Origin of the sequence: Psychromonas antarctica (assembly GCF_022267535.1) — a bacterium.
GTDB lineage: Bacteria > Pseudomonadota > Gammaproteobacteria > Enterobacterales > Psychromonadaceae > Psychromonas > Psychromonas antarctica.
The window spans coordinates 1-57,671 of sequence record NZ_JAHNZV010000015.1 but is presented as its reverse complement, the minus strand read 5'-3'; the positions used below and the strand labels follow the sequence as shown (position 1 = coordinate 57,671).

50 protein-coding genes and 2 pseudogenes are annotated in these 57,671 nt (G+C 41.6%); 18 read left to right on the top strand and 34 right to left on the bottom strand.

Annotated features, from left to right (window positions below; translation table 11 throughout):
• Positions 1 to 324 precede the first annotated feature (324 nt).
• A pseudogene (nagB, locus tag KSO91_RS06210) lies at positions 325 to 945 on the bottom strand (glucosamine-6-phosphate deaminase); the annotation flags it as partial.
• Between the two features lie 383 nt (positions 946 to 1,328).
• On the opposite strand from nagB, the gene nagE reads away from it, so the two are divergent.
• From nagE to KSO91_RS06185, 5 genes are all read left to right on the top strand, one after another.
• Positions 1,329 to 2,786 carry an N-acetylglucosamine-specific PTS transporter subunit IIBC gene (gene nagE / locus KSO91_RS06205; protein ID WP_238742088.1) on the top strand — a complete coding sequence of 486 codons (1,458 nt, stop codon included), beginning with the start codon at positions 1,329 to 1,331 and terminating at the stop codon, positions 2,784 to 2,786.
• Positions 2,787 to 2,949: 163 nt separating this feature from the next.
• Entirely contained in the window at positions 2,950 to 3,189 is a 240-nt protein-coding gene (locus KSO91_RS06200) for a GlsB/YeaQ/YmgE family stress response membrane protein (protein WP_238742086.1), read from the top strand.
• A 184-nt stretch (positions 3,190 to 3,373) separates the two neighbouring features.
• Complete coding sequence (locus tag KSO91_RS06195) at positions 3,374 to 3,877, top strand: hypothetical protein (protein WP_238742085.1); 504 nt, start codon at positions 3,374 to 3,376, stop codon at positions 3,875 to 3,877.
• A gap of 72 nt (positions 3,878 to 3,949) precedes the next feature.
• A complete protein-coding gene (locus KSO91_RS06190; RefSeq protein ID WP_238742084.1) occupies positions 3,950 to 4,534 on the top strand; it encodes a nucleoside deaminase in 585 nt (194 codons plus the stop codon).
• Between the two features lie 788 nt (positions 4,535 to 5,322).
• Positions 5,323 to 8,613 carry a mechanosensitive ion channel domain-containing protein gene (locus KSO91_RS06185; protein WP_238742083.1) on the top strand — a complete coding sequence of 1,097 codons (3,291 nt, stop codon included), beginning with the start codon at positions 5,323 to 5,325 and terminating at the stop codon, positions 8,611 to 8,613.
• A gap of 90 nt (positions 8,614 to 8,703) precedes the next feature.
• Here the strand turns inward: KSO91_RS06185 and KSO91_RS06180 are convergent, their stop codons facing one another.
• From KSO91_RS06180 to KSO91_RS06150, 7 genes are all read right to left on the bottom strand, one after another.
• The gene (locus tag KSO91_RS06180; RefSeq protein WP_238742082.1) at positions 8,704 to 9,852 is read right to left on the bottom strand and encodes an MFS transporter; all 1,149 of its coding nucleotides are present in this window, start codon (positions 9,850 to 9,852) and stop codon (positions 8,704 to 8,706) included.
• A gap of 54 nt (positions 9,853 to 9,906) precedes the next feature.
• On the bottom strand, positions 9,907 to 10,737 hold the full coding sequence (locus KSO91_RS06175; protein ID WP_238742081.1) for an MBL fold metallo-hydrolase: 831 nt from the start codon (positions 10,735 to 10,737) through the stop codon (positions 9,907 to 9,909).
• A 12-nt stretch (positions 10,738 to 10,749) separates the two neighbouring features.
• Entirely contained in the window at positions 10,750 to 11,223 is a 474-nt protein-coding gene (locus KSO91_RS06170; RefSeq protein WP_238742080.1) for a PaaI family thioesterase, read from the bottom strand.
• A 77-nt stretch (positions 11,224 to 11,300) separates the two neighbouring features.
• Positions 11,301 to 11,954: a peroxiredoxin gene (locus KSO91_RS06165; RefSeq protein ID WP_238742079.1), complete on the bottom strand. Its 654-nt coding sequence runs from the start codon at positions 11,952 to 11,954 to the stop codon at positions 11,301 to 11,303.
• Positions 11,955 to 12,028: 74 nt separating this feature from the next.
• Entirely contained in the window at positions 12,029 to 13,363 is a 1,335-nt protein-coding gene (locus tag KSO91_RS06160) for a bile acid:sodium symporter (RefSeq protein WP_238742078.1), read from the bottom strand.
• A 93-nt stretch (positions 13,364 to 13,456) separates the two neighbouring features.
• The gene (locus tag KSO91_RS06155) at positions 13,457 to 13,957 is read right to left on the bottom strand and encodes a hypothetical protein (RefSeq protein WP_238742077.1); all 501 of its coding nucleotides are present in this window, start codon (positions 13,955 to 13,957) and stop codon (positions 13,457 to 13,459) included.
• Between the two features lie 33 nt (positions 13,958 to 13,990).
• On the bottom strand, positions 13,991 to 14,377 hold the full coding sequence (locus tag KSO91_RS06150; protein WP_238742076.1) for a NifB/NifX family molybdenum-iron cluster-binding protein: 387 nt from the start codon (positions 14,375 to 14,377) through the stop codon (positions 13,991 to 13,993).
• Between the two features lie 1,090 nt (positions 14,378 to 15,467).
• Between KSO91_RS06150 and KSO91_RS06145 the strand changes: the two genes are divergently transcribed.
• On the top strand, positions 15,468 to 15,941 hold the full coding sequence (locus KSO91_RS06145) for a peroxiredoxin (RefSeq protein WP_238742075.1): 474 nt from the start codon (positions 15,468 to 15,470) through the stop codon (positions 15,939 to 15,941).
• An 87-nt stretch (positions 15,942 to 16,028) separates the two neighbouring features.
• Here KSO91_RS06145 and KSO91_RS06140 read toward each other — a convergent pair whose 3' ends face one another.
• The 4 genes from KSO91_RS06140 to KSO91_RS06125 form a co-directional block, all read right to left on the bottom strand.
• Complete coding sequence (locus KSO91_RS06140; RefSeq protein WP_238742074.1) at positions 16,029 to 16,397, bottom strand: 2Fe-2S iron-sulfur cluster-binding protein; 369 nt, start codon at positions 16,395 to 16,397, stop codon at positions 16,029 to 16,031.
• A gap of 699 nt (positions 16,398 to 17,096) precedes the next feature.
• Positions 17,097 to 17,387 carry a N(2)-fixation sustaining protein CowN gene (gene cowN / locus KSO91_RS06135; protein ID WP_238742073.1) on the bottom strand — a complete coding sequence of 97 codons (291 nt, stop codon included), beginning with the start codon at positions 17,385 to 17,387 and terminating at the stop codon, positions 17,097 to 17,099.
• A gap of 83 nt (positions 17,388 to 17,470) precedes the next feature.
• Complete coding sequence (locus KSO91_RS06130) at positions 17,471 to 18,097, bottom strand: nitrogen fixation protein NifQ (protein ID WP_238742072.1); 627 nt, start codon at positions 18,095 to 18,097, stop codon at positions 17,471 to 17,473.
• Positions 18,098 to 18,373: 276 nt separating this feature from the next.
• Positions 18,374 to 18,910: a flavodoxin gene (locus tag KSO91_RS06125; RefSeq protein ID WP_238742071.1), complete on the bottom strand. Its 537-nt coding sequence runs from the start codon at positions 18,908 to 18,910 to the stop codon at positions 18,374 to 18,376.
• 282 nt (positions 18,911 to 19,192) lie between these two features.
• Here KSO91_RS06125 and KSO91_RS17600 point away from each other — a divergent pair, with 282 nt between their 5' ends.
• Entirely contained in the window at positions 19,193 to 19,327 is a 135-nt protein-coding gene (locus KSO91_RS17600; RefSeq protein WP_275113920.1) for a hypothetical protein, read from the top strand.
• 99 nt (positions 19,328 to 19,426) lie between these two features.
• Here the strand turns inward: KSO91_RS17600 and KSO91_RS06120 are convergent, their stop codons facing one another.
• The 4 genes from KSO91_RS06120 to gcvA all read right to left on the bottom strand — a co-directional run bounded on the left by KSO91_RS06120 (position 19,427) and on the right by gcvA (position 25,053).
• Positions 19,427 to 19,882, bottom strand: coding sequence for a tetratricopeptide repeat protein (locus KSO91_RS06120; RefSeq protein WP_238742070.1), 456 nt, complete (start codon positions 19,880 to 19,882; stop codon positions 19,427 to 19,429).
• Positions 19,883 to 19,955: 73 nt separating this feature from the next.
• Positions 19,956 to 22,223 carry a penicillin-binding protein 1B gene (mrcB, locus tag KSO91_RS06115; protein ID WP_238742069.1) on the bottom strand — a complete coding sequence of 756 codons (2,268 nt, stop codon included), beginning with the start codon at positions 22,221 to 22,223 and terminating at the stop codon, positions 19,956 to 19,958.
• A 342-nt stretch (positions 22,224 to 22,565) separates the two neighbouring features.
• Positions 22,566 to 23,696 (bottom strand): glutamate 5-kinase, encoded by a 1,131-nt coding sequence (gene proB / locus KSO91_RS06110; RefSeq protein ID WP_238742068.1) that lies wholly within the window; start codon positions 23,694 to 23,696, stop codon positions 22,566 to 22,568.
• Between the two features lie 439 nt (positions 23,697 to 24,135).
• Positions 24,136 to 25,053, bottom strand: coding sequence for a transcriptional regulator GcvA (gene gcvA, locus KSO91_RS06105; protein ID WP_238742067.1), 918 nt, complete (start codon positions 25,051 to 25,053; stop codon positions 24,136 to 24,138).
• A 204-nt stretch (positions 25,054 to 25,257) separates the two neighbouring features.
• Between gcvA and KSO91_RS06100 the strand changes: the two are divergent.
• Positions 25,258 to 26,025, top strand: a pseudogene (locus KSO91_RS06100) (TSUP family transporter).
• Between the two features lie 244 nt (positions 26,026 to 26,269).
• Positions 26,270 to 26,455: a hypothetical protein gene (locus KSO91_RS06095; RefSeq protein ID WP_238742066.1), complete on the top strand. Its 186-nt coding sequence runs from the start codon at positions 26,270 to 26,272 to the stop codon at positions 26,453 to 26,455.
• A 1,148-nt stretch (positions 26,456 to 27,603) separates the two neighbouring features.
• Here KSO91_RS06095 and KSO91_RS06090 read toward each other — a convergent pair.
• Positions 27,604 to 28,374: a MipA/OmpV family protein gene (locus KSO91_RS06090; protein ID WP_238742065.1), complete on the bottom strand. Its 771-nt coding sequence runs from the start codon at positions 28,372 to 28,374 to the stop codon at positions 27,604 to 27,606.
• Positions 28,375 to 28,788: 414 nt separating this feature from the next.
• Between KSO91_RS06090 and KSO91_RS06085 the strand changes: the two genes are divergently transcribed.
• Complete coding sequence (locus tag KSO91_RS06085; RefSeq protein ID WP_238742064.1) at positions 28,789 to 29,691, top strand: GGDEF domain-containing protein; 903 nt, start codon at positions 28,789 to 28,791, stop codon at positions 29,689 to 29,691.
• A gap of 203 nt (positions 29,692 to 29,894) precedes the next feature.
• Here KSO91_RS06085 and KSO91_RS17845 read toward each other — a convergent pair whose 3' ends face one another.
• From KSO91_RS17845 to rsxA, 8 genes are read right to left on the bottom strand one after another with little or no spacing between them, the layout of a single operon-like run.
• Complete coding sequence (locus KSO91_RS17845; protein ID WP_420830939.1) at positions 29,895 to 29,999, bottom strand: hypothetical protein; 105 nt, start codon at positions 29,997 to 29,999, stop codon at positions 29,895 to 29,897.
• Between the two features lie 26 nt (positions 30,000 to 30,025).
• Positions 30,026 to 30,286 (bottom strand): RnfH family protein, encoded by a 261-nt coding sequence (locus KSO91_RS06080; RefSeq protein ID WP_238742063.1) that lies wholly within the window; start codon positions 30,284 to 30,286, stop codon positions 30,026 to 30,028.
• 59 nt (positions 30,287 to 30,345) lie between these two features.
• The gene (locus tag KSO91_RS06075; RefSeq protein ID WP_238742062.1) at positions 30,346 to 31,041 is read right to left on the bottom strand and encodes an electron transport complex subunit E; all 696 of its coding nucleotides are present in this window, start codon (positions 31,039 to 31,041) and stop codon (positions 30,346 to 30,348) included.
• 59 nt (positions 31,042 to 31,100) lie between these two features.
• Positions 31,101 to 31,745 (bottom strand): electron transport complex subunit RsxG, encoded by a 645-nt coding sequence (gene rsxG / locus KSO91_RS06070; RefSeq protein ID WP_238742061.1) that lies wholly within the window; start codon positions 31,743 to 31,745, stop codon positions 31,101 to 31,103.
• Complete coding sequence (locus tag KSO91_RS06065; RefSeq protein WP_238742060.1) at positions 31,742 to 32,701, bottom strand: RnfABCDGE type electron transport complex subunit D; 960 nt, start codon at positions 32,699 to 32,701, stop codon at positions 31,742 to 31,744. The genes rsxG and KSO91_RS06065 overlap by 4 nt, the downstream gene beginning before the upstream one ends.
• A 2-nt stretch (positions 32,702 to 32,703) precedes the next feature.
• The gene (rsxC, locus tag KSO91_RS06060) at positions 32,704 to 34,179 is read right to left on the bottom strand and encodes an electron transport complex subunit RsxC (RefSeq protein ID WP_238742059.1); all 1,476 of its coding nucleotides are present in this window, start codon (positions 34,177 to 34,179) and stop codon (positions 32,704 to 32,706) included.
• Positions 34,180 to 34,193: 14 nt separating this feature from the next.
• Positions 34,194 to 34,724 carry an RnfABCDGE type electron transport complex subunit B gene (locus KSO91_RS06055; RefSeq protein ID WP_238742058.1) on the bottom strand — a complete coding sequence of 177 codons (531 nt, stop codon included), beginning with the start codon at positions 34,722 to 34,724 and terminating at the stop codon, positions 34,194 to 34,196.
• Positions 34,725 to 34,737: 13 nt separating this feature from the next.
• Complete coding sequence (gene rsxA / locus KSO91_RS06050) at positions 34,738 to 35,313, bottom strand: electron transport complex subunit RsxA (RefSeq protein WP_238742057.1); 576 nt, start codon at positions 35,311 to 35,313, stop codon at positions 34,738 to 34,740.
• 506 nt (positions 35,314 to 35,819) lie between these two features.
• Between rsxA and nifA the strand changes: the two genes are divergently transcribed.
• Complete coding sequence (gene nifA / locus KSO91_RS06045) at positions 35,820 to 37,406, top strand: nif-specific transcriptional activator NifA (RefSeq protein ID WP_238742056.1); 1,587 nt, start codon at positions 35,820 to 35,822, stop codon at positions 37,404 to 37,406.
• A gap of 79 nt (positions 37,407 to 37,485) precedes the next feature.
• Here nifA and fdxB read toward each other — a convergent pair whose 3' ends face one another.
• From fdxB to nifH, 9 genes are all read right to left on the bottom strand, one after another.
• Positions 37,486 to 37,773, bottom strand: coding sequence for a ferredoxin III, nif-specific (fdxB, locus tag KSO91_RS06040; RefSeq protein WP_238742055.1), 288 nt, complete (start codon positions 37,771 to 37,773; stop codon positions 37,486 to 37,488).
• Positions 37,774 to 37,808: 35 nt separating this feature from the next.
• Positions 37,809 to 38,252 carry a NifB/NifX family molybdenum-iron cluster-binding protein gene (locus tag KSO91_RS06035; protein ID WP_238742054.1) on the bottom strand — a complete coding sequence of 148 codons (444 nt, stop codon included), beginning with the start codon at positions 38,250 to 38,252 and terminating at the stop codon, positions 37,809 to 37,811.
• On the bottom strand, positions 38,245 to 39,621 hold the full coding sequence (nifN, locus tag KSO91_RS06030) for a nitrogenase iron-molybdenum cofactor biosynthesis protein NifN (RefSeq protein ID WP_238742053.1): 1,377 nt from the start codon (positions 39,619 to 39,621) through the stop codon (positions 38,245 to 38,247). The genes KSO91_RS06035 and nifN overlap by 8 nt, the downstream gene beginning before the upstream one ends.
• A gap of 34 nt (positions 39,622 to 39,655) precedes the next feature.
• Complete coding sequence (nifE, locus tag KSO91_RS06025; RefSeq protein WP_238742052.1) at positions 39,656 to 41,023, bottom strand: nitrogenase iron-molybdenum cofactor biosynthesis protein NifE; 1,368 nt, start codon at positions 41,021 to 41,023, stop codon at positions 39,656 to 39,658.
• A gap of 138 nt (positions 41,024 to 41,161) precedes the next feature.
• Positions 41,162 to 41,575, bottom strand: coding sequence for a NifB/NifX family molybdenum-iron cluster-binding protein (locus KSO91_RS06020; protein WP_238742051.1), 414 nt, complete (start codon positions 41,573 to 41,575; stop codon positions 41,162 to 41,164).
• Positions 41,576 to 41,616: 41 nt separating this feature from the next.
• Entirely contained in the window at positions 41,617 to 41,826 is a 210-nt protein-coding gene (gene nifT / locus KSO91_RS06015; RefSeq protein WP_238742050.1) for a putative nitrogen fixation protein NifT, read from the bottom strand.
• 117 nt (positions 41,827 to 41,943) lie between these two features.
• Positions 41,944 to 43,515 carry a nitrogenase molybdenum-iron protein subunit beta gene (nifK, locus tag KSO91_RS06010; protein WP_238742049.1) on the bottom strand — a complete coding sequence of 524 codons (1,572 nt, stop codon included), beginning with the start codon at positions 43,513 to 43,515 and terminating at the stop codon, positions 41,944 to 41,946.
• Between the two features lie 113 nt (positions 43,516 to 43,628).
• Positions 43,629 to 45,071, bottom strand: a complete 1,443-nt coding sequence (nifD, locus tag KSO91_RS06005) for a nitrogenase molybdenum-iron protein alpha chain (protein ID WP_238742048.1) — start codon at positions 45,069 to 45,071, stop codon at positions 43,629 to 43,631.
• A gap of 23 nt (positions 45,072 to 45,094) precedes the next feature.
• The gene (nifH, locus tag KSO91_RS06000; protein WP_238742047.1) at positions 45,095 to 45,991 is read right to left on the bottom strand and encodes a nitrogenase iron protein; all 897 of its coding nucleotides are present in this window, start codon (positions 45,989 to 45,991) and stop codon (positions 45,095 to 45,097) included.
• 345 nt (positions 45,992 to 46,336) lie between these two features.
• Between nifH and KSO91_RS05995 the strand changes: the two genes are divergently transcribed.
• The 7 genes from KSO91_RS05995 to KSO91_RS05965 all read left to right on the top strand — a co-directional run bounded on the left by KSO91_RS05995 (position 46,337) and on the right by KSO91_RS05965 (position 57,201).
• Positions 46,337 to 47,080 carry a thermonuclease family protein gene (locus tag KSO91_RS05995; RefSeq protein ID WP_238742046.1) on the top strand — a complete coding sequence of 248 codons (744 nt, stop codon included), beginning with the start codon at positions 46,337 to 46,339 and terminating at the stop codon, positions 47,078 to 47,080.
• 85 nt (positions 47,081 to 47,165) lie between these two features.
• Positions 47,166 to 48,410 (top strand): malic enzyme-like NAD(P)-binding protein, encoded by a 1,245-nt coding sequence (locus KSO91_RS05990; protein WP_238742045.1) that lies wholly within the window; start codon positions 47,166 to 47,168, stop codon positions 48,408 to 48,410.
• A 222-nt stretch (positions 48,411 to 48,632) separates the two neighbouring features.
• Positions 48,633 to 53,192, top strand: a complete 4,560-nt coding sequence (locus tag KSO91_RS05985; protein ID WP_238742044.1) for an ATP-binding protein — start codon at positions 48,633 to 48,635, stop codon at positions 53,190 to 53,192.
• 76 nt (positions 53,193 to 53,268) lie between these two features.
• Positions 53,269 to 54,030, top strand: coding sequence for a class I SAM-dependent methyltransferase (locus tag KSO91_RS05980; protein ID WP_238742043.1), 762 nt, complete (start codon positions 53,269 to 53,271; stop codon positions 54,028 to 54,030).
• A 156-nt stretch (positions 54,031 to 54,186) separates the two neighbouring features.
• Entirely contained in the window at positions 54,187 to 55,104 is a 918-nt protein-coding gene (locus tag KSO91_RS05975; RefSeq protein WP_238742042.1) for a manganese-dependent inorganic pyrophosphatase, read from the top strand.
• 127 nt (positions 55,105 to 55,231) lie between these two features.
• A complete protein-coding gene (mpl, locus tag KSO91_RS05970; RefSeq protein WP_238742041.1) occupies positions 55,232 to 56,581 on the top strand; it encodes a UDP-N-acetylmuramate:L-alanyl-gamma-D-glutamyl-meso-diaminopimelate ligase in 1,350 nt (449 codons plus the stop codon).
• Positions 56,581 to 57,201, top strand: coding sequence for a flavin prenyltransferase UbiX (locus tag KSO91_RS05965; RefSeq protein WP_238742040.1), 621 nt, complete (start codon positions 56,581 to 56,583; stop codon positions 57,199 to 57,201). The genes mpl and KSO91_RS05965 overlap by 1 nt, the downstream gene beginning before the upstream one ends.
• The last annotated feature ends 470 nt before the right edge of the window (positions 57,202 to 57,671 follow it).

The following is a 57,671-nucleotide window of genomic DNA, read 5'->3' as shown; positions in this document are numbered from 1 at the left end:
GCCGTCTGCGGCGGCATCTGCGACTAAAATTAATTTTTAAGGCGTTATCTTTTTCGATATACGCACATTTCATAAGCCACATGGAAGCCATTAACAATAACCCCAGCATAGATATTATTATCATAAATTGCGTCCACCATACGGTGATCTTGCTGTCATAGGGCTGATGGCATTAAACATAGGAGCCGTCCTTGTCGCGCCACTGTCGATTGCTTTTTTAGTTTCTGCCGTATAACTTGTGTAATTTACTCATGCATACATAACCAATATCTCTATTAATCGACTATCTGCTTTGAATTAAATTGCCTATCGGCAAAAAAGAGATTATAAGTTGCTGATATTATTACTTTCCAATGCAGTGAAGTATTTAAGTGTTTTAACTTTTAGTTCCATCGTTGCAGGCGCATCGCATGCGATAATTGCTTTGCGGTGAAGTTGTAATGCAGAAACGGTCCATAGGTGGTTTACGCTACCCTCTACAGACGCTTGCACAGCTAATGCCTTATTATTTCCTGTTGCCAAAATTAATATTTCCGTCGCCTCTAATAAGGTGGCAACGCCAAACGTTAATGCCAATTTGGGTACTTTGCTAACATCCTTATGAAAAAAACGGGCGTTGGCGATCCGTGTATTTTCGCTTAATGTTTTGACTCGGGTACGTGATGCCAGTGAAGAGGCGGGTTCATTAAATGCCATATGGCCATCGATGCCAACGCCGCCCATAAACAGGTTTATTTTACCGTAATGTGCTATTTTTTCTTCGTGGCGTAAACATTCCGTTTCTAAATCGCTAGCCAAAGCATTCAGTAAATTGATGTTTTTTGTTTGTATATTAATGCGATTGAAAAAATTTTGCTGCATAAAATGGTAATAGCTTTGTGGATGTGCGGGAGGCAGCCCGACATATTCATCCATATTAAAAGTCACTACATGCTCAAAGCTAACGTCACCCGTTTGCTATAGTTCAAGCAGACGTTTATAAGTTAGCAGTGGCGTTCCGCCCGTGGGTAAACCAAGTAAAAAAGGACGGGCCGCTATCGGTGCAAATTTGTTAATGCTATTGGCAATATGTCGAGCAGATCACTGGGCAACGGCCGTGCCATTATTGAGGGGAATCAAGCGCATATTTATCTCCAAGTCGCTCGTTAACTATCGTCTTAATGGGCAGTGTAAATTAAGCTTTCTTGGGATACCACATAAGTACTAAAAAAAGCATTTTATCAGTGGTTTAGATCCCACAACCGTACGATTGGGTTTGCTTACAGTAATAAACGCATTACAGTTTAATAGAAAAACAAGTGTTGTGCATAATATAAGGAGAGACCGTTGTGAATATTCTTGGTTACTTGCAAAAAGTAGGCAGAGCCTTAATGGTCCCTGTCGCCGTGCTGCCGGCAGCGGCTATTTTAATGGGTATCGGTTATTGGATCGATCCTAATGGCTGGGGAGGTGATTCTGCTTTAGCGGCATTATTAATAAAAGCAGGGGCTGCTGTTATCGATAATATGTCAGTCTTATTTGCAGTGGGTGTTGCTTACGGACTGTCTAAGGATAAAGATGGGGCTGCAGCTCTTTCTGGTTTAGTCGGCTTCTTAGTCGTCACAACACTGTTGTCGCCCGCTGCTGTAGCGCAAATTCAGAGTATTCCACTCGAAGAGGTATCATTCGCATTTAATAAAATAAATAATCAATTTGTTGGGATCTTAGTGGGGATTATCTCTGCTGAGTTATACAATCGTTTCTCATCTGTTGAGCTACATAGTGCCTTAGCATTTTTCTCTGGACGCCGTTTAGTCCCTATTATTGTCTCCTTTACGATGATCGTGGTGGCATTTATCCTGATGGCTGTCTGGCCTGTTATTTTCGATGGCCTGCAATCCTTCGGTGAAACTATTTCGGGGATGGGGGAAGTTGGCGCAGGGATCTACGCATTCTTTAATCGTTTGTTAATTCCAATGGGACTTCACCATGCCCTTAATTCTGTATTTTGGTTTGATGTTGCGGGTATTAATGATATTCCTAACTTCTTAAGCGGTCAGACTGGAATTGATGCAGGTACCAGCATTATAGGTAAAACAGGGATGTATCAAGCTGGTTTTTTCCCGATCATGATGTTTGGCCTTCCCGGTGCCGCGTTGGCTATTTACACGGCAGCAAAAACTGAAAATAAAGAAAAAGTAGCTTCTATTATGCTCGCCGCTGCATTATCTTCCTTTTTCACTGGGGTGACCGAGCCACTTGAATTCTCCTTTATGTTTGCCGCTCCTGTACTTTATGTCGTTCATGCCTTATTAACGGGGCTATCTGTATACTTGGCGGCATCAATGCAATGGATGGCCGGCTTTGGTTTCTCTGCTGGGCTTGTGGATATGGTACTTTCTTCACAAAATCCACTGGCTATAAAATGGTATATGCTGATTGTCCAAGGTGTTGCTTTCTTTGCCATTTACTACTTTGTTTTTCTGGCCCTTATTAAAGGGCTGGATCTTAAAACACCCGGCCGCGAAGATGATCAAGAAAACAACTCAGATGCAACAGCAAGCGATGATCCTAATCAATTAGCTCATCAGTATGTTAAAGCGCTTGGTGGTCGCGATAATCTTGATGATATTGATGCCTGTATCACGCGATTGCGTTTAACACTTAAAGATCGTAGTGTAATAAACGAAGCCGCAATGAAGGAACTCGGTGCTATGGGGGTTATAAAGTTAGGAGAAAATAATTTACAAGTTATTATTGGCCCGCAAGCTGAAAGTATTGCTAATCGTATAAAAGCATTTAAATAAACTGTATTGCAGAGGCGAGAATAAGGCATGCTAGTGAGTGTGCCTTTTTATTTACCCTGTTAATCGGATAAAGCCAAGCATTTGCAATAAAATGAGCAATGCATTGCCGCTCAATGGCGGTCATTTTTATCACAACAATCACACTTTAAATATGGAGCATATTATGTCTTTAATTGCATTTTTAATCATTGGTGCTTTAGCAGGATGGTTAGCGGGTCAAGTAACGAAAGGATCTGGTTTTGGCTTAATGGGTAATATCGTCGTTGGCTTAGTGGGCTCACTCATTGGTGGTTTTACATTTCGTCTGCTCGGTATGTCTTCGGGGAATTTGTTGGGATCATTAGTGACGGCCACAGTCGGTGCCGTGATCCTGCTTTACGTTGTACGCTTGGCTAAATCTTAGCTCATGATTTAGCACTAATGAAAGCCTTTTACAACCAAGCCGCTATCTACAGCGTTTTTTATTTTTATAAAAGTAATTGATTGCATTAGAAATAATCGTTAGTGTGATGACTGATTTTGACACCACAAACTATAATCGCCGCAGATCAGACTTTTAAGCGGTTAGAGTTTAAAAGGAATAAACCATGATTTTCTATTTACCAATCTACAAACAAACAAAAGAAGAGCTTGAGGCTTTCATCGATGATAAAACTCAAAATGAAATTGAGGCGCTAGCGGCCCTTGAAAATGATGGTAAAGTTTCAGACAGACTGCAAACTTTAGTTCGTTCAAAGATTCACACGGAGTATGGTCGCAGTTGGGATCAAAATAGAGCTGTAGGCTGGGTTTCGGTTAGTCGAGGTAAAAACGGTTTCGCTTTCTGTATCGGTAAATCAAATAGCTTAAAAAGCAACTCGCCCAAAAAATATTTCGAATTAGTCCCGTCTGGGGAAACCCATGGAAGTTGGCAGGTCATTGATTTTCTATCTTGTAATAACCCCGAGAAAATATTGTCTAAATTTGTTGATATCTTTGCCTCTATTGTCGCAGAAGGGCCTTTTAAGGCTTGTTATATAGACGATTCATCGATCCGAGCGGTTTATAAATTTGTAGACTGGAATGGGCTAATAGAAAGTTATATTGAGTGAGGAAAAGCTCGCTTGCATTAGGTTGTCTTGGTTTTTTCAGTATTATGTTTTCATTAACAAAAGGTGTATATCTTGGCAAAGAGAAAAACGCTCCTAGATAAACAGACTGGAAAAAGTGAGGCGGTATTAAGAGCGATAGCCCATATGCCGACCCAAAGCCTGCCTATTTTAATGGACGATGGCTTTGTGCGTGAGTTAACCGATACGGACTTTATGCGCATCGCCGTATTGCTCGCGCAGAAAAGTTATGAGGAAGGGGGATGCCCAATTGGCGCTGTTATCATTGATAATGCAACAAGACAAATTGCAGGCAAGGGGCACAACACGCTTGTTCAGGAAGACCATCCTTATAATCACGGTGAAACCTCCGCTATTCGCGATGCTGGCCGAATAGACTTTAGTAAAACAACTCTCTTTACCAGTCTAAGTCCTTGCGATATTTGCGCAACGTTAATTTATATGCGCGGGTTTAGCCGTGTGGTCGTTGGAGATATAACTAATGCCTCCGGTAATGAAGTACTTTTGCAGGAAAAAGGGATTCACGTTGACATTTTAGAGGACAAACAGGGGAGCGATCTTTACGCCCGATTTCGAGATGAAGAACCTAATTTAGATTTGGAAGACTGGCACGGCTTAAGTGCCTTAAAAAACAAATAAAATAGCAAAGCAACACTTATCGGTGGTGGTTTTTTCGCCTAAAGTTAATAAACCATCCAATCAGTAATAAAACCACCTGCTTATGCAGGTAACTTAGGTTGTTGTAAAAGATTATAAAATTACCACAGAGACCACAGAGACGCTGCGCGTTACACCGAGAAAACCCAAACATCAGTGTTTTTCTCCTTTTAACTCTGTAATGGCTTATGTAGATAACTCAGGTTGTTGTAAAAGATTATAAAATTACCACAGAGACCACGGAGACGCTGCGCGTTACACCGAGAAAACCCAAATATCAGTGTTTTTCTCCTTTTAACTCTGTAATGGCTTATGCAGATAACTTAGGTTGTTGTAAAAGATTATAAAATTACCACAGAGACCACAGAGACGCTGCGCGTTACACCGAGAAAACCCAAATATAAGTATTTTTCTCCTTTTAACTCTGTAATTGAATGTAAACCAAAACATAGTTTTGCAGTTGCATGAAATTTGTGTGATAAATATTTACTTTTTTGTATTTATCTGAGTTAAGTGCATAGTCATGTAAAACTAATTAACTCTATTATATATCCGCTCTCCTTTTTTATTCTTTCGATCAGTTAACACTTTGTCTATGCGTTTAATGTTAAATAAGATTTATCAATTTCGCTGGTATGTTTATGACTATAATTCATAAAATAGCAGCCTTTAATAAATATCTAAATCACCAATTTTAAGTGTTTATTTGCCGCCATCTTCAGTGTACAGTCCAAGAAATTTGGCGTAATAAGATCTCAAGGATCACCTCTATGTATATTGACTCATTTTTTAAACCATTACGTTGGACCGCTTTGTCGTTATTGCTTTTACTGGTGATGATAACTAAGGGGTATGCTGCTCTGCCAACGGTCAAAATGGTTGATGAGCAGATAGTTCAACTTGGCGTTGATCCCACAGTGAATGCCGCTGCCTTGGAACTATTGCAGCACGTACAGCTGAACTTAGAAGAGATACAAAGTTTACAGCAAAAAAATGAGACTTTATTACCTCTTCTGGAACAGGCTCCACAACGTAAAGTTGCGCTACAAAAGACATTAGATGACGTTACCGCTGCACAACCCAACCCTATCGCAGCATCTGCCTCCTCGAATACACTTGAGCAGAATTTAGCAGTAGAAAAAGCACGTAATAAAGAATGGACGGATCAGCTTACACAATTGCTAGCGGATCAACAGATCTTATTAGTGAACCAGGAAACACTGCCCAACGAAATTGCGGAGCAGGAGCAGATACTATACAGCTATAGCAATAACGATAGGATGACAGCTGATAACAGCGCGGGCTTAGGAGAGAGTAGGCCTGAACAGTGGCTGTCAGAATCAAAACAAGTGTTAGCCGAAACTAAGCTTAAATGGCTAAACTTACAGCAAGATACTTTAGTGCAAAGACGCGAACTGGCTAAAACACACGTTAAAATTTTAGAGCAGCAACTGATCCTGAGTAATAAACAGATTGATTTATTACATGCTCGTTTATTAGAGGAAATAGCGCAATCCAGCTTAAAAGTAATTGAGCAATCCAAACAGTTGAGCCGCGCACTCGCCGATGCCCCTGCCGTTATTCAAGAGTGGAATAGCAAAAATGAAAAGCTGGCAGTGGAATCGGAAACAGTTAGCCGCCAGTTGTTGTTAAGTCAACAAACCCGCCAGCAATTAGAGGCGGATAGACAACGCACGAATCAGAATTTAGCCGAAATAAAAGGTAACCTTAAATGGTTGAAGCATAGCCCTGCTTTTAGCGATACGATTCGTTTCCAATTATCTCAGCTACCCAGTCTTACGGATAAAAAAGATTTAACACAAACGATTAGTGCAGCACATCTACAACGCTTTCAATTCAATAATGAGTTATCGACATTGAAGAACATCCCGCTCTTAGTGGCGACTCTAGCTGAGACTGCGGGGTTAAATAATGCACAACAGATTGCGTTATCTCGTGTACTTAGTTTCCGTGTTGAAGTCTTAACCAGCTCTTTAGATAAAACGGATCAGTTTATTACTGAAATAACGCGCTTGGACGCACTGCGCGAGCAATTTTCTGCAGAATTAACGGCAGAAAGAGATTTTCTTAGCGAAACACAACTTTTTATTCGTGGGCGAGCGGCATTATGGCAGCTTTTCTCTTTGGATATTAATAATTGGTTTGGCAGTGTTGATATAGCCCAAAGGGTGCAGCAGTTATTGACTACGCTACTGCAATATAAAGGCGAATTCGCCTTGTTAGTTGGTCTATTTATACTGGTACTGCTCGCTGGCTGGCAGGTGCGTAAGGCCGAGACGAGTCATCGCGTGCGCTATGCAAAAACAATGGGGAAAGTGCGTAAAGATGCTTTTAGCCATACGCTGCTATTGCTGCTCTTCGCGGTAAGTTATGGCGCGTTGCTTTCTCTGTGGATGTTGGCTGCTGAAAGCTGGATTGAACTACGCCTAACCCCTTTTTATACGCGAGATTTGAATAGTCTCTTTATCGCATTTGCGACAGTTGTTTTCGCTTGGGAAGCTTTTTCTCGTATGGCCACCTCGGATGGATTATTAGAACGTCATTTTTCTTGGTCCAGTGAAACGGTAAAATGGATAAAGTTAATTCTTTCTCAGCACCGTTGGATACTTTATAGCTTGCTTGTATGTATGCTGTTTGCAGAAATATTATCAGAACAAGCAGAGAGCATGTTGCTACGTTTGGTCTTTGTGTTTTTGGCGTTATGGTTGGTTATCTTTTTTGTGACTATCTTTAAATCTCAACGGTTAACAACACAACTACCGTTATTTCTGCAATCTCAAGCAGCACTACAGTTATTAAGAATTCTGATTATTTTACCGATCATTGCTATTGCTGGTTTGGCTATCTGGGGGTATTTTTATGCATCTTGGGTGGCCTTATTTTACCATCAAGCCGTTTTACTGTGTTTTGTCAGTGCATTATTATTGCAACAGTTAGGGGTGCGCTGGCTTAAGATTGAGCAGCGGAAATTGGCTTTGCAACGTGCTTTAGACAGGCGTGAAGAGCAATTAAAACGTGATAAAAATAGTGAATCAGGCTCTGATGAGGTGGATGAAACCGTATTGGCCGTTGAAGCGATCAGTGAGCAATCGCTTACTTTACTTAATATTGCCGTGCTAGCGTATTTATTGGTGATGTTATCAACGGTATTCTCTGATGGTTTAGTGGCACTGCAATGGATGAATGACGTTACAATTTGGGAGGTGGTAAGCAGTAGTGATACCGGAAATGTGGTTGAAAATGTATCATTAAAAGCAGCACTAAGTGCAGTGCTAATCCTCGGGGTATCGCTTTTCTCCGCACAAAATATAGCTGGTTTTTTGGAGCTATTGGTATGGCAGCGTCTCAATATTTCAACGGGTGCATCTTATGCAGCGACCGCATTATTACGTTATTGTTTGGTCTTGGGCGGCGTCATTGTTAGTTTTTCGACGTTGGGGTTCCATTGGTCTGAGTTGCAATGGCTGGTGGCCGCTTTGGGTTTTGGTTTGGGTTTTGGCTTGCAGGAGATCTTTGCCAATCTAGTTTCGGGTATTATTTTACTCTTTGAACGGCCAATCCGTGTGGGCGATACGATCACTATTGGCGATCTCAGCGGCACCGTTATGCGTATTAATACCCGAGCGACAACGATTTTAGATTGGGATAAAAAGGAGATTATAGTGCCCAATAAAGCGTTGATTACCGAACAGCTGGTGAACTGGTCCCTTTCTGATCAGGTCACACGTGTCATTATTCCGATAGGTGTCGCTTATGGATCTGATGTGGCCTTAGTTAAACGGCTTCTGATGCAATCGGCTTCTGAGTGTCCTGAAATTAATAAAGATCCCGAATCTGTCGTGCGCTTTATGGCGTTTGGTGGCAGTAGTTTAGACTTTGAATTGCGTATCTATTTATCAAAAATAGACCACCGAGTAGAAGTTCAAGACAAGCTAAATACGCGTATCGATCAACTATTTAGAGAACATAAAATAGAGATCGCATTTCCGCAAATGGATATTCATATACGAGATCTGCCGCTCGCTGTGCCAGCGTTATAATTTATTAAAGCTTGAATATGTTTAAGGGGAATTAAAAATCCCCTTTGTTTACTTCCTCACTATTCGTTTTACTTTAAATCTGCAAAGTCACTATTTTACAAATTTTGTCAGTAAGTATGCCGCTGGAATACAACCCATCGCTAATACATTGCATATAATATAGGTTGTTTGCAAACCTAAACTATCACCGAGCAAGCCGACAACAAAGACCAGTACTGATGCTATTCCAAAACTGATCGACATATAAATACCATTCATAAATGTTGGCATATTAGAATGCGTATCTTGCACGATGGCCATCAGTACGGGACCTGAAGCAAAAAGGAATAAACCTAAAACAGCCAACATATAAATACTAGCAAACTGTATAAAAAGGAACATGCCTAGTGCGGATCCAATACTTGAGATAACCAATACTTTTTTTCTGCCGATTCTATCTGATAAATTACCCGCAAAGAAAGCGCCTAATACGCCAAAAAACTGCAGGACAGCTAAGGAGATACCTGCATACCAGAGACTCTCTCCTTGATTTGTTAAATAAACGGGTAGATAAAGCGTTAAAGCACTTTTCATTCCCGACTGAAAAAACAGATAAAATGCTAATACAGTAAAAAAGGGGGTATATTTCTTTAGCAGTTTTCGGGTATCTCCTTTTTCTTTTGTTTTCTGAGCAGGCCGGTTTAGATCGAAATCTTTAAGTTTCATATATAAGATAACTGATGCCAGCAGGCCTAAAGGCATTAGTTTATAAATGCCTTCTAATCCCCATTGTGAAACAGCGGCGGTGGCTAGTAAGGGGCCAATCGTTCTGGCTGACTCACCGCCGACCATAAACCAGCTCATCCCTGTGCCAATCCTATTACCCGAAGCTTCTTTTATCATTACTGGTGAGGGGACATGGAAAAGTGCAGAGCTTATGCCGGTTACAAATAAGAGAATAAAAAGGATTGTATATGAAGGGGCAAGTCCAATTAAACTCATTGCGATTGCTGTAATTGCTGGTGTTAAAATAACAAAATACTTTACCCCGGTTTTTTCAGCTAGTAGGCCGAAAAAAGGGTTAAAAAGTGTGGGTATTCTTCTGATAATCTCTAACAACGCACTGATTGATAAAGACATACCGTGTTTTTCTATTAAAAGGGGCAGTAATGGTGCTAAAAAAGAGGAATAGATATCATGTATCATATGTGCACAAGAGAGCGTAAACACCTCTGATTTTTTAAATTTTTTATTACTCATGGGTTTCCGTTATTTCGTTACAGGCTGATTTTTATTGTTGGTCGATGCCAACGGTTACACTGTTATTGTTAATCCCGCTTTGGCAATTCCTACGTTCTTACATTGCGCTTGCAGCAATGACATTGCGTCATTACCTGTACAATGGGCAGGATAAATGCGCTTAATATTTTCTTTATTTAAATAATTTATGGTGGCATTTAGACGTTGCTGATTTGCGCTGACAAGGTGCAATCCACCCAGTAGTGTGGTTATGTTAGTTGATTGTCCTGTTTGCTGCTTGATATGGTTGAGTGTATTAATCATGCCGGAATGACAGCAACCGCAGATAACGGCTAATCCATTGTCTGTTTCAATCCAAAGGCTCATATCATCATTAAGCAGGTCGGCTTGTTTTTTTTCTATATCAAGGAAAAAGGGACCGCCAGTATCTTCTAACTTGCTAAGGCGAGGAATTTCACCGGTTAACCAAAGCCCAGCGGTTAGTTGAGTCGCTTGGGTAATGAATCTTTTTTGCTGCTCGGGGAATGCCTTAATCGCTTGTGTTACCTTTTCGGTTAAAGAGATAGTGCGTGGCGCTTTATTAGGATGCAATGAATAACGTCTTTGCATGCAGTCTGGGTGAGCATAAAAAAGTGCATTGGCATTGTTCATTAGGAGAGTATCTAAGTTTCCACCGTGATCGTAGTGCCCGTGGCTTAAAATAATGATATCGAGATTATTAAGATCAATATTTAGTTTCTGTGCATTGTAAAAGAGCGCATCACCTTGGCCGTTATCAAATAATATCCGTTTACCTTGATGTTCGATTAAGATCGCTAAACCATGCTCCTGCTTTAATCCCGCTTGTGCGATATTGTCAACTAACACTGTCATTCTGCTGGTCATTTTATATTCCTATTAACGTTTAATAAAACGGGCCGTGCATTTGGCCATCAGTTGCTGATCCACATATATTTCAGACTCCATTTTATAAAGAGTGGAGTAGTGTTTATTTATTTTCCCACGAATAAGAATATCGGCAGTAAGCGGAATTTCTGCTAGATAGCGAATATTCATATCGCCCGTTACCGCCTCAACACCTTGATTAAAAATCGTGTTACACATGGCCGCATCAAGCAAGGCTGCAATAAAACCACCATGTAAAATTCCTTGATAACCTTGATGATGGATACTACCTTTCGCCTTCGCCCAAACAGTGCCCGTCGGATCACTATAAAAAGCAAGCTTTAGACCAAAGCTTGCTTGTGTGCCACATAACATACAATGCTGATGGCTTGGCTGCTTTGCTACTTTTTCTAATGCTAATGTTGTATCAATAAAATCTAGTTTCTCAATTTCTCTTTGTAGTAACGCTTTCTCTGTACTTTTCATTTCAACTCTTTGTTATGGGGGGAAAGGGGGGGATTTATTCCTTAAAAAAGGGAGTCAATTCACTCCCTTTATTGTTGTTATAGATCTTTTTTACAGAAATACCAGTCTGTGCATTCATACCCTTCACTCATGCGGCTTTCTGCAGCATCAGCGTTTTGTGGTGGTGGCACGATGACTTTATCTCCGGGTTGCCAACCTTCAGGGGTCGCTATTTTATGGGTATCAGCGGCTTTTAAGGCCCGAAGCAAACGCAGAAACTCTGGAATGGAACGTCCATTACTCATGGGGTAGTAAACCATTGCTCTTAAGATCCCTTTGGGATCAATAACAAAAGTCGCTCGAACAGCCGATGTATCGGAAGCGCCAGGGTGAACCATGCCGTATGACTTGGCGACGGACATGGAGAGATCTTCTATAATTGGAAATTTAATATCCACAGAGAATTTCTCTTTGATATTACGTATCCATGCGACATGGCTGTAATAACTATCAATGGATAAACCAAGTAGATCAGCGCCTTCAGCTAAGAACTCATCATGGTGTTTAGCAAACGCGATAAACTCTGTTGTGCAAACAGGTGTGAAATCAGCAGGATGAGAAAATAGAATTAACCATTTACCCTTGTAGTCGGAAAGTTTTTTTATGCCATGTGTGGTTTTTGCTTCAAAAGCAGGTGCTGGCTTATTGAGTTGCGGAAATGCAACTATATTATTTTGTTCAATGTTTTCCATATCGTTACCTTTATTGTTAAGACTATGGATGAGTGTCATCATAGTGTGGTTAAAAAATTGTGTGTGTTATTAAGTTAAACCTTAAGAAATTCAATAATATCGATACTTGAAATAACGCCTTTTATTTGACCTTTTTTATTAGTAACAAGCACTTTGTAGTGATGAGTTCGTTGCATCTCTTTGGCGATAGTTGCAATGGGCTGTTGGATATCGATCAGCGTCGCTTGGCTGAGCGTGATGTCTGATAATAAAGTGCCCATGGGCTTTTCGTCTGCGACTAAATTAAGCACTTCTTTCAGATTTAATATGCCTATTAATTTTTCATCTCGATCAAGTACTGCGAGAGAATGAATTTGCTCTTCTGAAAGTAGCTGAATTGCTTGTTGTAATGTATCGGACTGGTGTAATGAGAAGACACCTTCATGGATAAATTGCTGTGCAATCGGCGCGCCGGCTTTGCCATAAATTTGATCGGTAAATTTAACAACCCATGCACCCATTTGTACTTGAATAACATAACCGAGCGATATTACTAATGCGATATCAGCACCTTCTTTGCCAAATGCGGTCATTGCAATTGCCAGTGCGATAGAAAGGTTGCGCATCACACTGCCATAAAGGAGCGCAATAGCATCATCACGTTTAAAAAAGAACTTTCCAACCAAGGTACTGATAATAAAGTTGATCAGGTACAGTAATAAAAGTGGCATAAAAATATTAACCAGCATTAATGGATCTGAAAAAATGGTTTTGGCTTTGAGTGCCATGGCAACAAAGACAATACCTAATACACCTAAGGTTGAGATGGGGGGGAACTGTTTTTTTAATTTTTCTTGATAATGAGCCATGCCGTAATAAGCGATAAGCGCACGTTGAATCAGATGACCAATAATAAGTGGAATAAGGATAATAATAGTTATCTGCTGGATGATTTTTATCATTTCAATTTCAACTGAAGCACCCATCAGTTGATTTATATAAATCGGGGTTAAAAACGATCCAATTAATAGACCAAAAATAGTCATTTTAATAGCGGCTGCCATATTGCCTTTGGCCATGCCTGTCCATGAAATAGTCATGCCGGATGTAGGCAGTAAACCTGTTAATAAAAGCCCTAATGCCAAGTATCGATTATCAGAAAAAAAGGCAATCCCAATGGCAAAAGCAATAAAAGGGGTCACTGCGAAATTGATAAACTGGGTCGCAAGCTGCACTTTCATATCCCCACCTTCAAACACCTTACGAATTGGTAAAGTGATCATCATGGGCAATACCATTAAGAATGTGAGTGGAATAATAAGATTTTTAAGGTAACTGACTTCACTTGAATAACCATAAATTAAAGCAACTATCATCGTCAAAGGAATGCTTAAAATTAAGTTTTTCTGTAGCCAGAATAGTGTGTTCATTATTTTCTCATCATTGATAATTTGTGTCTGTTAATTTCTAAAAAAGCTGTTCTACCGTGAGTGTAAAACAGCTTCAATAATCATTTATTTTGCTTAACTATTTGCAACACCTTGACCGCGACCTTGGCCCTGCCCATTGGCAACACCTTGACCGCGACCTTGACCCTGCCCATTGGCAACACCTTGACCGCGACCTTGGCCCTGACCATTGGTAAGACCTTGTCCGCGACCTTGGCCCTGTCCATTGCTAAGACCTTGTCCGCGACCTTGGCCTTGTCCATTGCTAAGACCTTGTCCACGACCTTGGCCCTGTCCATTGCTAAGACCTTGTCCGCGACCTTGGCCCTGTCCATTGCTAAGACCTTGTCCACGACCTTGGCCTTGTCCATTGCTAAGACCTTGTCCTTGACCATTTACTACGCATTGTCTGCGGCCTCTGCCTTGATTATTTATCAAAACTTGTTCATCAACCGCTTGTCTATCGGTGACTCGGCCACAGCAACGAATGCGTTGTGATTTTTGTATACAATTTATGTTCAATCCATTTGGAGTTGAACAACGACCTTTGCCTCTTCTTATGTTTAATTCTTGCATTGTGATTTTCCTCTTTTGCAGTTGAGTGTGAATTTATTGATTAACAGCACGTTGGCAAAAACGCTTTTTCCCTCTTTTTCTACGCTTTTGGCATCCCGGCATGCTAAATTTTGGTTTGTCTAATAGATTAAGATGTAATGCCTCTATCACTTCATCCACATCACCAGCGATAAATGAAAACACTTCACAACCTTGATTGATTAATATTTTTTCAAGGTAATAGGGAATTGCACCACAAATAATCATTTCAACATTTTCTTTTAATAACTCATTGGTCATATCAATTTCATTTTGAGTATTAAAATGAAATGTATTAACGATACTGCACTCACTAGGTGTCGCATCAATAATTAACCAAGTTGAAGTGGTTTCAAAAACAGGTGATACCCGAGATTGAGCTGTCAATAATGCGACTTTCATAAATTCCCTTGTTTGTATGCTGCTATCAATAACCTTTCTTAGTTACTTATATTACAAGTTGTATGCCAATGTTTTTTTGTTTTTAAGTTACTGAAATTAAATGGATTATATTTTGATGTGATTTTAAATAGGAGCGAAAGGTTGCACTTGTGAGGCTGATGAGTTGCACTACTGCATCGATTGCAACTGTTTTTATAAAGATGCCAGACACGGCAGTAAAAATAATATGACAAGATCGATGCTAACTAGTGATAGAGGAAAGAGGAGGGATTTGTATATTGGGCAATACTTGGGGTAGTGCAATTGCCTTGGGTGTAGTTCCTTTGAATCGACGCTAGTCCCTTGCAATTAGTTGGATAATCGCTATTTCATGTTATAAAAACGCGAACTTTTGTAATGATATGCACTCCATTAATGGGACAATTAATACTTTCCGCTCCAAAACACAGAATAAGGGGCGTGGACTTTAGTCCACCTAATAAAGAATTAAAGTAAGCGGGCTGAAGCCCGCGCCCCAAAAAATAAGCCTGTGCCAGCATGGTTGCGCAATTTTTTCTGTGCGTTTATTCAACACGTTCCGTCGATTCAAAAGAACTACACCCAATTGCCTTTAGAGAGGGCTATTTGTTGGGCGTCGTTTTACGCTTACTCGCAATCTGCTTAGCTTTGTTTTCGCCTTACTGATTACCTGGCTCACGGCTATCACTTTGAGTGCGCTGTTACGAATAGAAGAAAAACAGCTAAGCCTAAAAATTGTAGTGGATGGATTATGCTGACCATCACGTTAAGATTATATCTTGTGTGCGCATTTTTAGATCCTGCCATCGTGCATGTAGCGCTCAACAAAAGTTTGCAGGTCCTGAAGATGATATCGTCTATTCTGGTGGTCGTTTTTTTCTTGATAGCTTTACTAAACCGCTTTATTCAGACGAAGAAAATTGCGCAGTATCATCGGGCGATTGAATTAGGATCTTTATAAATAAACCATAATATTAAGCGGATTGCTCTAATAACCCTATTTTTTATCTCTGTTTAGTTTTTAAGTTTAGGGATAAACTGAGCAACCATTGGTTTCTTTAAGGAAAATATAATGATTGAACAAGGCCATAAATTACCCGCTGCAATACTCAGTGAATTAACGCCAGAGGGTATTGAAAATCATCAGGTAAGTGAGCTTTTCGCAGGGAAAAAAGTGATCTTATTTGCTGTGCCAGGGGCGTTCACGCCAACTTGTTCGGAAGCACATCTACCCGGTTATGTGGTATTAGCGGATAAGTTTAAAGCTAAAGGGGTGGATATTATTGCTTGTGTCTCAGTTAATGATGCGTTTGTGATGAAAGCTTGGGGTGAGGCTCATAATGCTTCTGAGTTAATGATGTTAGCGGATGGTGATGGCAGCTTCACTAAGCAACTAGGGCTACAGATGGATACGGCAGGTTTCGGTGGTTTACGCTCACAGCGTTATGCGATGATTATCGAAGATGGTGTGGTGACGCAGCTTAATATTGAGGCGCCAAAAGCGTTTTCTGTGAGCAATGCCGAAGTGTTACTCGCTGCGTTGTAATAGCAAGTTTTCCGAGGAACTTGAATTGACCGGTGCAAGCCAATCCGTTAACCCAAAGAATACTATTAACGGATTGGTTATTAACCGTTATGCACCGCCAGGTTCGCCAGTAAACTCAACCAGCACATCTTCATCTTTGAGAATCATTTGGCAAGCTAAACGAAATTTGGGTGGCATGTCGGCTACATAGGCTCGTTCCTCATCCTTATTCGAAAGTTTACCAATGTTTTTCAGTCCTTCTCTTTCTTTGTCAGTTAACATCGCACCTTTGACATGATCGCCATCAAGGTGGGTGACTTCCACTAAGCAGGAGCCGCATCGACCGTCTCGACACTCATGTGGAATTTTAACGCCGTTTTCTTCTGCCAGCCCTAACAGCGCATCACGCTTGCCAACAACGGGAGTAACTTTTTTGTTTTTACGCATCATTGGAGATGAAAAATATACCGTAGCCATATAATGATTCCTTTTTAAATGTGATAAGTAATACTAATTTTTTACTGTAAAAGGTAATTCCAATTTGATTAATTGAGATCCGCTCGTCGGTTTTTATGTTGTTAAGCGACTTCTCTTTTAAAGAGAGGACGGTTTACACAACATTGTGGCCCACAACGGCTAATTTCAACGTCACTTATTTGCGAGCAGAGAATTGACGCTGTCTCCGATAGGAATTGCAAACTTGCTTTGAAATGCCAGTAAACGGAAATAAATCAAGCACAGTGGTAGGAATATAATTGCAATTCACAAGCCACAAGCAAACAAACGAGAGATGCGGTTTGCGTGTTGATGCACGAAAATACAATGTTCTTATTGCAATATCTTTTTAAACAAGCGCTTATGTGACGCTTTTGCCTTCTTGTAGCAAACATATTTAGCGCTCCGCTGTTGCGGCTTTACTGTGCTGGTCATAATAGTAAGCAAACTGATAAAAATGATTATCATAAAGATGACAAAGTGGGTTATTTATTACAATTTTGTTGCTGAGGATGTTCTCGATAAGCTTGCCAATGGCGCTATGACGGATAGCTAAACGCAAATGATATTTGCGTTTTTTATTTATTTTTCAATTATAACAAGAGAGTTATTTGAATTGATGTGTTGTTCCCAAGCATTCTATCGGTACCTAAATAAGGCATGTAATGCATGGGCTTAGTATTAGCAACATTCCTGCTCTATCTTATAAAGCAGTTGCAGTGCCGTTTCATCTTGGCAGTGCTCAAAGTATTCGTACAGGGGATTTGTCTGATTGCCGATAAAATGCAAATTATCATGATGCGATTTGATCTGTTGGGCTCTTTTTAATACAAAGTAACGATGCCACTCCTGTGGGCCTTTATCGTCTCTAATATTCTGCTCCAGCATTACAATCAGTTTGTCGGCATTTGCATCGCAGCCAAGACCGCAAAATGAGCGATAGCGATCTGCTTTATTGTCGTTTTTTTTCATCTTTTCTCCTTATTTTTTAGCGTATATATCTGATACCTTATGTTTTGGTGTTGCAATCTGCTTGCCATTCTTACCATTCAACATTAAACAAAACAGGTCGCATAAGAACTACATGCCGAGCAGTTTGGAGATCTGCACAGGTAGTCGCCACCTCGCTCGCATAAACAGCGGTAAAAAAATCGTTTCCAGCGCATATTTTTGTTGTTCTGATCATGTAGGGCGGGGAAATTGTGCTTTAGTAATGTGCCAAGCTGACTGCGATCTGACAAGCCCAAGCTATGCCACAGATGAAATTGTGCTAAACAGGCCGTCGCAATAACAACTGCCATCTGCATCGCACAAAGCTCTTTCTCGTTGCTGTGATCGAGTAATAAAGTAACCAACTCGTTGCGTTCTTCGGCTTTGATATCGAGTAACTCGCCATATACAGCTGCGCGCTCATGGCTTGGCGTTTGCTCAGAACATTGCCAGTTTGCTTCCTGTTTGTTTAAATATGGGCTGTTAATGATGCTTAGTAGCTCATTATAGGTTGTGTTATCTAATCCCAGTCCATGTGGTAAGGCCGCACTCCCAGACAACTGTGCAGTAATTATTTGCCTAAATAGTTCGCGGTTAATAGTAGAGAGTATTGCCGACAAATTCGCTTGGGTGGTAGATGATCTCGCTTCGCTAGATAACTTTAACGGGGCATTGCTGTTATTTCTTTGCATAGTTAGTCTCTTTTTTATATTTTAATTTTCATGCTCAAGCATTGCCCAACATTTTCGCCTTACCAAAGTTATTTTTTAATTGTTGATACAGTTCGCTGGGCGGGAATACTTTAAAGGGCTTATAGGGGGGGGGGTAATAATGGTGCGTTTCTTCCCGACAAAAGAGAAAGGTGAAAGAAAAGAAAGGGGGGCATAAAATCTGCTCATTGGTAAAAGGCATGACCCCCCGATCAAATAGGCACTGCATTTGCTGCGCCTTCAGTGGGATTTATAAATCTACAAACCGAGTTGAGGTTTTATAATATTTATCCATTCGCTCAGGCGGCTATCTGTTAAGCTTGCTTGATTGTCCTGATCCAGCACTAGGCCAACAAATTGGTCACCATCTAAGGCAGTTGAACTGTTAAATTGATAACCTTTATTCGGCCAGCGACCAATAAAGGTTGCGCCAGCGGTGGAAAAGATATCGTATAATTCTCCCAGCGCATCAACAAATTCATCGGGGTAGCCTTCTTGATCACCTAAACCAAAAAGCGCGATAGTTTTGCCGCTAAAATCGGCTTCTTCAAGGCTGCCAACTATCTCTTCCCAGCTTTCTCCTTCACAATCAACAGAGAGTCCCGGCAATGCGCCTTCGCCCAAGGTCGGAGTACCAATAATCAGATTATCAAATTCGAGCAGATCTGCGACGGAGCAACGGTTTATATTGATAGGTTTAGCGACATCCTCACTATCTAATATTTGATAGATCTGTTTTGCTATTTTGCGGGTTTTACCCGTATCAGTTGCAAATATAATACCTGTCTTAGCCATAATTAATTCTCCAGTCAGTTTACATGTTAGCGGACTTGTTATTGATTGTTTTTATGAGCTGCACAATACATGCCTTTCCCATATAAAAAGCCTGTGTTTTTAACTTGTTGATTTTTATATTTAATATTGAAGTTGTTAGGTTTTTATGGTGGTATGATTTAAGACAATAAGTACAATTGTCAGGCTTATAACAATAATTGTAGATAGATTGTTAGTTCTCTAACTAATTTTTGATACTAATGCGTGTAACTATAGAAACTTAAGCTCTGAAAATGAGCACTAATGGTCGCAAGGTATTTGATTGAGAAGAAGTTAACGATTGAAATTGATAAGGATGCCATTAGCCATCCTTTGATAAGCAAGATTGAGATGGTTATTAACGTCTGTTCACTCGATGCTCAGTTAAAGCGCAGATAAAAAAGGTTAATACTTCTCTCGTGGTGTTTTTATTTTAATAGTAACAGTGTCAAAATACGTGCTATTACGTCGCATCTCATATGCGAGTTGTTTGCCCGGCTAATAGTCTAACGAAGCTTGCTCTACTAGTTTTAGCGCTTGTTTGCGCAGCCAACCATCAGCGCCTAAGCTAAGCGTTTTTTGCGCAAGGCTGCGTGCTAAAGCATAACTACCTTGCTGATAATGCAGTTCGCCTAAACGATAATAACTTTCGGGGTAGCGCGGGGCGATTCGAATTGCTCGCTCTAAAGATGCTTGTGCTGCTGAGTTATTGCCATTGAGTGTTTGTTGTTCGGCACGCTTTAATAATGAGATCACCGCTGCGGGGGCTTTGGCGACGTTATCCACTGGTGACGGCTGCACTTGCTTGATGACCGGTGCCGTATCTGTAGGGCGAGTTGTTTGCTCTGGCAGTGGTGTCGTTGGCTGCGAAATCGGCGTTACTGTTGGACGCGTTGCGCATGCCAGCAACACAAAAGGTAGGCAAATAAGGGGTAGCTGTTTTATTAAATTCATTGTTTTTCTCATTTTATAGCCATTCTATTAATTAAATACTGTCTTTAAACGCAGGGCAAAGGGTTGGATGCTATTACTGAACTAAATCACGAAACCAGTCGATCACTTGGTCAACGCCTCGACGACAGCGGATCTCTTCCGACGGCGCTGTTCCGGCAATAAAAGGTAATGGAATGGCATTTGCACAGGCTTCCTGACTGCCTTTTCCAGTTTCAGGATCAACCCAGCCAATAACAATATCGGCAGGGGGTAAATTTTGTAGTGGCAGGCGCGATCTTTCTTTGAATATCTGTGCCCAGATCGGCAATGCGCCACTTGATCCGGTTAAACCAATACTTTGATTATCATCTCTGCCCAGCCAAACCACGGCCAGTAGATCACCGGAAAAACCTGCAAACCAACTATCACGTAAATCATCCGTTGTACCGGTTTTTCCTGCAACTGCAAAATCAGGGAGCCGCCATTGCAATGATCTCGCCGTACCTTCGTGGGTAACTGCCTGTAATGCATGGCGCAGCAGATAAATGGATTTACCATCAAAGCGTTGTTCGACTTGTAGGGGATAAGGTTTTAATTCACTTTTATCTGCGCTCATGACGTTATTGATCGCCAGCAACGGGGTGTAAAAACCATCGGCGGAGAGAGTTTGGTAGATCTGTGCAATTTCAATCGGTGCCATATCGAGGGCGCCTAGGGTGATTGCTGGGAGCGCTGGAATTTGCCGTTCGAAACCTAATCGATGAATGCTATCGACTAAATTATCTAACCCTAATGCATTACCCAGACGCGCTGTTGCTTGGTTATAAGAGTGCGCCAGTGCTTGGTATAACAGAACCTCACCATGATCTTTATGATCATAATTTTGCGGGGACCAACTATCGCCATTTTTCTGTGTGAGTGTATATTGCCCATCATCTAAAAGGGTCGCCAAATTATACTTGTCGGACTGCTCCAGAGCAGTTAAAAATACCGCCGGTTTTATCAGTGAACCTACTGGTCTGTGTGCATCAAGAGCCCGATTAAAGCCAGCATAGCGAGCATCTCGGCCGCCGACAACCGCGACCACCGCACCTGTATTGGGCCGGGTTATTATAACTGCACCTTCAAGTTTACTATTTTCTCCATCTGCTTTGTGTTTTGCGATCGCTGTTGCTAACACCGATTCTGCATTTTCCTGAATCAGTGGATCAAAGTAGGTAAAAATAGAAAGGCCGCTAGAGCTTAACTGATCCGCTTGATAGTTGTCCTGCAGTTGACGGCGTACTAGATCTAAATAAGCGGGGTAGCGTTTACTGTGGTTGGTGGTGCGCTGATCCATACCTAAAGGCTGTCTCTTTGCTTGCTCGGCCAGTATTGGCGTAAGCTGCTTTTTACGTACCGCTATATCTAACACTAAATTACGGCGCAGTCTCAGCCGTTCTGGATTGCGCCACGGATTGTAATAACTTGGCCCGCGTACGATAGCCACCAGCAAAGCCTGCTGTGCAATCGATAAGTTAGCAAGCGGACGTTGAAAATAATATTGACTGGCTAGGCCAAACCCATGGATAGCACGAGGTCCATCTTGGCCAAGGTAAATCTCATTAATATAACCTTCAAGAATTTCCGATTTATCAAAGTGCAGCTCTAGTAGCAAAGCCATCACTGCTTCCTGCACCTTGCGCGATAAGGTGCGTTCGGAACTCAGGTAGTAATTCTTAATTAGCTGCTGAGTCAGCGTTGAGGCACCTTGAGAAATGCCTCCCTCTTTTATATTCGCGATGAATGCGCGTGCGATGCCACGTAAGGAAATACCATAATGGTCATAAAAACCATCATCTTCAACGGCAATTAACATCTCTTGCAGTGTGAGGGGAACTTCTGATAGTTTGACTAGTAGACGATCTTCATGGTGAGCCGGATAAATGCCGCCAATAACCACCGGCTCAAGACGCAGTAAACTGCTGTTATCATCACTACTAAGCTGGGAGACCGTTCCATTATCGAGTGTCAGTGTTACTTTTCGTGGCGGCTCTAGCTCATCACTAAATTGAAATCCGCGGGTGTAAATAACGACTTTTTCATTGCTGCCCGTCGCTTCACCGGGTTTGCTAACGCGTGATACAAAGTGGTAATTCAACTGTTTCAGCTCTGCCTTTAAATCTACAATGGTTAATGGTGCACCTACGTATATTTCTAACGGGCGCGCGTACACGATAGAGGGAATTGACCATTTTTTACCAGTGAAAGTAGAGCGAATTGTTGCATCGAGGTAAATAACTGCCGTTGATCCAAGTACAACTATTACGATCAGCAACTTCCAATAGGTTGCTAAACGTTGCGGCTTATCTTTATTGTTCACATAGACCTCTTTATTATTGATTATTTTTAAGGACAAAAAGCTGCGTGTCGTCTTGTGGATCTCTTTTGAGGAAACAACTGCATTATATACCCGAGCTCACTGAAATTGTATATTCAGTGAGCTCGGTTATAAGTTTGTCTACGTGGTCGGGGGAACTTAAAGGATAGCAAAGGTGTTAGTGCCACGCTCCATTAGCGCGCAAGAAAATGGCAACTAACAATTCATTAGTTGCTGGGATCTCTATTCCGACTCCAAAAAGCGGTCTCAACAGGCAATACTAATCAACTTTATTATTCCCTTTATTATTATGCTTAGATAGCGCTTTATTGGTGAGGATAGTTATTAAGTATCGGTTTCCCATTGTTCTTCTTGTTCTAAAACAGCAATGTTTTCGTCGGAAATAATAGGCCCAGTTTGATGACGGAATTCGTTGCTGTCTTCATCTCCCTCTTGGGTCGTGATAAAGTTTAGCAAAGAACTGCTGTAATTAGCCTTCGCCTTAGCGAAATGTTTGCCATCTTCAGTACTTACTAAAATAATGTCTCCCTCGGAGAAATTCCCGCGTACTTCCACTATTTCATCGCTGGTAAATTGTTCACTATGTTCATCAATCGGATGATCAAAATTAGACTCAATAACTAATTCACCTTGTGCTTTTGAAGTGTGAGTCATCCAATGCAAGTTTTCCTGCATCGGTAGATCATAAGCGGTGAATACTGTTCCAGGATTAGTACCATTCATCAATAGTTCAAATGAGCTTTCCTTGAAGCCATTAACAATATAAGTCCGGATGCCGTGTGAGGTGGCTTTCTCAGCAGCTTCTATCTTGGTTTGCATTCCGCCAGTGCCGACTCCATCCTCCATTGCTCCGCCCGCCATTGCATAAATGGCCTCATCAATATTGCACACTTCTTTAATCATTGTTGCATCTTTGCAGGTATGAGGGTTTTTATCATATAAGCCATCTACATCTGAACAGATAATAAGTGCATCGGCATCTGCCGCCGCCGCAACCATTGCTGAAAGATTATCGTTATCACCCACTTTTAACGCATCGGTGGTCACGGTGTCGTTCTCATTAATAACGGGTAAAATGCCATGTTCAAGTAACGCAAAGATGGTCTCGCGAATACTGTCATAACGTTCCTTGTCCTGCAGATCACCATGGGTCAATAAAATTTGTGCCGATGGGAAATCAAAAAAACGGTTCCAAGATGCCATCATCTCATTTTGTCCTGCTGCGGCCATGGCTTTTTTTATTGCCACAGTCGGTTTTTCTATATTGCCAAAAAAGTGAGCACCCGCTGCAACCGAACCTGAAGAAACAAGGATAACCTGTATTTCTAGATCCCGACATTGCAGTATAAACTTAGCAATATGTAAGAGATAACGGGAGCTGCATCCTTTTCTGTCTGGTGCTATTAGTGAGCTACCAACTTTTAATACAACGCGTTTCCATTGACGATTTTTCATATTTCCTCATTTTTTTGGTGTGACAACGCTATCGCGAGAGTAAAACGATTTGCTGCTGTAGATAATTATTTTATAAACGATGTTTGGCTTGTAAAACTGGCATTTTATAGGCGAATGTTATCAAGCACAAATTGAGAGCAAAATAAGAACGTAGAGAGAACCGAACTTATTCAGAAGCGATATTATAGCACTTTTTGTATGATTTATGTCAATTTAAACCGAAGTTGTACTATATGGGTACATAGAATCGTTGTTAAAAAGGTCATTTAGGGGTCAATGCATGTGAAAAATGAATGCAGAGAATACACTGCTAATGTTTCTAGGATGGGATAATAATTTCACTTGCTTTGCTCCCCCTTAGGCGTCTGCCACCTAAATTATCCCTGTTAAAGTTGTCATGTCATTTGCGCGCGGGAAAATCGATTTCAAGAAAATTTAATTAAACCACTGCTTTAGCCATAAGTTGAGGATAATTTCGGTAGGGGGCAAATATCTCGAGGATCCAATCAATAAATGCTTGTACTTTAAAAGACTGATTGGTGGAATTGGGCATTAACAGATAATAACAATAGGGGCTAATAAAAGGCGCGGAAAAGGGGATCACTAGGCTGCCATCTGCTAACTGTTTTTCAATAAAAGTACGGGGTATTAATGCTACCCCCATATCGTTTACGGCCGCTTGCAGTAACATACTGAAATGCGCCATGCCATATTTTTTATCCGTGGTGATTTGTACATTAACTTCCTTTGCCCACGCTTGCCACAATTTAGGCCGTAAAGTGTGTTTTAACAGCGTCATTTTATTAATGTCGTCAAGGGATTGCATTTGCTCAGCGACACGGGGAGAGCACACAAGACATAAATCTTCATCCATTAATTTAATAGCATTGACCCCTTGAGGATGCGAAGTCGCACTGCGAATCACTACATCATATTCGCATTTAGAAAAATCAACGGGTAGATCACTGCTCGACAGATCAACATAAAGATTGGGATAGCGAGACTTAAAATCGCCTAAGCGTGGGATTAATAAACTAATGGTTAAACTGGGCAACACATTCACAGACAAACTTTGCAGACGTAATGGCTGAGACTGCAAAGCAAGTGTTGCATTACTAATCGTTTGCAACGCAGTTTGTACATGGGGCAGATAAAGCCTAGCTTCATCAGTTAAAAGCAATTTACAATGCTGTCGTAAAAATAGGGTTATTCCCAAATGCTCCTCCAATATTTTCACCTGCTTACTGATCGCTCCGTGGGTAACAAAGAGTTCACTCGCTGCTCGGGTGAAACTGACATTGCGAGCCGCAGACTCAAATGATCGTAATGCATTTAGAGGTGGTAAATTAGGGTACATTGGCATCCATCGAGAATAAAAAAAGTACATTTCAGTGAGACTGTCTGGCAATAAATATACCCTCTTTAGTACCGAGAAACTAGACGAATTTTGATACTTTTTAGACTGTGAGTTTCGCTCACCCTAGGCCGAATATAACTCCTTTGCATGGTCATTAAAGTGAGATTAAAGTACCCGCCCAATTCATTATTAAACGGAACAAAAATGGACTTTCAAGTGCTCTTAGGCACATCCCCTGAAGCAGCGGTTATACTTTTTTTTGTAGCAATCTTAGCGGGTTTTATTAATGCAGTCGCAGGAGGTGGAGGGCTACTCAGTATTCCCGCATTGATGTGGGTTGGGTTGCCACCATAGGTTGTCTTAGCGACTAATAAATTACAAGCATGTGGCGGCAGTTTTTTTGCAAGTTATTATTATGTGCGTAAAGGTCTGATTAACTTAAATCAGATAAAATTACCAATCATCTGTGCTTTTGCTGGCGGTGCGCTTGGTACTATTAGTGTGCAACAGATTGATGCACATATAATGCAGTCTTTTTTACCTTTTTTAGTGTTGGGAATAGCGGCTTATTTTCTCTTTGCGAAGAAAACCACAGAGCAGGATAAACAGCAACTTTTATCAACTACGCTGTTTTCATTTAGTGCGGCAATTTGTTTGGGGTTTTATGATGGTTTCTTTGGCCCGGGTATCGCCAGCTTTTATACGCTCGCTTTTGTTTCGTTAGCCGGTTATGGACTAATGAAAGCCACGGCGCACGCGCGCGTACTAACTTTTTCTAGTAATATTGCTGCACTTCTCTTTTTTGCACTGGGCGGCCATGTATTATGGTTACTCGGCGGCATTATGCTGGTGGGACAGGGACTCGGTGCCACGTTAGGATCGCAATTAGTGGTGACGAAAGGTAGCCAAATTATCCGCCCACTAATTGTCACCACTTCAATTGTGATGAGTGTTAAGTTACTTTTTTATTAACATTAAAGTAAATAAAACGGCACCTTTAAATTGCTTTGTTTACACGAAAAAGGCTACAATTTGCCGCCGTAAAAAGAGATAACTATTTAGAGTTTTATTTATTGAATTATTTGGCATTAATGATGCAAGGTAAGTAGGTAGATGCAAATAAATAATAGTCATTATACTATCAATACATTAGCCACAGTAGCGAAAAATAGCACGTTTTTATCGCTGCAGAAATATTAATCATAAGGAGTCAAATATGCCTGAGAAAAAAAAGCCTCACACATTTAAAACAACATTGTTAAATGATTGTACTAACCATTTAGCCTTTCAACTTGAGCAATTCAATACAGAAGAAAAAGTGCGTGAAAAAAAATTCAATTCATCGCATGAAACGCTGATAACTGACGTTGTAACGCCTGAATTTATTCTCGGTTATAACTAATGAGCGCCTTCTTTATGCTTCTGCCTAAGGATATTGCTGAAAACTGAATAATGCCCTCTTTATAAAAAGGGCATTAAAGCAGATACTTACTGATATTAGTTGTAATCAATTTACTGACCACATAAGCAGAGTCCATACTACGTCATTAGCAGTGCTAATAATTTATCCGCTAAGCTTGTCGAGTATTAATAAGATCATTGCTGCAAATTAGCCTCCGAGTTTGACACTATCAAATACGTCTCTTTTGGGTTTTGAAATAAGCCATCCCATTTTCCATCGTGACTCATTCCGCCTTCCAATGTTATTCACTACAGTCTTTTAAATAGCGGCATTTTTCACCCTGTAAGTAGATGATTTCTTAATGACTATAACTGAGAAAGTCAGTATTGTCGTCAACGTCAGACTCCTGTCCTAGAAAGATATTCCGCTGTTTTTTCTCATACCAAATCTACTCATTATCTCTCCATCTAAAGACTAAAATTGTTAGACCTTGACCGAGTAATGGTGCGTTCACGCTCTGCATTGCACTTATGGGGTGCAAATAAGTTTGCTTTAGTTTGATTTTTTGTATGGGTCTATCTATTTAACCTCAACTCGGGATAATGGAAACGCAATTGACATAAATATCAATTAGTTAAAATTTTACAGAAATCAGCCCGCATCTTAAAATGTGTTTGCGTGTGCAAAATATCGGTACGGCAACTATTACCATTGAGCGGATGACATCAGTAAGCTTGGATGTTTAAAAAAAGAGGATTTATCTTGACCCTAAATATGTGCCACTTGCGGTGATGGTCATTACCACAAGGGTAATCAAGAAAAGGTGTCGAAATTTATCAGTCTCTGACTATTCGTGATTTTATAAAAACCAGCCCAAGGGCATCATTGAACCGGTTTTTAATTAAATAACATGCTTATGCACTTAACTCAGGTAAAAATGGGAAAAGATAAAAACACGTCAAAAAATTGCACCACAGAGTAAAATGAGGGAAAACAGAGAAAAACATAAAAAATAATAATTATCTTATATTTTAGTATGTTAGTTTTTCTCCGTGTCATCTGTGGTAGTGGTTTTAATCTTTTTACAAAAAATAACCTGAGTCATCTACATAAGCATGTTAAATAATTAATATAAATTATTGTTTATGTTAAAAAAATCTAGAATAACTTAAAAAGAAAGATAGTCCTGATGTTGAGTCTATTTCAACTAAGGGGCTATCGGTAATGGCGTTGCCGTACCAGGTTTTAGTCACACCAATGCGCGTTAGACCATTTAGAATACGCATGGTTGTGGCACTGATCCCGATTGATGAATTAAATGCGTAGTCAGGAGAATATTGTGTTCTTGTTGCACTAGCTTCATGCGCGCGGACGCCGTAATAGTAATTAACCAGATCACTATCTTGATATTTTAGGCCAACCGAAGGTTCGATAAAAAAAGCACCTAATCGCCACACATAACTTAAATTACTGCTCGATTCATAGCCGTTACTGTTACCTAAAAGATCAAACATTAAACTGGAATCGATACGCAGATTATTATATTTATAGTCGACGCCTATTCCTCCGTCCAGCGATGATTTACGTGTGTCCATTCCTTTAAAAACATCACTGTCATCTTCATCGTAACCGGCAAACCTAGGGGCTAATTTTATTGAAAATTTCAGACCATCAAAATCGGCAATCTTATAAGACACAAAGGGGCCAAAAATATTAACAGCATCTCCTCGATAGCCAATGACGGGAATGGGGATTATGCGCATATCGTAGTCTTTATATACTTCTTGATTTACCCCTAATCCAAAGCCATAAATAAAGCCTTTGGGCTCTATTTTGTCGCGATTATCTGCGAATGTCAGGGAAGAATAACTAAGTGCCGCTGCGAGTAACATAGATTGAATCATTAAAACTATCTTCATTACGCTGTTCCTTGAATTTTTTATATCCATGAAAATGGGTTAGAAAGTGCTAAGTAGAGTAACTGACATTATATGTCTTTACTGAGAGGTTAAATAGTTAGCCTACTATAGTCAAATCTAACGAGTTTATTTGCAAATAAAGTAAAATAAACGGGATCATATATCTATTTTCATTAGAAAAAAATGCTTGCAGCGCATTTTTCATATTTACGGGCTGCTTTTTCGTTGTCATTAATCGACAGCCATTATTATATTATAAATAGTTAGTAACAAATTGGGTGCCTCAGTAAGCATAAAATCTAATAGGGTGCTAGCCTTTATACACAGCGCCTCTTTTCGTCAGAAGCGAAGTTGCAAAGCAGCGCTAAGTATATGCGCTTCGCTATTATTATTATCCATTGCACCGGAAGGCCTATGAACAGTATTGAAAATATGGCATCTATTCTTAACGCATTGCCTGATCCTGCCTTTTTGCTATCACGCCGAGGAAAATATTTAGCTGTGTACGGAGGTAGCGATTCTCGTTATTACCACGATGGAAGTAAGCTGGTTGGTTTACTCATCTCTGATTTGATCACTGCAGAAAAGGCGAACTGGTTTCTTGATAAAATTGCTCAGGCTTTAGCGTCTAAAAAATTACTGATTGAAGAATATGAACTAAGTAATAAAGATGTAAAAGGCCTGTCCGATATGGGGCCTGACGAACCTATCTGGTTTGAAGGACGAGTTCAGGCGCTTGATTTTTTGGTCAATAATGAAGAGGTTGTACTTTGGGTCGCAAGCAATATTACGGCGCGCCATCAATTTGAAATTAAATTAAGAATGCTCAGTGACACCGATCAACTGACTGCGCTTTCTAACCGAAGAAGGCTTGAGCATGACCTGACCCTTTATTACGAAAGTGTTGTGCGCCACTCGCTTCCAACTTCTGTTTTGATCTTTGATTTGGACAACCTAAAACGGATTAATGATACGCTTGGACACCATGTCGGCGATAAAGCTATCCTGGCTGTTGCAAACATTTGTCGGTCACAACTGAGAGAAACGGATAGGGCTTATCGCTTGGGGGGGGATGAGTTTATTATTACCTTGCAAAATAGTGATTTGGACCATGCAATGCAATTTGCTGAACGCTTGCGAGGGATCTTTAAACTTCAACTAGAGCGATTTTCCATTGCCGGAGAAGCTGCGACTGTCAGTATCGGTGTGACGGTTATTTTATCCAATGATCGCTGTTATGAAGACAGTCTGAAACGTGCGGACAGTGCTTTATATAAAGCTAAACGAAGTGGTAAAGATAAAGTTGCCTGTGCTTAAGTGATTAATCGCTTGTCAGTATTTGCTCATTTAAGATCTGCACTGCAATAGCGTGGTAGGCAAACTCATTATGTTCAAGGTGGGCTTTAATTACTTTTTTCCACCATTAATAATCGTCGCCATCACCCGCCGTTCGTCGTAGGGCTGGGCTTCACGTTGTATCACTTACATTGCTCCTGTAGGGCAGTGACCAAGGCAATCACCTAATCCATCACAGGCAAGGTCGCTTTATTATCTATGATTTGTACAGCCCCCTCATGGCAAGCGGGAACGCAGTCTCCACAGTCGTTACATAGGCTTTTGTCTATCGCTATAATATAATATCACGTAACATTTAGTCATCCTCATCATTCAAATCGGCAGCTTTGGCGGTGGCTGGCTGGTAAACCTCAACTCGATCTCCTTCTTCTAATACCCTGTTCTTTGGGCAAACCTTGCCAAAGATACCTACTTTTAAATTTTTCAAATCAAGCTCGTTAAAGAGCGTCGCGAGTTTTGATTGCGCAATGGCTTGCTCTGCTGTGATTGGCGATGCTAAATCTAGCTCCTGCCAGAAGCTGGTACTGCCTGCTGCATAGGCGACACTGAGTTTCATAGGTTAAAATCCTTTGTTTAGGTTGATTCTGTTAACCAACTTGACATGCTCTTATCTATTTATTTCACATGGCAAGAGAAATCATTGCTAACGGCAATGATCGGCGGTGCTTGCGGTGCTCGCCACTGATCAAAAATACGTTTTCCTGCGAGGATAAATCCAAGCATAATAAATCCACCCGCGGGTAAAATGGCTAATAAAAGTCCTTTATAGGCAGGGAAGGGGGTCAATTCGATAATTGAAAAGCTTTTTCCTAGTAGCACACTCGCATTAGCAAATAGAGTACCACTACCTATTAGTTCGCGGCATCCGCCTAATACTAGCAGGGCGACAGTAAAACCCAGTCCGGTTGCTAAGCCGTCAACGATTGCTGGTAAACAGGGGTTTTTTGATGCATAGGATTCTGCTCGCCCTAATATTGCGCAGTTGGTGACAATCAGCGGGATAAATAAACCGAGCACTTTATGCAGGTCATGTAGCCAAGCATTCATAGCAAGATCGGCAATGGTGACCAGTGATGCTATCAGCAATACAAAAATAGGAATGCGTATCTGAGGGGTTAGAAATGAGCGAATTAAAGAAATTAATAAACTCGAAAAAAACAGTACTGCAGTGGTAATAAGTCCTAAACCCAGCCCATTTGTGGCGCCGTTAGTGACTGCAAGTAACGGGCAAAGTGCTAACATTTGGGCGAAAACGACATTATTATCCCAGAGGTTGCTTTTTATCATCTCTTTATAGTTATATTGCTGCATATTATCCCCGTTTATTTTGTGTGCTTGAATCTATATTTTTGTATATGTTGGGTGTCTGTTTAATTGTTGTTTATGTTTTCTTCGGCTGTATTTGTCTGTAGGAAAACATCTCGGTTATTTTTAAACTGCTGCAGTGTCGAATGGATGCATTTAACGACAGCGCGTGGTGTGATCGTCGCACCAGTAAAAGCATCAAATTGGCCACCATCTTTTTTTACTGCCCATCCTGTTGAATCAGGGTGCTTTAGTGACAAGCCCTTAAAGTTTAAAATCCAGTTAGATTTTGCCACTTCAATTTTATCACCGAGCCCTGGCGTTTCTGTATGGCTCAATACACGCACGCCACTTAGTTCGCCTTTTGCGGTGATAGCGACAAGTAGAGATATCTTTCCTGAATAGCCTGCTGAATCTGTAAATAATACAATAGCGCTTACTTTCTCTTTTAATGTCGCACGATAAAAAGATAAAGTTTGTCCCTCAATCTCTATCTGGTATTTTTTATCAAGTGGCTGATTATCATAAGCACTGCTAGGCAACACCTGATTTAATAATTTAGTCAGATCCTCTCGTTGTCGATCCGCTATCGGTTGCTCAGTTAAGTTATTGGTGAGCAGCAATAAACTACAAACGATTAAAGTTACCCCAGCCATCAGCAGCGCCGGATAGGCCAATGTTTGTTTTATTTTTTCGTTGATCAGTTTCATTTTATCTCCCCATAAAGTCGCTGACGGGTACAGCTTTCAATCAGTGGGCTGACTGCATTCATTAACAAAATTGCAAAAGCGACACCTTCGGGATACGCCCCAAATACACGGATCAAAAATATTAATAAACCGCAGCCCAACCCGTACCAATAGCGTCCTTTGGGAGTGGTCGGGCTGGTCACGGGATCCGTCGCAATAAAAAAAGCTGCGAGCAGCAGTCCACCACTGCTTAGCTGCGCCAGTGGAGATAAAATAGTATCGGGGGAGATTAGCCATGCGATGGTGGAGGGGATAAAGCAGCCGATGATCAAACTGACCACGATGCGCCAGTCAATAACGTTTTTCCAGATCATCCATATTCCGCCGAGTAGCAGCAAAAGTGGTGATTCACCTAAGCTGCCTGGGGCAATACCCAATAACATGGTAATGATGCCAGTATTAATTTCACTGCTACCTGTTTCCATTACGGCCCCTAAAGTGGTCGCCCCAGTGAAGGCGTCAGCTAGGTTGATAAACAGCGGTTCAGGCGCAGGCCAACTAGTCATTGCCACAGGAAAAGAGATAAGCAGTACCACGCGTGCCAACATCGCTGGATTAAATAGATTCTGTCCTAAACCGCCATACACTTGCTTACCTAATATGACTGCGACTGCTGCTCCAAAAGCGCCTAAATACCAGGGAAAGTGTGGCGGCAGACTCATCACCAATAATAAGGCGGTAACGATGGCGCTACCATCACGCAGGCGACCTATAGTGGTTTTCTGGCACTTTTGACAGAGCCATTCAGATATAATAGCGGCGACCATGGAGGCCACTACCAGTAGCAGTGCTTGTTCGCCAAATAGGTAGATCCCAAATACCAGTGCGGGCAATAAACCTAAAATAACCTGACGCATTAAGCGGCTGACTGTCATCCCTGAATGTATATGGGGGGCACTTAATAATAATGTTGACATAATTAAATCTCCTGCTCAGCTGTAGTGGGCGTTCTTTTCGGGCGAGTTGCGCCTCTTTGGGCTTTTTTGGCTGCTTTCTGAGCGGCTTTTTCTGTCGCTTCTTTAGCTAATCGCTCGCTGCGTTGCTGATTAAGGCGGCGTGCAAGCTGTGCTTTATTTTCCATTTTCCGTTGTCGACCAAGCTCATCTTTGGCATAGGTGAAATATTGGGTAAGCGGTAATGAAGCAGGGCAGATAAAAGCGCAGGAACCACATAGTAAGCAGCTATTTAAACCCTGTTCGCTGCTGGCCTCTAAATCATCATTAGCCACTAACTCAGCCATTGCATTGGGCAACAACCCCATTGGGCAAACGCTCACACAGCGTCCGCAACTTACGCAGGGACTACTGTTTTTTTGTGGCAATTCAGATTCTTCTAAAAATAAGATGCCACTGGTGCCCTTAATAATGGGGGTGTGCATATTACTGATGGTGTGGCCCATCATTGGGCCACCGATAACAATTCGACTGGCTGTGCCTTTTAATCCGCCGCAGCTGGCTACCAGTTCTGAAATCAAGGTGCCGATTGGCGCTTCTATATTCATCGGTTTCTCAAGTGCACCACCGCTCAGAGTGACAACTCGATGGGTCATTGGCTTACCGTAGCGAATCGCATTATAGATAGCGGCGCAGGTTGCGACATTCTGTACAAATACGCCGACATCAGTTGAACGTTTCCCTTTAGGCACTTCAACCTGGCATAAGGCTTGGATAAATTGTTTAGCCGATCCCATCGGATAATGGGTGGGTAGCGATTTTATCTCAATATTAGAATCTTCACTGGCCGCATCGGTCAAAATCTGTAGTGCTTCAGGTTTATTATCTTCAATACCGATAATAGCCTTGGGCGCAGCCGTGGCTTGTAAGAGATAGCGGATACCCCCAATCACCTCAACGCTTTGCTCGCGCATTACTTTGTCATCGCAGGTCAGATAGGGCTCACATTCACAACCATTGATTAACAAGGTATCAATCTGCTTATTTAAGGTTGAACGTATTTTTGTGGCCGCGGGGAATACTGCGCCGCCCATGCCAACAACGCCAGCGGCTTCGATAATATCGATTAGCGCGACGCGATCCTTGGCGTCATTATCTACTTTAAGCGAACTGTTTTGTCTCTCCGGATCACAGAGCATATGAATCATTAACTCTTCACCACCGCCGGGAATCGCGGCGCGATGGGTGGCGATTTTAAGTACCACCCCCGATTGCGGAGCATGGAGATTAGCGCTGCTGCCTGAGCCTGTTGCAATAAGCTGTCCGGCGATAACTTTATCACCTGCACGGACAACCGCAGTGGCAGGCAAGCCGGTATGCTGTTTAAGGGAAATATATAAACGCTTAGGCGCAGGCAAACGCATAATATCGTTGTCATTGCTGAGTTGTTTGCGCCCTTCAGGGTGAACGCCGCCTTTGATCAAGGAATGAGAAAAAAGCATGGATTCACCTCTTTTTAGTTTTGCTGTGGTTTGGGCCAAGCCCAACCATAGGTAAAGATAGGATCTGTTTTATAGGTAATGGCGTCTTGTGGACAAGCCGATACACACATCCCGCAGCCCGTACAGATGTCCGTTAATATCCCATGAAGTTGTTTGTTTGCGCCAACAATGGCATCAAACGGACATTTCTTAAAACAGCGTGTACAGCCATCACATAGCGTCGGATCAATTTCGACAACTTGTGGGAGACATTTTTCGGAGGTGCCTTTTTGAAGCGGCACGCCGAGTAATTTAGAGAGTTGTTGAGCTAATGCTTGTCCGCCCGGTGGGCAGCAATCCGGTCCCAATTCGCCAGCACTCATTGCAATTGCTGCCTGTGCACAGCCAGGAAAGCCACATTGTCCACACTGGCCGTTTGGCAGTAGTTCACTGATTGCATCAACTAAGGGATCTTGCTCCTTCGCAAAAAAACGAGCTGCTAAGCTCAGTGCGAGTCCCATTAGTAGCGCCAACAGCGGAATAGCTAATAAATTTAAACTCAGCATAATATTTACTCCTTTAAGCTATGCCAGTGAAGCCGGAAAATGCCATCGCTAATATGCCGGCTGTAATAAAACTAATGGGTGCACCTTGCATTGCTGTTGGTATTCGGCATAGAGTCATTCGTTCGCGTAATCCCGCAAACAGCACGATTACTAAGGTAAACCCCAGAGACGAGCCAAAGCCGTAGAGCAGCGCGTCAACAAAGTCCAGCTTCTCACGAATAGTTAGCAGGGCAATCCCCAATACAGCACAGTTGGTGGTTATCAGAGGTAAAAATATTCCTAAGATACGATGCAGTTCAGGGCTTTGATAGGCGACCATCATTTCGGTTAATTGCACGAGAACGGCAATCACCAAAATGAAACTCAGTAACCGTAAAAAGCCCAGTTCTAACGGCACCAGTAGATAATGATCCAAGATCCATCCCGCAGCGCAAGATAGGGTGAGCACAAAGGTGGTTGCTAACCCCATACCAAATGCAGAGCCGACTTTATTCGATACCCCCATAAAGGGGCACAAGCCTAAAAATTGCGCTAGTACTACGTTATTAACTAAGCTGGTGGTCAGCAGTAATAGTAGGTAGTCACTCATTCTATTCTCCTTGTTGATTTCTATTTTTTGCTAAATTGCGCGAACAAAGACTGGCACTGTTTATTACTCATTACCGATATGCTTTGCGATAACTATGCCAATAAATAAAAAGCCGATGTGCGCACCAATTCAGCGTTTTTAGATTAAAAAACGCACTGCAAAGGAGCAGGATAGGAAAACGGTGGTTTTGCACTGATGGCGCTAAGTCTGCAAGAGGCCTGAAATAACGGCAAAATATGCGTGATAACTTATGCTCTTTTGTTTTAGATCATTTTTTTGTGTTGTTTATATGAGGAATCTATAAATTCTTCGTTTTAGGCATATAAGTTGCGGTGGTTTTTACTGAAAGAGATCTTTTTTTACTAAAATAGATGATTTCTTATGTAAAGGGATGTGCTGCTTAGCTAAATGCAACAATCAAGACAAATTGTTGCATTTATGACAGAAATCAGTTCGCTTATTGTTTACATATTAATAGTGGCTTAACAAGCCCAATCGGAGGGCTAATGAGTGAACCAATAGCGACGAATTCAGGTAAGAATAAAGTTTTTGATGCGGAGCAACAGTTAATCGCGTTACACAAAATCAGCGTGATTTTAAGTCGCTCTTTGAATATGGAGGAAACGCTGCAACAGATGTTAAGTTGTCTGGATGAATTAGCTGGGATGCAATTCGGTATGGTGACTTTATATAATGAGGGCCGTCAAGGGATGTTGGTACAGGCACTGCACGGTGCGACGCCGGAAGTGATTCGTGATGCCTCAAGAATTAAGTATCGGATAAATGAGGGGATTTTGGGGGCTGTGCAGACCAAAGGCGAAACGCAGGTGATAGCTAAAGTCTCGCAAGATCCGCGTTTTTTAGACAGACTGAGTCTTTATGATTATGATCTGCCGCTGATTTGTGTGCCCTTGGGTAATAGCTCCTATCGTGCTGGCGTTTTGGCGGCGCAACCTATGAGTGCAGATCTAAGCGAGCTGGCTAGAAAAACGCGCTTTTTAGAGATGGTCGCGAACCTGATATTGCAAACATTAAGATTATCCAACACAGTACAAAAAGAGAAACAGCTACTCCAAGATCGCAACGATAGCCTGCAACCCACAGCTAAAAAATCCGATAGTTTTGCTTCTATGATTGGCAGTACGCCAGCTATGCGAGAAATATTTGAAACCATTGGACAGATAGCCAAGTTTGATACGACGGTTCTGATCAGAGGTGAAAGCGGTACTGGTAAAGAGCTCATTGCTGGCGCTATCGCTTATAGATCACCACGTGCCAATGCACCCTTTATTAAACTTAACTGCGCCGCATTACCGGATAATCTGCTCGAAAGTGAATTGTTTGGACATGAAAAAGGTGCCTTTACGGGGGCGGTAAAAACCCGCAAAGGGCGCTTTGAACTGGCGGATGGCGGTACCTTATTTCTCGATGAAATTGGTGAGATAAGTGCTGGTTTTCAAGCGAAATTACTACGGGTTTTGCAGGAGGGAGAGTTTGAACGAGTGGGAGGACAGGAAACAATTAAAGTTGATGTACGCATTATCACCGCCACTAATAAACCGCTCGAGCAGGAAGTGCGTAATGGCAACTTTCGTGAAGATCTTTATTACCGTTTAAATGTGATGCCGATACAGTTACCGCCGTTACGGGAACGGTTAGATGATCTGCCTGATTTGGCTCGTTTTATTGTGCTTAAATTTGCCAAAGTGCAGAATCGGATTTTAAAAATAAGCGACGGTGCTATCCGTTTGCTAATGGGGCACAACTGGCCCGGCAATATTCGTGAGTTGGAAAATTGCATTGAGCGTGCATCGATAATGAGTGAATCTGGACTTATTGATCGTGATGTAGTGATGATCAATCAATCGACTATCAGCGCCTTCGGCGCCGGGCAGCAAGGTTATTCGGTTGACGTGAGTGCGGTTACCGTAGGTGCATCGGATAATGATGACCTTGATGATCGCCAGCGGGTGATTTCAGCATTAGAGCAATCAGGTTGGGTACAGGCTAAAGCTGCTCGTCTGCTAGGGATGAGTCCGCGACAAATTGCGTATCGGATTCAGACCATGAATATACATGTCCGTCGAATCTAAGCTAACTTAACACATTGCGCTGCCAGAGTTATTGGCAGCGCAATGTTATGCTAATGGAAGGGGGAATTAACTGTAAAGATTAAATCGCCTGCGCAGCATGGGTAAAGCACCCTTTGGAGCAGACTTTTACACAAGCGAGGCAGCCGATACAGTTATCAGCATCGGCAACAGCCATCACCATCCGTACATCGTCATCATAATCACCAGCATCATCTTCATCAACGTCGATCTCTTCTGGGGAAAAAACATCCCGAGTACAGACGTTATAACAGCGCCCACAACCGATGCAGTTTGCCTGATCTAAGTGTTCTATAAATTCGGGTGTCCAGCTTTCACCCGATTTGGTTGTTCCTGTACTATATGCCATTTTTTTCTCCTTTATTGTTAATGAAAAATGCTTACTTATTCATCCCACGCGCCATCGGCGAGCGTTGCAAAATAGTCGGGCTGCTGTTTCCGGCTTAACTGCCGCGCCTGGCGACGGGCTATTTTGCCGGGCCAATTTCCCTGGATCTCGATGATTAAACTCGCAATAGAATTGATTTGAGGATGGATAACTACACGGGTACCTTGTGCCAATAGCCGTTGACGTACTGGATTCCCGCAGGCAAGGCAGTAAACCGCAAAACAGTTGCTTAGCGCGTTTAAACGATCTGTTATTTTCTGCTCATTGTGCCCTTCATAATGGGGCAGTTGAACCGTGTTGATATGTGCACTTGCGGTTGCGGTGACGCGATAGATAACAAGATTTGGACAGCTGCCAAAATGAGCATCTAAAAGGCTCTTTTCGTTGCTGGCAAAGGCGATATATAAGACATCTTCGTGTATTTTTAGCGCATTAGACATAGTCAACCCCGACTTTAATCTGGCTGAGATCTTGTTTCAATGGCGAGTGATAGACAGGAATGCTATGTACTTCATGACGTAATAGGTTGGCAAGCTCAAACAGTGTGTTGCGGATGCCGCTATAACCGATAAAAGATTTTGCAAAACAGCCGAATTCATCATGAATAGGAATACCGATACGCAGCAGTGGAATATTCATCTCTTTGGCGATGCTTTGGGCATGGGCGTTAGAGAGTAAGATATCTACTTTGGCGTTCGCAGCTTGTACATGTAGATCGGAGAGATCGCCAATCTGTACTTTATCAATGGGTAACGACACCAGTTGCGGTTGGTTGCAGGGGGCAATGATCACCGATAATGTGATATTGGCGCTTTTCAGTAGCGCACTAAATGCATTTAAATGATCTGCTTCCATGGCCAGCCCTGCTTTTTTACCGCCAAGCTGCGTATGGGTATCAATCAGCGCATCGCAGAGCTGTCCACGTGCTCGCTCAATATTGACGGGGACTTTGCGGCCACTCAGACGGCTAAGTAACATTATCAGACGATCTGTCTGCTCTAGCGTATGCAGATGTGCAAATGTTTCGGTGGGGATTTGGGTGCGTTCGACCAAGATACTGGCCGCTCGATCTAATGAATGACCGATCACTATGGTGGCGAGGGCCTGCCCTACGGTTTTAATCTGTTCCACAGTACAGCCCCCTTGAGAGAGGCTATTAAAATCTTGAACTGCTAAATATCCATCAAGGGAAAGGCTCAAATCGGGGATCACTACAGGGGTTAAACCAAATGCCTCAACATAACTTTTTAGTAGCTCGATATCGCCAGGGGTAAGCATATGGCTGACCAGTATATTGACTCGTTTTCGGCGCGCGCTGCTTGGCGTTTTACTTACCACTAAATGTTTAATCATTGCCTCAACGGCACCCGCATACCCGGTTTCCAGCGAGCCATAAAAATCAGGCGTATTGACCGGAATAATGGCGGTATTTTTATATTTAGGATTTTCTTCTTTAAACAAGCGAACTGAAGATTCAATATCACAGCCTTGTGCTTCAGTGAGGCCGGATGTTAATAGGCCTATTAATTTGGGATGCTGGGTACTGCATAAATGGGTAAAAGCCTGCATTAAGTTATCATCGGATCCCATCACGGTTGAGATAGGATCCATTGCTGTCGATTGCATTGGAATGGGCTCATGAAAATGTTGTATTAGAAAAACTTTGGCAAAGGCGCTACAGCCCTGCGCGGCATGCATCAGCGGCATCGCTCGGTCAATAGCGAGAAAAGCCAGTGCTGCGCCGAGTGGCTGGCCCACTTTTAGAGGTTGCTCTGCGAGCGCTTTTTTATTGGGGATTATTTGTGCCATATACTATTCCTTAACATGGGATAAGCTGCCATTATTATGCCGACCAAGGAGCAAGCTGTTTTGCCTGCGGCCACACGGGACTCTCTAAGGTTAAGCATAATTGCTGCGCAAGGGTCAATATCCCCTTGAAACCAGCAAAAGCATGTTCGCGCTCTTGGTTTACTTCGACAAAGGGCATTCTCGCTTTATAGGCGGTGTACATATTACGGCCACCGGCGATCATTACGTCGGCCTGATACTGATAAGCCACATCAAGTAGATTTCGTGGGCTGGTTTCATCGAGTAATATGGCATCATTGCCCATCAGTTCTCGAATTCTGGCTTTATCTTCCTCTGTACTTTTGCGAGTACCGCTAGCGATTACCTGCATGCCCAGATCTTGCAGTGCGGAGACAATCGACCATGATTTGACTCCGCCTGTATAGAGCAGCGCTTTTTTACCTTTTAGTTGCGCACGGTAGGGCGTTAAGGCTTGATTAAGTTGCTCAAGCTCTTGGCTTATGAGTTGTTCAGTACGCTCAGTAAGCGAGGGATCGTTAATCAGTTTGGCAAATTGACGCAGCGCAGCACACATATCACGTATGCCATAAAAGCTGCCTTCAAACCAAGGGATCTGATATTTTGTGTGTAATTTACGGGCAACATTAACCTGCGCTCTTGAGCAAACCAGCATTAATGCTTCAGCATGATGCATAGTTTGTAGTTCCTGAAAACGGCAATCGCCCGACAAATTAGCCAAAACTCGCAGTCCTAATCTGTCTAGTAAAGGCAAAATATGCCAAAGCTCACCGGCAATATTGTATTCCCCTACTAGGGCAATATCATGGACGCGGCCGAGGGCGAATTCAGGTTTTGGGGCCGGCGTTGCAGTACCAATGACTTTCTCAACCATTAGTTCGCCAGCGATACGGTTACCGAGGTTTTTATTGCCATAAAATCCAGCCGCATCAATGGCGATAACGGGAAACTTAATATGGCTTTGTGCACTGCGGCAAACTGCTTCAATATCGTCTCCTTCCATTGCTGGTACGCAGGTGTTATAGACAAAAATGGCGGCGGGTTGGTGTTTTTTGGCGACTTGTAATATGGAATGGTAGAGGCGTTTTTCACCGCGTCCCATAATCACATCTTGCTCATTGAGATCGGTTGTAAACCCTAAACGAAACAGCTCGGGTCCAGAGCTTTGCGACCCACGTTTATCCCATGAGCTGCCCGCGCAACCGACAGGACCATGGACAATATGGGCGACATCGGTAATCGGTAGAAGAGTTATCTGCGCGCCATCAAAACAGCAACCTCCTGCTGTAGCGCCCGGAGTGGCCGGCGCACAACCTGATTTAGATTTTTTATTATGCTCACAGGCGGGCTCATTTTGTAATTCGGTAATTGTTGATTGTCGCATAGGATCTCCACGATATAACGTTTGTTACTGTTTCTGTTGCAACATTCGTTCCTTACCTAACTCATTGATTTTTAGTGTTTAACTTATGTTGTATTCAATACAATGGTGGATAGCCGACACGACATTTTTGCTTTGTACTTACTCTAAAGCGGAAAAGCGTTCGTTAAAATAATCTTCCTGCCCCATGTGTTTGGCTAGCCAAGGCGGCAGTGCTCCGGAGCTTACACGCTGCTGCAGTTCTAAAAGCTGCGCATCGATACTGGGGTTATCTTTGCTTTTAAGCGGATGAATACCTGCACGGATCACTTTCGCAGCGGCAGGGCCACCAATAGAAGCGCAAAACATCAACTGACAATCCTTGATTATTTGCGCTCGAAAACTGTTTTTCTCACTTCCGCGTCCCCCCTCAGCATTGCGCACTTCAATATGGTCAATTTGCTCGGCATCAAGACGGTAGATATAAAATTTTTCGCATGATCCAAAATGGCCATCAACCGCTTTACCATCTGTTGAGGCGAAAGCTATCAGTAATTTGCGGCTCACTGTTGTCATATTATTCTCCCTTTATAGCGTATTGGTTGATATTTATGTGCTTAACCGCGGCGCATTCTGATGGTGATCGGTAGACTGGGAGGGGCGGGTAAAGGCTCAAAATAATAGCAATGGCCACTGCTTAATGTCATTTTTCCTCCCCAACGCTTCTCTTCTTCAAATTCCAGAGAAGTCACCTGCGCTTCGAGATCTTTTTTGGCAATATAGCCTGTCAGGATCCCGTCTTGTTTTCTTAACATTATGTTAGGCATTAGCTGCTCCTTGGGTGATTGTTTCTCTGAATTTACTTTCAGTGAAAAGCTTACTTAAATAAGTAAGCTTATTTGCTAAAAATAAAAGGTTGGAGCAACGCCCTCCAACCTTTTAGGCTATCGTATTAAATCAAAGCCGAAATCTGTTTTGCCGTAGACGCTAGTATCCTGATCTAGCTTGGCTAAAATTTCATTGACTAGAGTAGTCAATATTTGCATCGCACCTTCATAGCCCCAAGTAGTCTGGTGATGTAGATGATGACGGTCAAATATCGGGAAACCAATACGGATTAATGGCACTTTAAACGCTTCACCTTTAGCTAAGGTATCTCGTTCAATAAATTTAGCGTATGAGTTACCTATCATAAAATCAGGCTTGTTAGTGAACATCAGCGAACGGAAGTGCCATAAATCTTTCTGAATAAAGATTTTGCAATCTGTTCCATAAGGGCTTGCATCTAATACCGCTTGCATGTTCTTCTGCCATTTCTTATTGGCGTTATGACATAAGATAGTAGTCGGCTCACAACCTAGTTCTAATAGGAATTTGACCATACCGAGTAGGTAATCAGGGTCACCATAGATACCGAATTTTTTGCCATGTAACCAAGTGTGGCTATCTGTCATCATATCAACAAGACGTCCGCGCTCTTTAGTTAATGAGTCAGCGATAGGTGTCCCTGTTAATTCGCTAAGTTTCATTAAGAACTCATCTGTCCAATCTAGACCCATCGGAATATTTAATGCACTTGCAGGTTGTTTCCAAAGATTTTTAACTGTTTTTTTAGTCTTAATCAGAGACCAAGGTTGTAATAACAGCGTATCGATTGCATTGGGTGCGTCCTTCATCTCTTCTGCTGTTGTGCCACCCGCATACATGCGGTATTCACCATCGGCAGGTGTACTTAAGACTTCAGTTGGATCTGATAATACACTATAAGGAATACCCATCTCTTTCATCATAGTGTGCAAGATGCGGTAGTTACCTAGGTAAGTTTCAAAGCCCGTCACTAAGTTGATTTTTTTATTGCTACCAACCACTTTGTCTTCCATGCTGGATTTTGTAAATTCATTACAAAAGCCTTCAAACATGCCATCCCAGCCGGTGATATGACTACCCACAAAACTAGGTGTATGGGCAAAAGGTGTTGGTACGTCTGTTGGGATATGGCCATCTTTTTTAGCATTAGCAATAAATGCATTTAAGTCATCACCAATAACTTCTGCCATGCAGGTAGTAGAAACAGCAACCATGCCCGGTTTGTACAATGCATAGGCATTTGCTAAACCTGCATCCATGTTTTTGTTACCACCAAATACCGCAGCATCTTCTGTCATTGAGTCAGAAACACAAGCAATTGGTTCTTTAAAGTGGCGGTTGAAATAGCTACGAAAATAGGAAACACAACCTTGCGAGCCATGTACATAAGGTAATGTTTTGTCAAAACCAAGTGCACAAAGTACAGATCCTAAAGGCTGACATGCTTTTGCTGGATTGACAGTGAGTGCTTTACGCGCAAAGTTTAAGTCTTGATATGCTTGAGTGGTTGTCCACTCAAAGACTTCTTGTACTTTTTCGTCGCTATGTGCTTCTTCTGATAAGGCTTTTTTTCTAGCCAGCAGATCTTGGTATTCCGGTTGTTGAAATAACGGATACCCAGGTTTAGTTGCTTCTATCGTTTGACTCATATTTAACTCTCCTCCTGTATCCGTTCTTTGAACAGTCAGGTGTGATTTTAATTGCTAGCGATAGCAAAGTATGTTGCTATCGCATCGACATTAATTCCTTTTTTATAAAGGGGTTATGCAGTTTTAAGCCATGGGGCTATTAGCTTGTCCCAGCATGGGTTGTTGAGTGTCATATCCATATCGCGGGCAAAGATATCAAAGCCATCGTAACCGTGATAAGGACCTGAATAATCCCAGCTATGCATTTGACGGAAAGGAATGCCCATTTTTTGGAATATGTATTTCTCTTTTATGCCTGAGCCAATTAGATCGGGTTGGATCTTCTTAACAAACTCTTCAAACTCATAACCTGTCACATCATCGTAAATCAATGTTGCATCTTTAACATCGGGTTGAGTACGATCGTAATCATCGTTGTGACCAAATTCATAACCCGTGCCGACAACTTCCATACCCAGGTCTTCATAAGCGCCGATAACATGACGGGGGCGTAAACCACCCACATATAACATGACTTTTTTGCCTTCTAAGCGTGGTTTGTATTTAGCAACAACGGCTTGCCATTGTGCATCGTACTTAGCAATTACTTGCTGAGCTTTATCTTGAATAGTTTGATCAAATTTTGATGCTATCTCAGTTAATGATGCTGCAATTTTAGTCGGTCCGAAAAAGTTAAATTCTAACCATGGAATATTGTATTTCTCTTCCATATGACGGGCGATATAGTTAACACTACGGTAACAATGTACTAAGTTAATTTTCGCTTTACAGTTCAGCTCAATATCAGAAACCGTACCGTCACCAGACCACTGAGAGACAACGCGTAAGCCAATCTCTTCGAGTAATAAGCGTGTTGACCAAGCATCACCACCGATATTGTAATCACCGATCAAACCGACATCGTAAGGTGTACCTGCAAAGCTATCGTCGTGTTCACGGTTATCAATTAATTTATCGCGAATTGCATCGTTAGCAATATGGTGACCCAATGATTGAGAAACCCCGCGGAAACCTTCACAACGTACCGCGGCAACAGGTTTACCTGTTTTAGCTTGTGTTTCTTTAGCAACGGCTTCTATATCATCACCAATCAAACCAACAGGACACTCGGACTGAATTGAAATACCTTTAGAAAGTGGGAAGAGTGTTTCTAGCTCTTCCATTAATATAGTCAGTTTTTTATCACCACCGAAAACAATATCTTTCTCTTGGAAATCAGAGGTAAAGTTCATGGTACCGAAGCTGTTTACACCTGTTTTACCTGTGTAGTAGTTACGCCGTCCTGCGCGTGAGTATTGACCACAACCCACTGGACCATGACTGACATGAATCATGTCTTTAATGGGGCCGAAAACCACCCCTTTAGAGCCTGCGTATGCACAACCACGGGCAGTCATGACACCAGGCTGAGATTTACGGTTGGAGGTAATACAGCTGCTTGCACAATTGCTATCGCTAGTGCCTAAATGTTTGGCACGATCTTTTTTGGCGCTATCAGGATAAACTTCAAGTACCTCCTGGATCATCTTTTCATTTTGCTCTTTCATGCTCGTCATAAAAGCCCCTTAGTAGTCGTTGATTATGCTGCTGAAGCTGCTTCGTCAGCCAGTTGCTCTGCTGTTTTACCAATAATTGCTTCGTCTTCTTCTTCCATCAGACCAAAGCCCATTAATAGATCTTCAAGATCATCCATCGTGATGGGTGTTGGCACGACAAACATTTTGTTATTGATGATTTTGCTAGCAAGCGTGCGGTATTCATCAGCTTGTTTACAGGTTGGATCATATTCAATAACTGTCATACGACGGATCTCAGCGCGTTGTACGATATTGTCACGTGGCACAAAATGGATCATCTGTGTACCAAGTTGACGAGCTAATTCCATGATCAGTTCATCTTCACGGGCGGTGTTACGAGAGTTACAGATAAGACCTGCTAGACGTACGCTACCTGATTTAGCATATTTACAGATACCTTTAGCGATGTTGTTAGCCGCATACATAGCCATCATCTCACCAGAACAAACGATATAGATTTCTTGCGCTTTGTTTTCACGAATAGGCATCGCGAAACCGCCACATACCACATCACCTAATACGTCATAGAATACAAAATCTAAATCTTCTGTATATGCGCCTTCTTCTTCTAAGAAGTTAATTGCAGTAATTACACCACGACCAGCACAACCAACACCTGGCTCTGGGCCGCCTGATTCAACACATTTTATATCGCCGTAACCAGTCAGTAATACATCTTCTAACTCAAGATCTTCTACAGAGCCCGCTTCTGCTGCCATCTCCATAATCGTGTTTTGCATTTTAGAGTGTAGGATGAGCCGTGTTGAATCCGCTTTCGGATCACAACCGATAATCATTACTTTTTGTTTAAGTTCAGCTAGCGCTGCTACTAGATTTTGAGTTGTAGTGGATTTGCCGATACCACCTTTACCGTAAATTGCACATTGACGAATAGCCATAATTTAAAACTCCTGTGGTAGATATAAAATAACAAAGTGTTGTTCCTATCAACTAATTGCAGGTGCTGTACCAACTTATGGATATTCATTAACTAATTGAATATAGAGGGTATTTTGTGTTTTTTTTAAATAGGGCAGTGCGAGGGGGCGCAATTAACCATACAAAAAAGCGGGAATTTGTAATAAGTCAGACAAAGTATTGTGTATGTGTTTTTTCTAGATTAGAAAACGCGGCTGCAGGATCCATTTAAAATTAGATTGCAGAACATGAGAGTCAGTAAAATGGACTTCTTATTTTTTATTTTAGCCTACAGTTAAAACAACTAAATTCATTTGGTATCGGTTATGCGCATATTAGTTGTTCTTTTATTTGCTCTTCTCCCTGTGCCATTATTGGCGGATTGCGCGCAGGTTGCTTGGGACCAAACGGTTATTTTAAAACAGATTAATGATGGTGATACTGTCACTTTAGAAAATGGGCGCTTAGTGCGCTTTATTGGCATTAATACACCGGAGATTAATTATCGTTATAAAAGTCGTTCGGATCCTTATGCGTTCGATGCGAAACAACTTCTACAGCGTTATATAAAGGTGGGCGATAAACTGCATTTAGTGTTTGATAAAACTAAAAAAGATAAATATGGGCGGTTGCTAGCATATGTCTATAGTAAAAGCGGACGTAACTTAGCCTTATTACAACTACAATCTGGATTTGCAACACATTGGGTGATTGGTCAAAACGATCGTTTCTGGCAGTGTTTTCAGCAAGCTGAACAACAGTCCCGTGCCCGTAATAGCGGAATTTGGTCTAATTTCAAGCCGTTATCCGCAGCAAACTTAACAGAGGCTGATCATGGTTATCAGTATATCCGCGGCAGAATTAGTGATTTAAAACAAGACAAACGAGGTATTAGATTTAAATTAGACAAAAAGCTGCAGGTGATAATTCATGCCAAACAGTTACAGCGGTTTAAAGAAAATGGGGTGAATCTCTTATTAAATGAGCAATTATTACTCTCAGGAAAGCTTACTTTCCGCCATGGACAGGCTAAACTAAGCCTTTATCATCCCGCGCAAATATTGCCTTGAACTCAATTAAAACTATAAATCTGTCCAACATTTGACTATCATCATCTTTTGTTTTTAGTGCCCTTTACCACAATAGGACTTATAAATGTCAGATTTACGCCAACAAGCGCTTGATTATCATGCATTTCCCAAACCAGGGAAAATTAGTATTGAAATTACCACATCGGCGGAAACAGCAGATGACTTATCACTGGCTTATAGTCCGGGTGTTGCGGAGCCAGTACGCGAAATCGCAGCAAATCCTGATGACGTTTATAAATATACAGCCAAAGGTAATTTGGTTGCGGTGATCACCAACGGCACTGCTATTTTAGGTTTGGGCAATTTAGGGCCGCTTGCTTCAAAGCCTGTAATGGAAGGTAAAGCGTTGTTATTCAAACGTTTTGCCAACATTGACGCGATCGATATAGAGGTAAAACACCGTACGCCGGAAGAGTTTATTAATACGGTTGCAAGCATTGCCGATACGTTCGGTGGTATTAACTTAGAAGATATCAAGGCGCCGGAGTGTTTTGAAATTGAAAAAGCGTTAAAAGAGCGCTGCACTATTCCTGTTTTTCATGATGATCAACACGGTACTGCGATTGTAACCGCTGCTGCAATGATTAATGCCTTAGATATTCAAGGCAAAAAAATTGAACAAGTGAAAATTGTTTGCCTTGGTGCGGGTGCGGCAGCGATTGCCTGTATGGAACTGCTTATCAAATGTGGCGCATTGCGTGAAAAAATCTATATGTTAGATCGTAAAGGCGTTATCCATACGCGTCGTGATGATATTAATGAGTATAAACAACGTTTTGCCAATAATACTGATCAACGTACATTGCAGGATGTGATGACTGGCGCGGATGTTTTTGTCGGTGTATCGGGGCCGGATCTTTTATCCGCAGACGATGTGAAATTAATGGCGCCTAACCCAGTGATTTTTGCCTGCTCAAACCCCGATCCTGAAATTAAACCCGAATTGGCACATGCTGTCCGTGATGATTTAATTATGGCAACGGGGCGCAGTGATCATCCTAATCAGGTTAATAACGTGCTTTGCTTCCCGTTTATTTTCCGTGGTGCACTCGATGCGCGCGCAACGGAAATTAATGATGAGATGAAAGTGGCTGCCGTGCATGCTATTCGTGAGATTGCTAAAGAAGTCGTCCCGGAATCAGTACTCAAAGCCAGTGGCGTCGAATCATTAATTTTTGGCAAAGGTTATATTATCCCTAAACCAATGGATCCGCGTTTATTAAAAAGGGTGGCGGGTGCGGTTGCTCGTGCTGCAGTTGCAACCGGGGTGGCACAAGTCGCATTACCAGAAAATTATATGTGTGAGTAGATGGCTTGATCACTTACATTATACGCTGCTGTTTTTTTATACTAAATAGCAGCGTATGGTTAATAATTAGGCATTTTGTTGCTTAAATATCACAAAATACGATTTATTACCTCATGATTTCATTGGTTCTTACCATCAAGGGTGGAATCATAAGTTAATAAGTTGTAAATTAGCGCGTTTTATCGAATATTTTTTTATATCACTATTTTGTAAGGGTATTGTATGCAAGGGAAACCTTTTTCTCAGTCTGAAGCGAATCATATTGCTGATCCACTATTTCTTCATGCTGAGCATATCGCAAAAGACTTCTCACTATTTCCAGATAACTCATTACCATCAAATACAGAACGTTTAGAAGGGTTGATTGATAGAAAACGTATTCAATCAAATCTAGTGACGATTCAGAAGTTAGGTGTTGATGCCTATATCGCTCGTACTGTGCAGCCTGCTGAAGATAACAAACGCCCTGGCGCGAAAAGTATTGTCGCTGGTTTTAATGGGAAAATTGTTACTGAGCAATCAAATGGCGCATTTTATAGTGCTGAAATGGAACTTGATTTTGGTGGTTATACTCGCCGCGTCGGAATCATCGCGCAGGAGCGCAGCTCAAATAATGGTTCATGGATGCCAGAGCATCATTTGGCGGCCAGTAAAGCTATCCGTAAATTTGCCGATCTATCTCTGCCTATTGTGTATTTAATTGATACACCGGGGGCCGATGCAGGCGAAGTGGCCAATAGCCATAACCAAGCACACAGTATTTCACAAATGATCACTGAAAGTGCCAATGTAGATGTACCGACTGTCGGTATCGTGGTCGGTGTCGGTTATTCTGGTGGAGCTATTCCATTGGCGACTGCGAATGTTTTACTGTCGGTTCGTGACGGTATTTTTAATACAATCCAGCCGAAAGGACTACAAAGCATCGCGCGTAAATATAACCTGTCTTGGCAGGAATGTGCGCAATCAGTGGGTGTTTCGCCTGAAGAACTCTATGAAATGGGCTGTATTGATGGAATTGTTGATTACTCTCCAATTGATCAAGATGAGCGCCAGCATAATCTGCAGAAAGCAATCGTTTCAAGTATCTTATCCATCGAGTCAAAGTCTGTTAAATTCGTTAGTAAATATCCAGACATTTTAGAACATTACAATCGCAGCCTAACGCGTTATTTAGAACCTTCAAGCAAATTATTAGCGGTCGAAAATGCATCTGAAAATACGCAACTTTTGGCAAAAAACCCGACTGCGCATAACAACGTTTTTGGTACAACCTACCGTTACATGCGTTACCTTACTTTACGTTCGCGTATTCGATCGATTCAACAAGGTGAGTATGGTCGCTTATCCAAACTAACCGCGCCAGAAGGGGATCTTAAAGCCCGCATAGAAGCAGATCGTAAAAAAGTGTTTATCAGCTGGTTAAGTAACCCCGATAAGCTTATTTATGACGATACGTTAAATAAAAATTGGAAATCTTTCTTAAGCAAGCGCGAAGACAAAAGTATCGAACGTAATATGTTTACTAAATTGATTTTAGGTGAGCCGCAGGAAAATTACGATAATGCGCGAAGTACACTATTAATTAATTTAACTTGGTCTTTATATAATCGTTGGAAAAGCAGTGCTGCAGATAACTTCCGTGCATTAATATCGCATCTTGAAGATGAACAACATGTGCCGATGACAAATGCCTGGCCGGAATTGAGTGAGTTAACAACCATTGATGTTGTCACCCATAAAGAAACCCGCGCTTGTTTTATTACACATTGTCGTCATATGTTGGTATTCAATGCACTATATGACAATACGATGGGCAATCTTGCTTCGATTGCAAAAGAAGCGATGGCAACCAAAGAGTTATCTCGTGACTCTGTTTCATCATTGGTACGTAGCTCATTAAAAGCGGCGTTAAGCAAAATTAGTGATGATGATTACGGACAGTTAAAACTCTCTTTTAATGCTTGGATACATTACTTTACTGACCAAAGTGATCGTGGTGAAAAACTAGCGAAAGTTGAAGAGTGGAAAAGTATTGGTGCACCGCAAATGAACTCCAGTTTATTTGTGATCCTGACTTATATATTCGAAAAAATATTACCGTCATACTACAACAGCAGCGAAGATCTTTCCCAATACAATGGGGCCATTAACCCTGTACGTATTGGTCGCCGCAAAGACTTCTGGAACCGCTTAACGATGGGCTACCAAGACCTATTAATTCAGGCGGTACTGCGCACAGAAAAGAATAAAAAGAACAACTCGCATAATGCTATTTTAGATAAGTTCTTTATTAATTTTAAAGAGTCACAAGCAGATTTAATGACGGCAAATCTACTTGAGTTCCCTGGTTTCCGATTATCGATTGAAGATGCCTTGGATAAAAAAATCAGACCTTGTGGTTTAGTGACGGGTATTGGTGAATTTAAATTGGAAAGCGGTGGTACACAACGTGTGGGTATTGCTGTCTCTAATCTTTCATTCCAAGCGGGTGCTTTTGATATGGCCAGCGCAGAAAAATTTTGTGCGCTATTGGTGAAATGTGCTGAACAACATTTACCTGTTGTCGCCTTTATCAGCTCTGGCGGTATGCAAACCAAAGAAGGTGCGGCAGCACTGTTCTCTATGGCCGTAGTTAATGATCGTATTACCCGCTTTATTCGTGATAATGATCTGCCTGTTGTGATGTTTGGTTTCGGTGATTGTACGGGCGGCGCACAGGCGAGTTTTGTTACCCATCCGCTAGTGCAAACTTACTACCTATCGGGTACCAATATGCCGTTTGCTGGGCAGATGGTGGTGCCAGCTTACTTGCCATCTACAGCCACATTATCAAACTATCTATCGCGTGTGCCTAATGCAATGAATGGCTTAGTGATTAACCCATTCTCAGACGATCTTGACGACAAATTACGTGACATTGATGAAAATATGCCACGCCCAACGATCTCTGTTGAAGAGACCATTAAACGGGCTTTAAATGGTTTTGTACCGATTTGTGATATTCGTGGAGATGACTTCTCGCAAGCAGATCCTCGCGAATTAATGGAGCCGGTTAAGAAAGTCTTAATTCATGCTCGTGGTTGTACTGCGGTTAAACTCATTCGTAAAGCACAACAGAATAATATTAAAGTGGTATTGGTTGCCTCCGATCCCGATATGAAATCTGTGCCTGCTGACATGTTAGGTAAAGGCGATAAGCTGGTTTGTTTGGGTGGTAATACATCAGATGAAAGTTACCTAAATGCAAATTCAGTTTTAAAAGTAGCTGAATTTGAAGAGGTTGATGCATTACATCCTGGTATCGGTTTCCTCTCTGAAAGCCCGCACTTTGCAGATCTCTGTGTTAGTCATAACATTAACTTTGTCGGCCCCAGCATGACGAGTATGCTCACCATGGGTAATAAATCTAATGCGATTAAAACTGCGCAAGATAATGGCGTTCCTGTTGTACCTGGGAGTCATGGTATTTTAAGTGGTGCCGAGCAGGCGTTAGGTATTGCCAATAGCATTGGTTATCCTGTATTACTTAAAGCCGTCAATGGTGGTGGTGGTAAAGGTATTCTGATTATCGAAAAAGCTGAAGATATGTTTGCTGGTTTTAGCCAAGTATCCGCTGAAGCACGTGGTGCGTTTGGTAATGGCGATCTTTATCTAGAAAAATATATCACCTCGTTACGCCATATAGAAGTCCAGCTATTGCGTGATAAACATTGCAATACCAAAGTCTTAGGTATTCGCGATTGTTCTGTGCAACGTAACAACCAAAAAGTGGTTGAAGAATCCGCATCAACAATGTTACCGGCAAAACTTGAAGCATTAGCGCTGCAATATACGGCAGCGTTGGCTGACGCAGTAGATTATATGGGCGCGGGCACCGTTGAGTTTATTTATGATTTAGATGAAGACGCTATCTACTTTATGGAGATGAATACTCGTTTACAAGTAGAGCATCCTGTAACCGAAGCGACATCCGGTATTGATATCGTTACTGCGCAATATGATATTGCCTCCGGTAAGAGTATTGCTGATCTTAAACCAGTCAAAAAAGGCTATGCGATTGAAGTACGTGTTACTGCAGAAAAAGCTAAACTAGATAATAACGGTGTTATGCAGTTAATCCCGCATCCAGGCACTGTTCTTGAATGTGTGATTCCTGAGCAAGATGATGTTGAAGTGATGTCTATGATTGCAGCTGGGAAAGAGGTTTCTCCGTATTACGATAGTTTGGTCGCACAGTTTATTTGTCATGGTAAAGATCGTAATGACACGGTTAAAAAACTATTGAAATTCTTAGATAATGTGGTCATTAAAGGGATAGCAACTAACATTCCTTTACTGCAACGCATCTTAAAAGATGAAACCTTCTTAAACGGTGTTTACGATACCACTTATCTGCCAAAATTTATGGCGAAGCTGGACCAACAAGTGATGATTGATGAAATGGAAGCCTCTGCTTCATCAGGCGGCCTTGATCTGTCGATTCAAGTTGATGGCAGTAATGAGCTAAAAGTACTTGCACAAAGTGCAGGGATTTTCTATCGCGCTTCATCGCCTGCTGAGCCAGATTTTGCACATGAAGGGGATATTGTGACTACCGAGCAAACACTGGGTCTGATGGAAGCCATGAAAATGTTCTCGCCTATCACACTAGCCAGCTTTAATCGTCAAAATGCAGTGTTGTATAGTGCCCAGACTAAGTTCCGTATTGAGCGTATAATCAACGCCAATGGTCAGCAAGTGTCTAGTGGTGACTTGTTATATATCATTACTCCTTTATAAAAATGAGTTTGTAAAAAAAACCAGTCATTTGACTGGCTTTTTTGTTTGTAAATTGAGAGAGAGAGAACGGATCGCAATGGATATCCCGTTAATTTGTAATGAGCGTATTTTGCGTCATAAAGCGCAACAACTCCGTGAGAAGTGGGGGTTTTTAAGTACCACCAGTGAACACTTTCAATTACTGCTTTTGCCCGAATATTTGGCGCTTGAGCAAAAAGACGATCCTCAGCAGGGACTGGTTTTTGTTGATTTTGCCTCGGGGGCAGTTGCGCATCGGCGTAAATTTGGCGGCGGGAAAGGACAGGCAATTGCTAAGGCAGTCGGCCTGAAAGCGGGTGTTCAGATTGATGTGATTGATGCAACAGCTGGACTTGGGCGTGATGCCTTTGTACTCGCATCCTTAGGCTGTAAAGTCACACTGGTTGAGCGTTCACCAGTCGCTGCCGCACTGCTTGAAGATGGTTTACAGCGTGCTTACTTAGACTATGAGATAGGTGAATGGATGCAGCAGCGGATGCAGCTGCACTTTGGATCTGCTTATGACTACCTGCAAAGTCATGAAACAGATGTTGTTTATCTTGATCCCATGTTTCCCCATAAAAAGAAGTCGGCCTTAGTAAAAAAAGAGATGCGCGTTTTTCAAGGCGTCGTTGGCGCTGATTTAGACGCTGATTGTCTATTAGAGGCCGCATTGAATGCTGCGCGTTATCGTGTTGTCGTTAAACGGCCTGACTATGCCCCGTTTTTAAATGACCGAAAACCGAGTATGAGCATTGAAACCAAGAAAAACCGTTTTGATGTTTACGTTAAACAGGCCATTCCGCAAAATAAAAGCTAACTAACCTTCGACTTGAACAAGGGGTATACCGTGAGCATTCTTAGGCGCAAGGAAAAAACGCCACCTTAATAGTGAATAATTCTTATTTGCACTTAATTAATTTGATTAAATCGGTTATTCTGGTTGTTATTAATCAACAGAAAATTGGAAACGAAAATGATTGTACTAGGACACCAAAACCCAGATTGTGATAGTTTATGTTCAGCGATTGCGCTTGCTGGTTTATTTAATAAACTGGGTAAAGATGCAACACCGGCATTACAAGGTGAACCCAATCCTGAAGCTTTATTTCTACTTGAACAGTCTGGTTTGCCACAGCCTGAAATTCGCACCTCCGTTGCCGGTGAAGAGATTTTCATTGTTGATTATTCTGATTGGAACCAAGGTACTGCGGATATGAAAAAAGCGAAAATCCGAGGTATAGTCGATCATCATAAATTGGGTGACATTACTACATCAGAGCCCCTAGAGTGTTGGATCTGGCCTGTTGGCTGTAGTGCAACCATCGTTTACAATATGTATAAATTTCATAATCAAACACCAGATACCGCTGTTGCTAAAATGATGATGGGCGCTATTATTTCTGACACGGTTAACTTTAAAGGTCCAACTACAACGGATATCGATAAAGTAGCCGCTAAAGAGTTAGCAGCAATCGCAGGTGTAAGCGATTTAGAGGCTTTTGCGACTGCCCAGTTTGATGCTAAATCAGATATCAAACATATCCCTGCTGCTGAATTGATATTACGCGATCAAAAAGTATTTGAAATGGCAGGAGAGCAACTTGCAATTGGTCAGTTAGAGCTAACTTCATTGGAAACCGCACTGAGTAAAAAAGATGAGATGTTAGTTGAAATGGGGCAGTTGCAAGCCAACAAAGGGTATCATTCAACGATTGTGCTATTAACGGATGTTAATAAGCTTGATACAACCGCACTAATAATTAGTAAAGATGCAGAAAAAGTAGCGAAAGCACTAAACAGTACTGTGATTGACCATGCATTTGAATTGCCGGGTGTAGTTAGCCGTAAAAAACAGATTATCCCATTCTTACAAACTGCCTTTGAAGCATAATTTAACGAGTTGTTAAAATTATCCTAAATAATATTCGCTAAAAGGCGAACACCATATTGGTGTTCGCCTTTTTTATTACTTACTATAGCGTGAGAAGTTCTTTTCTATTTATCTATATTGAGGTTTTATGCATATACATATTCTTGGCATTTGCGGCACCTTTATGGGCGGTATTGCTATTCTCGCTAAATCATTAGGCCATAAAGTGACAGGGTCAGATCAAAATGTCTATCCGCCAATGAGTACTCAACTTGAAGATCAAGGGATTGAGCTTATTCAAGGTTTTGATCCGAGTCAGCTTGATTTAAAACCAGATCTTGTTGTTATAGGCAATGCCATGAGTCGTGGTAATTTATGTGTTGAAGCTGTTTTAGACAAACAAATACCTTATATCTCTGGCCCTCAGTGGTTATTAGAACATGTCTTAAAAGATCGTTGGGTACTCGCTGTTGCAGGCACGCACGGTAAAACATCAACATCGAGCATGCTTGCTTGGATTTTAGAATATGCTCAAATGAAACCAGGCTTTTTAATTGGTGGCGTGCCAGAAAATTTTGGGCTATCGGCAAGGTTAGGCGAAACACCTTTTTTTGTTATTGAAGCTGATGAATACGATTGTGCCTTTTTTGATAAACGCTCTAAGTTTGTTCATTATCATCCTCGTACTTTGGTCTTAAATAATCTTGAATTTGATCATGCAGATATTTTTGAAGATCTGAATGCGATTAAAAAACAGTTTCATCATCTGCTCAGGACCGTTCCTGCCAGTGGTCGAATAATTTTACCCAATAAAGATCAAGCTTTAATGGACGTTAAAAATATGGGCTGTTGGAGTGAAGTAGAATATCTTGGTGAAAATTGGTCATCAAAAAAACTAAAACCGGATGCGACAACGTTTGAAGTGTTTCTTAATCAGAAAAAACAAGGTGAAGTGAATTGGTTGTTGATGGGCGATCATAATGTTGATAATGCACTGGGCGCTATTGCAGCAGCTCGTCATGTCGGAGTCACACCAGAAATAGCGATAGAGGCGCTGGCTCAGTTTAAAAGTATAAAACGCCGAATGGAAGTTAAAGGACGAGTGAATAATATTACTGTTTACGATGATTTTGCTCATCACCCGACGGCCATTAAAACAACGTTAGCCGGATTACGCGCAAAAGTCGGCAAAGAAAGAATTATTGCCGTGCTAGAGCCGAGATCAAACACCATGAAATTAGGTGTTCATAAAGAAGCATTAGTGAACTCTTTATCTGATGCAGATAGTGTGTACTGCTTCGAATCCAAGGATATTAATTGGTCAATGGGTGAATTATTTGCCGAGCAGGGCAAAGCTGTTGATGTTGAAAATGATATCGATCTGCTATGTGCTAAATTAGCTAGAAATGCACAGCCTTGTGATCATATATTAATCATGAGTAATGGTGGGTTTGGCAATATTCATCAAAAGCTTTTAGATAGATTGCAGGATAAATAATGAATAGCGAGAAGATTTATAAGCAAAAAATCACATTGGCGGTAACCGGCGCATCCGGAAGTGGTTATTTTCTTAGATTACTAAACGTTTTAGTCGAAGCCGATGTACAGATCTACTTATTGCTTTCAGAAGCTGCAAAAATTGTATTAAAGACAGAAGAAAACGAAACGTGGCCAGACGATATCAATGAGCTAAACGAATTTTTACAAAAAAAATACCAGACAGAAGAAAGACAGATCATTGCATTAACAGCTAAAGATTGGTTTTCTCCCGTTGCTTCAGGATCATCAGCGCCAGATAAAATGGTTATTTGTCCCTGTAGTTGTGGCACATTGGCTTCAATAGCACAGGGCTTGTCAAATAATCTTATTGAAAGAGCGGCTGATGTGATTCTAAAAGAGCGCGGCCAATTAATTATCATGCCGAGGGAAACACCTTTTTCCACTATTCATCTGCGTAATATGCTGACTTTGTCAGAATTGGGGGTAACGGTTATGCCACTTGCACCTGGTTTTTATCATCAGCCCGAGAGTATCGCAGACTTACAGGATTTTATGGCGGCAAGAGTGATGGACCATTTAAAAATACCACATAAGATAAGTAAACGGTGGTGTGAATAAATACTTTTTAATCACCAAATAACAATAACTGTTTGTTTTGTGAACGTAAAAGTGAATATTTTAATAAAGAGTGATTTTGAGAGAAAAAACACTTGCCAACGTGATCGATATCCCTATAATGCGACCCCACAGACACGGGCTGCAACGCCAATGACTGAGAATGAAAGAGGTTACTTTTAATGACGTTTAACGTTGATTAGAAAGATAAGTTAACCGTTGACATTGTTCGCTGGTAGCGTAATATACGCACCTCGCCGAAAGGCACGCTCTTTAACAATTTAATCAAACAATCTGTGTGGACACTTATTGTTGATGTGATTTCAAAAAAATCAAAGTCCTTTCTTGTAAAGGCAACATCAATATAGTGACACACGAAATGATAAATTTATTTATCATTTCAGAATAATAAAATCACTTCGGTGATTAGTTTTAGTCAGTAGTATTGAGTCGTATCGAAAGATACACATTAA

What these genes read in the sequence shown, in the direction of transcription:
- rsxA (WP_238742057.1), bottom strand. Translation starts at nt 35,313, where the DNA reads ATGAGTGACTACCTACTATTACTGCTGACCACCAGCTTAGTTAATAAC.
- nifK (WP_238742049.1), bottom strand. Translation starts at nt 43,515, where the DNA reads ATGAGTCAAACGATAGAAGCAACTAAACCTGGGTATCCGTTATTTCAA.
- nifN (WP_238742053.1), bottom strand. Translation starts at nt 39,621, where the DNA reads ATGGCACAAATAATCCCCAATAAAAAAGCGCTCGCAGAGCAACCTCTA.
- KSO91_RS06120 (WP_238742070.1), bottom strand. Translation starts at nt 19,882, where the DNA reads ATGAATTTAATAAAACAGCTACCCCTTATTTGCCTACCTTTTGTGTTG.
- fdxB (WP_238742055.1), bottom strand. Translation starts at nt 37,773, where the DNA reads ATGGCATATAGTACAGGAACAACCAAATCGGGTGAAAGCTGGACACCC.
- KSO91_RS05985 (WP_238742044.1), top strand. Translation starts at nt 48,633, where the DNA reads ATGCAAGGGAAACCTTTTTCTCAGTCTGAAGCGAATCATATTGCTGAT.
- KSO91_RS06145 (WP_238742075.1), top strand. Translation starts at nt 15,468, where the DNA reads ATGATTGAACAAGGCCATAAATTACCCGCTGCAATACTCAGTGAATTA.
- rsxC (WP_238742059.1), bottom strand. Translation starts at nt 34,179, where the DNA reads ATGCTTTTTTCTCATTCCTTGATCAAAGGCGGCGTTCACCCTGAAGGG.
- KSO91_RS05975 (WP_238742042.1), top strand. Translation starts at nt 54,187, where the DNA reads ATGATTGTACTAGGACACCAAAACCCAGATTGTGATAGTTTATGTTCA.
- cowN (WP_238742073.1), bottom strand. Translation starts at nt 17,387, where the DNA reads ATGAAAAAAAACGACAATAAAGCAGATCGCTATCGCTCATTTTGCGGT.
- KSO91_RS06150 (WP_238742076.1), bottom strand. Translation starts at nt 14,377, where the DNA reads ATGAAAGTCGCATTATTGACAGCTCAATCTCGGGTATCACCTGTTTTT.
- gcvA (WP_238742067.1), bottom strand. Translation starts at nt 25,053, where the DNA reads ATGTACCCTAATTTACCACCTCTAAATGCATTACGATCATTTGAGTCT.
- KSO91_RS06090 (WP_238742065.1), bottom strand. Translation starts at nt 28,374, where the DNA reads ATGAAGATAGTTTTAATGATTCAATCTATGTTACTCGCAGCGGCACTT.
- KSO91_RS05990 (WP_238742045.1), top strand. Translation starts at nt 47,166, where the DNA reads ATGTCAGATTTACGCCAACAAGCGCTTGATTATCATGCATTTCCCAAA.
- KSO91_RS06085 (WP_238742064.1), top strand. Translation starts at nt 28,789, where the DNA reads ATGAACAGTATTGAAAATATGGCATCTATTCTTAACGCATTGCCTGAT.
- KSO91_RS05980 (WP_238742043.1), top strand. Translation starts at nt 53,269, where the DNA reads ATGGATATCCCGTTAATTTGTAATGAGCGTATTTTGCGTCATAAAGCG.
- KSO91_RS06075 (WP_238742062.1), bottom strand. Translation starts at nt 31,041, where the DNA reads ATGCAGCAATATAACTATAAAGAGATGATAAAAAGCAACCTCTGGGAT.
- KSO91_RS06065 (WP_238742060.1), bottom strand. Translation starts at nt 32,701, where the DNA reads ATGTCAACATTATTATTAAGTGCCCCCCATATACATTCAGGGATGACA.
- nifH (WP_238742047.1), bottom strand. Translation starts at nt 45,991, where the DNA reads ATGGCTATTCGTCAATGTGCAATTTACGGTAAAGGTGGTATCGGCAAA.
- KSO91_RS06195 (WP_238742085.1), top strand. Translation starts at nt 3,374, where the DNA reads ATGATTTTCTATTTACCAATCTACAAACAAACAAAAGAAGAGCTTGAG.
- rsxG (WP_238742061.1), bottom strand. Translation starts at nt 31,745, where the DNA reads ATGAAACTGATCAACGAAAAAATAAAACAAACATTGGCCTATCCGGCG.
- KSO91_RS05995 (WP_238742046.1), top strand. Translation starts at nt 46,337, where the DNA reads ATGCGCATATTAGTTGTTCTTTTATTTGCTCTTCTCCCTGTGCCATTA.
- KSO91_RS06125 (WP_238742071.1), bottom strand. Translation starts at nt 18,910, where the DNA reads ATGGCTAAGACAGGTATTATATTTGCAACTGATACGGGTAAAACCCGC.
- nifT (WP_238742050.1), bottom strand. Translation starts at nt 41,826, where the DNA reads ATGCCTAACATAATGTTAAGAAAACAAGACGGGATCCTGACAGGCTAT.
- KSO91_RS17600 (WP_275113920.1), top strand. Translation starts at nt 19,193, where the DNA reads ATGGTCGCAAGGTATTTGATTGAGAAGAAGTTAACGATTGAAATTGAT.
- proB (WP_238742068.1), bottom strand. Translation starts at nt 23,696, where the DNA reads ATGAAAAATCGTCAATGGAAACGCGTTGTATTAAAAGTTGGTAGCTCA.
- KSO91_RS06080 (WP_238742063.1), bottom strand. Translation starts at nt 30,286, where the DNA reads ATGAAACTCAGTGTCGCCTATGCAGCAGGCAGTACCAGCTTCTGGCAG.
- mpl (WP_238742041.1), top strand. Translation starts at nt 55,232, where the DNA reads ATGCATATACATATTCTTGGCATTTGCGGCACCTTTATGGGCGGTATT.
- KSO91_RS06130 (WP_238742072.1), bottom strand. Translation starts at nt 18,097, where the DNA reads ATGCAAAGAAATAACAGCAATGCCCCGTTAAAGTTATCTAGCGAAGCG.
- nifD (WP_238742048.1), bottom strand. Translation starts at nt 45,071, where the DNA reads ATGACGAGCATGAAAGAGCAAAATGAAAAGATGATCCAGGAGGTACTT.
- KSO91_RS05965 (WP_238742040.1), top strand. Translation starts at nt 56,581, where the DNA reads ATGAATAGCGAGAAGATTTATAAGCAAAAAATCACATTGGCGGTAACC.
- KSO91_RS06175 (WP_238742081.1), bottom strand. Translation starts at nt 10,737, where the DNA reads ATGACCAGCAGAATGACAGTGTTAGTTGACAATATCGCACAAGCGGGA.
- KSO91_RS06200 (WP_238742086.1), top strand. Translation starts at nt 2,950, where the DNA reads ATGTCTTTAATTGCATTTTTAATCATTGGTGCTTTAGCAGGATGGTTA.
- KSO91_RS06155 (WP_238742077.1), bottom strand. Translation starts at nt 13,957, where the DNA reads ATGCAAGAATTAAACATAAGAAGAGGCAAAGGTCGTTGTTCAACTCCA.
- KSO91_RS06020 (WP_238742051.1), bottom strand. Translation starts at nt 41,575, where the DNA reads ATGACAACAGTGAGCCGCAAATTACTGATAGCTTTCGCCTCAACAGAT.
- KSO91_RS06140 (WP_238742074.1), bottom strand. Translation starts at nt 16,397, where the DNA reads ATGGCTACGGTATATTTTTCATCTCCAATGATGCGTAAAAACAAAAAA.
- KSO91_RS06165 (WP_238742079.1), bottom strand. Translation starts at nt 11,954, where the DNA reads ATGGAAAACATTGAACAAAATAATATAGTTGCATTTCCGCAACTCAAT.
- KSO91_RS06055 (WP_238742058.1), bottom strand. Translation starts at nt 34,724, where the DNA reads ATGCTGAGTTTAAATTTATTAGCTATTCCGCTGTTGGCGCTACTAATG.
- KSO91_RS06170 (WP_238742080.1), bottom strand. Translation starts at nt 11,223, where the DNA reads ATGAAAAGTACAGAGAAAGCGTTACTACAAAGAGAAATTGAGAAACTA.
- nifE (WP_238742052.1), bottom strand. Translation starts at nt 41,023, where the DNA reads ATGCGACAATCAACAATTACCGAATTACAAAATGAGCCCGCCTGTGAG.
- KSO91_RS06160 (WP_238742078.1), bottom strand. Translation starts at nt 13,363, where the DNA reads ATGAACACACTATTCTGGCTACAGAAAAACTTAATTTTAAGCATTCCT.
- KSO91_RS06035 (WP_238742054.1), bottom strand. Translation starts at nt 38,252, where the DNA reads ATGTCTAATGCGCTAAAAATACACGAAGATGTCTTATATATCGCCTTT.
- KSO91_RS06185 (WP_238742083.1), top strand. Translation starts at nt 5,323, where the DNA reads ATGTATATTGACTCATTTTTTAAACCATTACGTTGGACCGCTTTGTCG.
- KSO91_RS06095 (WP_238742066.1), top strand. Translation starts at nt 26,270, where the DNA reads ATGCCTGAGAAAAAAAAGCCTCACACATTTAAAACAACATTGTTAAAT.
- KSO91_RS06180 (WP_238742082.1), bottom strand. Translation starts at nt 9,852, where the DNA reads ATGAGTAATAAAAAATTTAAAAAATCAGAGGTGTTTACGCTCTCTTGT.
- nifA (WP_238742056.1), top strand. Translation starts at nt 35,820, where the DNA reads ATGAGTGAACCAATAGCGACGAATTCAGGTAAGAATAAAGTTTTTGAT.